43 protein-coding genes and 1 riboswitch (3 of these 44 only partly in view) are annotated in these 57,671 nt (G+C 49.1%); of the genes, 14 read left to right on the top strand and 29 right to left on the bottom strand.

What is annotated here, in order from left to right:
- On the bottom strand, positions 1–4 hold the beginning of the coding sequence (locus H9Q13_RS08270; RefSeq protein WP_191183278.1) for a M23 family metallopeptidase. It extends 1,889 nt beyond the left edge of the window; the window shows 4 of its 1,893 coding nt (coding positions 1–4); its start codon is at positions 2–4; the stop codon falls past the left edge of the window.
- Positions 1–602 carry the 5' portion of a fumarylacetoacetate hydrolase family protein gene (locus H9Q13_RS08275; protein WP_191183279.1) on the bottom strand. Its footprint begins 10 nt before the window's first position, so the window shows 602 of its 612 coding nt (coding positions 1–602); its start codon is at positions 600–602; its stop codon lies off the left edge, out of view. The genes H9Q13_RS08270 and H9Q13_RS08275 overlap by 14 nt, the downstream gene beginning before the upstream one ends.
- 383 nt (positions 603–985) lie before the next feature.
- Here H9Q13_RS08275 and H9Q13_RS08280 point away from each other — a divergent pair, with 383 nt between their 5' ends.
- Together H9Q13_RS08280 and H9Q13_RS08285 are read left to right on the top strand one after the other, a co-directional pair.
- A complete protein-coding gene (locus H9Q13_RS08280; protein WP_191183280.1) occupies positions 986–1,780 on the top strand; it encodes a M48 family metallopeptidase in 795 nt (264 codons plus the stop codon).
- 21 nt (positions 1,781–1,801) lie between these two features.
- Entirely contained in the window at positions 1,802–2,413 is a 612-nt protein-coding gene (locus H9Q13_RS08285; RefSeq protein ID WP_191183281.1) for a hypothetical protein, read from the top strand.
- A gap of 103 nt (positions 2,414–2,516) precedes the next feature.
- Here H9Q13_RS08285 and H9Q13_RS08290 read toward each other — a convergent pair whose 3' ends face one another.
- Together H9Q13_RS08290 and H9Q13_RS08295 are read right to left on the bottom strand one after the other, a co-directional pair.
- Complete coding sequence (locus tag H9Q13_RS08290; protein WP_191183282.1) at positions 2,517–3,329, bottom strand: 3'-5' exonuclease; 813 nt, start codon at positions 3,327–3,329, stop codon at positions 2,517–2,519.
- 11 nt (positions 3,330–3,340) lie between these two features.
- Positions 3,341–4,720, bottom strand: a complete 1,380-nt coding sequence (locus tag H9Q13_RS08295; protein WP_191183283.1) for a UDP-N-acetylmuramate--L-alanine ligase — start codon at positions 4,718–4,720, stop codon at positions 3,341–3,343.
- A 133-nt stretch (positions 4,721–4,853) separates the two neighbouring features.
- On the opposite strand from H9Q13_RS08295, the gene dnaB reads away from it, so the two are divergent.
- Positions 4,854–6,431 carry a replicative DNA helicase gene (dnaB, locus tag H9Q13_RS08300; protein WP_191183284.1) on the top strand — a complete coding sequence of 526 codons (1,578 nt, stop codon included), beginning with the start codon at positions 4,854–4,856 and terminating at the stop codon, positions 6,429–6,431.
- A 197-nt stretch (positions 6,432–6,628) separates the two neighbouring features.
- Here dnaB and H9Q13_RS08305 read toward each other — a convergent pair whose 3' ends face one another.
- Positions 6,629–8,362, bottom strand: a complete 1,734-nt coding sequence (locus H9Q13_RS08305; protein WP_191183285.1) for a phospho-sugar mutase — start codon at positions 8,360–8,362, stop codon at positions 6,629–6,631.
- Positions 8,363–9,012: 650 nt separating this feature from the next.
- Positions 9,013–10,107: a 4-hydroxyphenylpyruvate dioxygenase gene (gene hppD / locus H9Q13_RS08310; protein WP_191183286.1), complete on the bottom strand. Its 1,095-nt coding sequence runs from the start codon at positions 10,105–10,107 to the stop codon at positions 9,013–9,015.
- Positions 10,108–10,257: 150 nt separating this feature from the next.
- Between hppD and H9Q13_RS08315 the strand changes: the two genes are divergently transcribed.
- From H9Q13_RS08315 to H9Q13_RS08340, 6 genes are all read left to right on the top strand, one after another.
- Positions 10,258–10,656 carry a hypothetical protein gene (locus tag H9Q13_RS08315; RefSeq protein WP_191183287.1) on the top strand — a complete coding sequence of 133 codons (399 nt, stop codon included), beginning with the start codon at positions 10,258–10,260 and terminating at the stop codon, positions 10,654–10,656.
- A 499-nt stretch (positions 10,657–11,155) separates the two neighbouring features.
- The gene (locus H9Q13_RS08320; RefSeq protein ID WP_191183288.1) at positions 11,156–11,599 is read left to right on the top strand and encodes a hypothetical protein; all 444 of its coding nucleotides are present in this window, start codon (positions 11,156–11,158) and stop codon (positions 11,597–11,599) included.
- 92 nt (positions 11,600–11,691) lie between these two features.
- Positions 11,692–12,252 (top strand): hypothetical protein, encoded by a 561-nt coding sequence (locus tag H9Q13_RS08325; RefSeq protein ID WP_191183289.1) that lies wholly within the window; start codon positions 11,692–11,694, stop codon positions 12,250–12,252.
- Positions 12,253–12,490: 238 nt separating this feature from the next.
- A complete protein-coding gene (locus H9Q13_RS08330) occupies positions 12,491–13,531 on the top strand; it encodes a Fic family protein (protein WP_224744153.1) in 1,041 nt (346 codons plus the stop codon).
- Between the two features lie 97 nt (positions 13,532–13,628).
- Positions 13,629–14,063 (top strand): hypothetical protein, encoded by a 435-nt coding sequence (locus H9Q13_RS08335; protein WP_191183291.1) that lies wholly within the window; start codon positions 13,629–13,631, stop codon positions 14,061–14,063.
- A gap of 100 nt (positions 14,064–14,163) precedes the next feature.
- Entirely contained in the window at positions 14,164–14,685 is a 522-nt protein-coding gene (locus H9Q13_RS08340) for a GNAT family N-acetyltransferase (RefSeq protein ID WP_191183292.1), read from the top strand.
- Positions 14,686–14,694: 9 nt separating this feature from the next.
- Here H9Q13_RS08340 and rlmH read toward each other — a convergent pair whose 3' ends face one another.
- The 9 genes from rlmH to H9Q13_RS08385 form a co-directional block, all read right to left on the bottom strand.
- Positions 14,695–15,168, bottom strand: coding sequence for a 23S rRNA (pseudouridine(1915)-N(3))-methyltransferase RlmH (gene rlmH, locus H9Q13_RS08345; RefSeq protein ID WP_191183293.1), 474 nt, complete (start codon positions 15,166–15,168; stop codon positions 14,695–14,697).
- Between the two features lie 120 nt (positions 15,169–15,288).
- On the bottom strand, positions 15,289–16,263 hold the full coding sequence (gene trpS / locus H9Q13_RS08350; protein ID WP_191183294.1) for a tryptophan--tRNA ligase: 975 nt from the start codon (positions 16,261–16,263) through the stop codon (positions 15,289–15,291).
- A gap of 85 nt (positions 16,264–16,348) precedes the next feature.
- Complete coding sequence (locus tag H9Q13_RS08355; protein WP_191183295.1) at positions 16,349–16,897, bottom strand: copper resistance protein NlpE; 549 nt, start codon at positions 16,895–16,897, stop codon at positions 16,349–16,351.
- A gap of 431 nt (positions 16,898–17,328) precedes the next feature.
- A complete protein-coding gene (locus H9Q13_RS08360; protein ID WP_191183296.1) occupies positions 17,329–18,240 on the bottom strand; it encodes an EamA family transporter in 912 nt (303 codons plus the stop codon).
- 210 nt (positions 18,241–18,450) lie between these two features.
- Entirely contained in the window at positions 18,451–19,242 is a 792-nt protein-coding gene (locus H9Q13_RS08365) for a queuosine precursor transporter (RefSeq protein WP_191183372.1), read from the bottom strand.
- A gap of 223 nt (positions 19,243–19,465) precedes the next feature.
- On the bottom strand, positions 19,466–20,383 hold the full coding sequence (locus H9Q13_RS08370; protein WP_191183297.1) for a ribonuclease Z: 918 nt from the start codon (positions 20,381–20,383) through the stop codon (positions 19,466–19,468).
- A 14-nt stretch (positions 20,384–20,397) separates the two neighbouring features.
- Positions 20,398–20,775 carry an STAS domain-containing protein gene (locus H9Q13_RS08375; RefSeq protein WP_191183298.1) on the bottom strand — a complete coding sequence of 126 codons (378 nt, stop codon included), beginning with the start codon at positions 20,773–20,775 and terminating at the stop codon, positions 20,398–20,400.
- A 55-nt stretch (positions 20,776–20,830) separates the two neighbouring features.
- The gene (locus tag H9Q13_RS08380) at positions 20,831–21,778 is read right to left on the bottom strand and encodes a phosphoribosylaminoimidazolesuccinocarboxamide synthase (protein WP_191183299.1); all 948 of its coding nucleotides are present in this window, start codon (positions 21,776–21,778) and stop codon (positions 20,831–20,833) included.
- A gap of 174 nt (positions 21,779–21,952) precedes the next feature.
- Complete coding sequence (locus H9Q13_RS08385) at positions 21,953–23,437, bottom strand: SDR family oxidoreductase (protein ID WP_191183300.1); 1,485 nt, start codon at positions 23,435–23,437, stop codon at positions 21,953–21,955.
- A 259-nt stretch (positions 23,438–23,696) separates the two neighbouring features.
- Positions 23,697–23,800: riboswitch (SAM riboswitch) on the top strand.
- A 292-nt stretch (positions 23,801–24,092) separates the two neighbouring features.
- On the opposite strand from H9Q13_RS08385, the gene H9Q13_RS08390 reads away from it, so the two are divergent.
- The 4 genes from H9Q13_RS08390 to H9Q13_RS08405 all read left to right on the top strand — a co-directional run bounded on the left by H9Q13_RS08390 (position 24,093) and on the right by H9Q13_RS08405 (position 28,693).
- A complete protein-coding gene (locus H9Q13_RS08390; RefSeq protein ID WP_191183301.1) occupies positions 24,093–25,421 on the top strand; it encodes an O-acetylhomoserine aminocarboxypropyltransferase/cysteine synthase family protein in 1,329 nt (442 codons plus the stop codon).
- 4 nt (positions 25,422–25,425) lie between these two features.
- Entirely contained in the window at positions 25,426–26,484 is a 1,059-nt protein-coding gene (locus H9Q13_RS08395; protein ID WP_191183302.1) for a homoserine O-acetyltransferase family protein, read from the top strand.
- Positions 26,465–27,715, top strand: coding sequence for a homoserine dehydrogenase (locus H9Q13_RS08400; RefSeq protein ID WP_191183303.1), 1,251 nt, complete (start codon positions 26,465–26,467; stop codon positions 27,713–27,715). Before H9Q13_RS08395 ends, H9Q13_RS08400 begins: the two co-directional genes overlap by 20 nt.
- Positions 27,716–27,997: 282 nt before the next feature.
- Positions 27,998–28,693 carry a hypothetical protein gene (locus tag H9Q13_RS08405; RefSeq protein ID WP_191183304.1) on the top strand — a complete coding sequence of 232 codons (696 nt, stop codon included), beginning with the start codon at positions 27,998–28,000 and terminating at the stop codon, positions 28,691–28,693.
- Positions 28,694–28,780: 87 nt separating this feature from the next.
- On the opposite strand, the gene lysA is transcribed toward H9Q13_RS08405, so the two are convergent.
- From lysA to bioB, 10 genes are all read right to left on the bottom strand, one after another.
- On the bottom strand, positions 28,781–29,926 hold the full coding sequence (gene lysA, locus H9Q13_RS08410) for a diaminopimelate decarboxylase (RefSeq protein WP_191183305.1): 1,146 nt from the start codon (positions 29,924–29,926) through the stop codon (positions 28,781–28,783).
- Positions 29,919–31,250 (bottom strand): aspartate kinase, encoded by a 1,332-nt coding sequence (locus tag H9Q13_RS08415; RefSeq protein WP_191183306.1) that lies wholly within the window; start codon positions 31,248–31,250, stop codon positions 29,919–29,921. Before H9Q13_RS08415 ends, lysA begins: the two co-directional genes overlap by 8 nt.
- 209 nt (positions 31,251–31,459) lie before the next feature.
- Positions 31,460–35,473 carry a T9SS type A sorting domain-containing protein gene (locus H9Q13_RS17990; protein ID WP_224744155.1) on the bottom strand — a complete coding sequence of 1,338 codons (4,014 nt, stop codon included), beginning with the start codon at positions 35,471–35,473 and terminating at the stop codon, positions 31,460–31,462.
- An 870-nt stretch (positions 35,474–36,343) separates the two neighbouring features.
- Positions 36,344–40,798, bottom strand: coding sequence for a T9SS type A sorting domain-containing protein (locus H9Q13_RS17995; protein ID WP_224744156.1), 4,455 nt, complete (start codon positions 40,796–40,798; stop codon positions 36,344–36,346).
- A gap of 421 nt (positions 40,799–41,219) precedes the next feature.
- A complete protein-coding gene (locus tag H9Q13_RS08430) occupies positions 41,220–46,412 on the bottom strand; it encodes a beta strand repeat-containing protein (protein ID WP_191183307.1) in 5,193 nt (1,730 codons plus the stop codon).
- A 307-nt stretch (positions 46,413–46,719) separates the two neighbouring features.
- Positions 46,720–47,922 (bottom strand): beta-ketoacyl synthase N-terminal-like domain-containing protein, encoded by a 1,203-nt coding sequence (locus tag H9Q13_RS08435; RefSeq protein ID WP_191183308.1) that lies wholly within the window; start codon positions 47,920–47,922, stop codon positions 46,720–46,722.
- A gap of 111 nt (positions 47,923–48,033) precedes the next feature.
- Positions 48,034–49,350: an adenosylmethionine--8-amino-7-oxononanoate transaminase gene (gene bioA / locus H9Q13_RS08440; protein WP_191183309.1), complete on the bottom strand. Its 1,317-nt coding sequence runs from the start codon at positions 49,348–49,350 to the stop codon at positions 48,034–48,036.
- Between the two features lie 84 nt (positions 49,351–49,434).
- Positions 49,435–50,049 (bottom strand): dethiobiotin synthase, encoded by a 615-nt coding sequence (gene bioD, locus H9Q13_RS08445; RefSeq protein ID WP_191183310.1) that lies wholly within the window; start codon positions 50,047–50,049, stop codon positions 49,435–49,437.
- Entirely contained in the window at positions 50,046–51,179 is a 1,134-nt protein-coding gene (locus H9Q13_RS08450) for an aminotransferase class I/II-fold pyridoxal phosphate-dependent enzyme (RefSeq protein WP_191183311.1), read from the bottom strand. Before H9Q13_RS08450 ends, bioD begins: the two co-directional genes overlap by 4 nt.
- 69 nt (positions 51,180–51,248) lie before the next feature.
- Complete coding sequence (gene bioB / locus H9Q13_RS08455; protein ID WP_191183312.1) at positions 51,249–52,250, bottom strand: biotin synthase BioB; 1,002 nt, start codon at positions 52,248–52,250, stop codon at positions 51,249–51,251.
- A 300-nt stretch (positions 52,251–52,550) separates the two neighbouring features.
- On the opposite strand from bioB, the gene H9Q13_RS08460 reads away from it, so the two are divergent.
- The gene (locus H9Q13_RS08460; RefSeq protein WP_191183313.1) at positions 52,551–53,693 is read left to right on the top strand and encodes a DEAD/DEAH box helicase; all 1,143 of its coding nucleotides are present in this window, start codon (positions 52,551–52,553) and stop codon (positions 53,691–53,693) included.
- A gap of 68 nt (positions 53,694–53,761) precedes the next feature.
- Here H9Q13_RS08460 and H9Q13_RS08465 read toward each other — a convergent pair whose 3' ends face one another.
- The 4 genes from H9Q13_RS08465 to H9Q13_RS08480 all read right to left on the bottom strand — a co-directional run.
- On the bottom strand, positions 53,762–55,429 hold the full coding sequence (locus H9Q13_RS08465; protein WP_191183314.1) for an alpha-amylase family protein: 1,668 nt from the start codon (positions 55,427–55,429) through the stop codon (positions 53,762–53,764).
- 84 nt (positions 55,430–55,513) lie between these two features.
- On the bottom strand, positions 55,514–55,960 hold the full coding sequence (locus H9Q13_RS08470) for a GNAT family N-acetyltransferase (protein WP_191183315.1): 447 nt from the start codon (positions 55,958–55,960) through the stop codon (positions 55,514–55,516).
- Positions 55,960–57,288 carry a toxin-antitoxin system YwqK family antitoxin gene (locus H9Q13_RS08475; protein ID WP_191183316.1) on the bottom strand — a complete coding sequence of 443 codons (1,329 nt, stop codon included), beginning with the start codon at positions 57,286–57,288 and terminating at the stop codon, positions 55,960–55,962. Before H9Q13_RS08475 ends, H9Q13_RS08470 begins: the two co-directional genes overlap by 1 nt.
- Before the next feature lie 35 nt (positions 57,289–57,323).
- Positions 57,324–57,671, bottom strand: partial view of a HEAT repeat domain-containing protein gene (locus H9Q13_RS08480; RefSeq protein ID WP_191183317.1) — the 3' portion only. It continues 186 nt past the right edge of the window; only the last 348 of its 534 coding nucleotides appear in the window; the start codon falls outside the window, past its right edge — the gene reads right to left on this strand; it ends in the stop codon at positions 57,324–57,326.

The following is a 57,671-nucleotide window of genomic DNA, read 5'->3' on the forward strand; positions in this document are numbered from 1 at the left end:
TCAAAATCAAGTAGTTTTTTATTTTCAACATAGCCTTCCAACCTATCACCGATCTGCACCGTGCCTACTCCCTCAGGCGTACCTGTAAAGATGATATCGCCTTTCTTTAGGGTGATAAAACGGGAGATATACGCAATGATGTCGTCAAAAGTGTTCAGCATCATCTTAGAGTTGCCTTGCTGTCGGGTCTCGCCATTCACGTCCAGCTTAAAGTTAATGTTGTGCAAGTCCTCAAACTGGTCAAGGGGCAGAAACTCCGACACCGGCGCAGAACCGTTAAATCCTTTGGCCAGTGTCCACGGCAGTCCTTTTGCCTTGGCCTTAGCCTGCAGGTCGCGGGCCGTGAAGTCGATGCCCAGGCCGATGGCGTCGTAGTACTTGTGAGCGAACTTTTTGTCGATGTTCTTTCCTTCGCGGCTGACACGCAAAATCAGTTCCACCTCGTGGTGGATGTCCTGGCTGTATTCCGGGTAGTAAAAAGGCTCGTTGTTTTTCAGGATGGCCGTGTCAGGCTTGAAAAATATCACCGGCTCGTCCGGCACTTCATTATTCAGTTCGGCTATATGGTCGGCGTAATTGCGGCCGATGGCTACTATTTTCATAAAAGGTTAAGGGTGTTTTCATGATCGATCCTCAAAAATAGGCTTTCTGTTACTCTTGCGCAGAAAAAATTTGTAAAAAAGAGAGATTATCAGTTCAATTTTTTGAACTACCCGCTTGGCAACGTAGCAACTAAGCAGGCATTTATATTTTAACAAGAGAAGGCCCGCTTTATTGTGCCTGTAGGCCATACAACATTTTATATTATAGTGTTCGTATACCTATGCGGATAATCGAGGTGCTGGCATCGTGCCGCGCAAGGGCTTTGATTATCATTCAAAGTATAGTAATTTTATAATATCAAACGATCCATGCATACCTGGCTTTTAAAAATTGGTTCAAAATTTGAAACCACCTTTTTGAGAGTCACTAAAATTTAAAAACTATGTACAAGAAGTTAATCGCCTTTTCGATAGCGGTAGTCATGATGGTAGCCTGTACGACAGTGCCCATTACTGGCCGCAGACAGCTAAACCTTGTGTCAGACGCGCAAATGCAGCAAATGAGTTATGACGCCTACAACCAATTCCTGAAAGAGAATAAGATTTCGCGGGACGCACAGGCCACGGCCATGGTGAAACGCACTGGACAGCGTATTCAGCGCGCTGTGGAGCAGTACATGGCAGCTAACAACATGTCGGATCAGTTGCAGGGTTTCCAGTGGGAGCACAACCTGATTGAAGATGCCCAGGTGAACGCCTGGGCAATGGCCGGAGGTAAAACGGTTACCTACACAGGTATACTGCCCATTGCCCAGAACGAGACAGGCCTCGCCGTCGTGATGGGGCATGAGATTGCCCACGCCATTGCCAAGCACGGTAACGAACGCATGAGTCTCCAGCTGGCACAACAGTTTGGAGGGCAGACGCTGTCAGCCTTAGCGGGTACGCAGCCCGGCGTAGCGCAGCAGTTGCTGATGACAGCCTATGGTGTGAGCTCCGGACTTGGGGTTTTAAAGTATGGCCGTGACCAGGAAAGCGAAGCTGACCGCCTAGGGCTTATCTTTATGGCCATGGCAGGTTATGATCCTCAGGCTTCAATCGCATTTTGGGAACGCATGGAGGCCAAAGCTGGGGGCCAGTCCCCACCTGAGTTCCTGAGTACGCACCCAAGCGCCGGCACACGTCGAGCTAACCTGCAGAGATACATGCCGGAAGCGCTTCAGTATTACAAGAAATAATCCAACAAACCTGAATCCTACATGACTACATCCCCCTTTGCTATCAGCCGACACATAGTGCTGGCCTGCCTGCGACTGTCGCTGGCCCTGACATTGATCTTGCTCGTTGCTGCCGGCTGTACCCGCCGCGAGGCCTTCCCCGAGGAAAGTGAGGAAGAGCCACTGGATGCAGACGCAGGCCCAAAATACGATGGACAGTTGGTAGCGCAAGTGGTATTTGATAGCGTGGACTACATCGTGCCGAAGCAGGAACTGATGCAGCCTTTTATCAGGGAGTTTGGCAATGGCACGGTGGTAGATAGAGTCATGATCCGCAAAGTGCAGGATAACAAGGAGCTTCCGGCCTCCTACTATTTGGTAGGGTTAGGTATACGCAACGGATCGTTCCGGTCGATGGCCCTTGAACTGGATGTGGCGTCTGACAACAGCCTATACCTGAGCAGTCAATCGATGAAGCACATGTGCGAGGCCAACGCTGGCTGCGACTTCTGTTATTTCACTTTTGCCGATAACAAGATTGTAGGTTGCCAGTGCTCAGTCCGTGCTGCAGGGTATAACTGCACACATAAAGTGCAGCAAAGCAATACACTGTTACAGGGAGTGAGGCTGAACAGGAACAGACAGGATTTCTAAGCACAAGGACACACAGCCTAAGCTAAAAAGAGAGGGCTGCCAATTTTGGCAGCCCTCTCTTTTTAGCTTAGGTATAAGAACTTAGCTGATGTTGAACCCTGATTTAGGACACACTGCTCTGCATGTTACGAAGACGGATGCGAGTCAGGATTTTCTTAGTATACAGTGGGAAGTCACCCTTCATCATCCAGTCATAGTAGCTTGGTTCTTTGGTGAGGACATCTTCTACGGGTACATTCTTGTATTTACCGAAATTAAACACCTCTTGGCCGGCGTTGTTGTACACAATGCGTCCTGCCAGGTCAGCTGACTTCTCAAATGTGAATTTGTGCAGCTGGGCCATATCGTTCTGTATTGGTGTCTCCTCTATACCTTCCGCTACTTCTACCACGGTGTTTTCGTAGCGCTCAAGTTGCGCCTTCAGGATGTGGTAAGTCGCCACTGTGTCGGCCTCGGCGCTGTGGGCATTCTCGAGCGATTTGTCACAGTAGTATTTGTAGGCAGCAGAGAGTGTGCGCTTCTCCATCATATGGAATATGCGGCAGGCGTCCACTATGTTGCGGTTATCAATGTCGAAATCTATCCCTACCCGTAGAAACTCCTCGGCCAGCAAAGGGATGTCGAAACGCACCAGGTTATAACCACCCAGGTCACAGCCTTCCATGAACTGGTGCAGGTTGCGAGCTATTTGGTTAAAAGTAGGGCTATCCTTTACGTCCTCATCATAAATTTTATGGATCAGGCTCGACTCCAGCGGGATTGGGATGGTCGGGTTGATTCGGCGCGTTTTTAGGATTTCCTCCCCGTCAGGCTTTACCTTCAACACGCTGATCTCCACAATGCGATCTTTGCAGATATCAGTACCGGTTGTTTCGAGGTCAAAGAAAACGATGGGGCGCTTCAGATTCAATTTCATATAGGTATGGTTTACAGAACCGCCTTCTTCAGCGTCTCCAGGTCAATGTTTTCGTAAGTGCCTGAGCTCATCAGCAGCAGGTTTGCATTTTGCCAGTTCATGTCTACCAGGTGCTGCTGTAAGGCGGCAGAGTCGGTAAAGACCTGCAGGTGCGGGTTTTGAAAAGCTGCTTTCAAATCCTCGGCCGTCAGCATTTCCATGCGTTTGTTGGCAATGGTTTTCGGGCTGAAGAACACAATAGGCAGGTCGGCACTGTCCAGCGCACCGGCATATTGTGGCAGGAAGCTTTTATTGAGGCTGCTAAAGGTATGGAGCTCCACACAGGCTACCAGCTTGCGTTGCGGGTATTGGGCTTTTACTGCCTCTGTAGTGGCCTTTACTTTTGATGGCGCATGGGCAAAGTCGCGGAAAATAACGGTACTGTCGCTTTCACCGAGTCGCTCCAATCGCTTGGCTGCTCCTTTAAAAGTTTTGAGTGCCTCATAGAAATCATGCGCCTTGACACCCAGCTTTTTACACACCTCTTTGGCAGCGCTGATGTTGCGCAGGTTGTGTTCCCCGAACAGCTGTATCTCCACATCGCCCTCTTTTTTGGTGTGCAGGATGGTCTTGCCGTTTCGGATACTATGCGGATGCACGGTATAGCCGATGTAGTTGATGTCAGCCGGATTGCGTGGTACGGCGACCAACTGCACCTGTTCATCATCCTGGTTGAAAATGAGTGCGCCAGCTTTGGGCGTCAATTCAGCAAATATGCGGAACTGCTCACGGTATAGCTCCGGTGTCGGGAATACGTTGATGTGGTCCCAGCTGATACCGCTGATCACCCCGATGTGGTGGTGATAAAGGTGGAATTTCGGAATGCGTTTGATAGGGTCGGAGAGGTATTCGTCTCCTTCGATGATAATGATTGGCGCCTCCTCTGTAAGTTTAACCATGCGGTCAAAGCCTTCGAGCTGTGCCCCAACGGCGTAGTCGAACAGACGGCCACCATGCTGCAGTACGTGCATGATGATGGATGTGATAGAGGTTTTGCCATGGCTACCCCCAATCACGATGCGCTGCTTGTTTTTGCTGAGTTCGTAAATGAACTCTGGAAACGAGTAAACAGGTATAGCCAGTTCGTGCGCACGCTGCAACTCGGGGTTATCCGGTCGGGCGTGCATGCCCAGTATCACCGCATCAGGTCTGTCGTCCAGTTTTTCAGGAAACCAACCCTCCTCAGCTGGCAGTATACCTGCAGCTGCTAATCGGCTTTTGGCCGGCTCATAGATTTCATCGTCCGAACCAGTCACTTTTATACCCTGGTCATGCAAGGCCAGGGCCAGGTTGTGCATGATGCTGCCACCCAATGCAATCAGGTGGATACGTTTGAATTCCGTTCTCTCCATATTCCGTGCTATCCATTTAGCGAACCGACAAATTTATCATTCCTTCATTAAATGTAAATAGCTATACGCTAATATGTGGATATCTTCCGTAATTTGTGGATTACTTGGGCGGCTTACTTTTTAAATTTGTGGTATGGAGGAGATGAAAATGAACGTGCGGCCAACTGGCAACCGTAGCAACTGGAGCAAGAAAGCCCCTGCTGTGGCAGAGTTGGGTAAAAAACCGCCGCAGGCACTAGATTTGGAGGAGGCCGTGCTAGGCGCTCTGATGTTGGAGAAGGATGCGCTTACCACAGTGATCGACATTCTGCGCCCAAGCTCTTTTTACAAAGAGGCGCACCAACGCATATTTAAAGCGATTATCGGTTTGTTCGATAAGTCGGAGCCGATCGATATATTGACTGTAACACACGAGTTGCGTGAAAATGGTGAGCTGGAGTTGGCGGGAGGCGCTTACTATGTGACACAACTGACTACCCGCGTAAACTCAGCGGCCAACATTGAGTACCATGCCCGTATCATCACGGAAAACTCAATCAAACGCGACCTGATCTCAATTTCCTCTGAAGTGCTTTCCAGTGCTTTTGAAGATACCACCGATGTGTTTGAGCTGCTCGATAGAACGGAGGCTAAACTATACGAAGTATCGGAATCCAACATCCGCAAGAACTTTGATGATATGCGCTCTTTGATGCATGCCGCCATCAAGGAACTGGAGGAGAAACGCAAGCAAACCGATGGCCTGACCGGAGTGCCAAGCGGCATGACGGCGCTGGACCGCGTGACTTCCGGCTGGCAGAAATCGGATTTGATCATCCTGGCGGCACGTCCCGCGATGGGTAAGACGGCCTTCGTGCTTTCCTGCCTGCGCAACGCGGCCGTGGATTTCAAGAAAGGCGTAGCGATCTTCTCACTCGAGATGTCCTCGCTGCAGCTGGTGAATCGTTTGATTTCATCGGAGGCTGAACTGGACTCTGAGAAAATCAAGAAAGGTAGTCTGGAGGATTATGAGTGGGCACAGCTCAACCATAAGATCTCAAAACTAACCGAAGCACCGATCTTCATCGACGATACGCCGGGTCTTTCCATCCGTGAGCTCCGTACCAAGTGTCGCCGACTGAAGGCACAGTACGACATCCAGATGGTGATCATTGACTACCTGCAGCTGATGAGCGGCAACGCCGAAGGCAAGGGTGGCGGTAACCGTGAACAGGAAATTGCATCCATTTCGCGGGCGATGAAGATGCTGGCCAAAGAACTGAACGTACCAGTAATTGCACTGTCCCAGCTGAGCCGTGCCGTGGAGACCCGTGGCGGTGACAAGCGTCCTCAGCTGTCTGACCTTCGTGAATCCGGCTCCATTGAGCAGGACGCTGACATGGTGCTTTTCCTGTATCGTCCGGAGTACTACGGTATAACCGAAGACGAAATGGGCAACCCGACTGCTGGGGTAGGAGAGGTGATTATTGCCAAGCACCGTAACGGTTCTCTTGAAAATGTTCAATTGAAGTTTATTGGAAAGTATACCAAATTCACTAACTTGGACTCAGATTTCGGAGGGGACAGCATGGGTGGCTTCAATGCTTTGCCAAACAGCACCTTCGATACTGAGACGCCAGGCGCGATTAGATTAGGTAGCCGTATGAACGATGGCAGCAACGGTGGGGGTGGTTTCCCTTCTTCTAATTTCGACGAAGAGCCGCCGTTCTAAGATTTTAGATAATAGACATTAGACGCAAGATCTAGGGATATTTTGTGTTATAAAGATCCTAAGCCAAAGGATGATTAGCCGCTGTGCTTCGACGCCAGCGGCTTTTCTATTTATAAAAAATGGCTAAACCGCCAGCAGGTATACCCACCAACGATTCAGCCATTTTACAATAATCAGTAATCAATAAACAGTAACCCTTACTTTAGTTTTAAGTCCACTAAAATCTGTTCGATTTTCTGATTCAGCTTTTGATCAACGTCATCAAAGTCCTCTTTAGAAGCCAATGGCTCGTTTACGCTGATGTAGAACTTGATCTTGGGTTCAGTGCCGGATGGTCGTGCTGAAATCTTGCTGCCGTCTTCGGTCATGTACTGGAGCACGTTAGAGCTCTCCAGGTCCAGTTTAGTCTCTTCGCCCGTTACCAGATTTTTGCGTGTGCTGTGCTTAAAGTCGCTTACCTCTACCACTTTAGAACCAGCGATCAGCTGCGGAGGGTTGGCGCGCATATCGGCCATCATTTGCTGAATCTCTTCGGCACCGCGCTGGCCTTTCTTGGTAAAGGACACCAGTTCCTCTTTGTAGAAACCATGTTGGGTATAGATCTCCACCAGCATTTCGAACAGGCTCTGTCCTCTGTCTTTCGCCACGGCGGCCATTTCAGCGATCAGGGCACAGGCCGAGATGGCATCTTTGTCGCGCACAAAGTCACCAATCATGTAACCATAGCTTTCCTCACCACCTCCGATGTAGGTTTCCTGGCCTTCCAGTTCACGGATTTTCTCCGCGATGTACTTAAAGCCGGTCAGGGTTTCGTACATGGTTACGTTATAGCTGTCTGCAATATCCTTGATCAGGTCGGTGGTGACGATGGTCTTGACAATGAACTCCTTGCCCGTCAGCTTGCCGGCTTTTTGCCAGGCCAGCAGCAGATAGTTCATCAGCAAAGCACCTGTCTGGTTACCGTTGAGCAGCTCAAACTGGCCTTCCAGGTTTTTTACGGCTATACCTACACGGTCTGAGTCCGGGTCGGTGGCCATCACCAGGTCGGCATCAATTTCCCTGGCTTTGTTCAGGGCCAATGTCATGGCCTCCTTTTCTTCCGGGTTCGGGTATACCACCGTCGGGAAATTGCCATCCGGGGTAGCCTGCTCTTCTACCACATGCACATTGGTGAAGCCAAAGCGCTTGAGCACTTCCGGCACCAGTGTTATACCTGTACCGTGTATGGAAGAGAACACGATCTTCAAGTCATGCTGGTTGCGAATAGCCTTTTGCGAAATAGAAAGGCTCTGTACTTTAGCCATATAAGCCTCATCCATTTCGGACCCGAGCAGGTGCACATTGCCGGGCTTCGGCTCAAACTTTACTTCATCAATCGAGGTGATTTTGTTAACCTCAGCAATGATGTTTTTGTCGTGTGGTGCAGTTACCTGGGCACCGTCGTTCCAGTATACCTTGTAGCCGTTGTATTCCTTTGGATTATGCGAGGCAGTCACCACAACGCCACTGTGGCAGCCTAAGTGACGGATGGCAAATGATAACTCTGGCGTTGGGCGAAGTGCTTCAAACAGGTATACCTCCATGTCGTTGGCAGAGAAGATATCGGCGGCGATGCGGGCAAATACATCCGAATTGTTGCGGCAGTCGTGGGCGATGGCCACTTTAACGCGCTCACCCGGGAAGTTTTGTTTGAGGTAGTTGCAAAGGCCCTGTGTTGCCATTCCCAAGGTATAGCGGTTCATGCGGTTGCTGCCCGCACCCATGATGCCACGCAGGCCACCGGTGCCAAACTCCAGGTCCTTGTAAAAAGCGTCAGCCAGTGCTTCATGCTCGTCGCGCTCCAGTAAGCCGTTTATCTCAGATTTGGTCGCCTCGTCGTAGTTTCCGCCAAGCCAGGCGTTTATTTTCTGCTGTATTGCTGGTTCGATCATAGTCTTTTAGGGTAATGTATTTTAATGTTGATAGTAATGTCTTATAGTATTTATGGCGCGAGCGTCCTCACTCGTGACTAGTATAGTGGGGCCTCTGGCCCAGTTTTAGCTATTGCAGGTATAGTGACCTGATTTGTTTCATTGCTTCGCCTGTGCGGCGGGCACTCACTTTTTGTCTTGACACAAAAAGTAAGCAAAAAAGTCAAGACCCTCCAAACTCGCTGAACGCTCAAACAGTGGAGTGTCATTTGGTGCACATGGCTAGTGCTATGCCTTCGTGGCTTCCGTGCGAGTTACCTGGCAATGCGTGCCAGTGGTATATGTGGTCTATATTGCAGAAACGGCAAAGCTCATACTTACAAATTAGTAATGGCCAGATTCCCCTCTTGAGAGGGGCAGGGGTGTGTATAGTCGTCTGTGAAAATCCTGTGTATCCTTTTAAATCCTCAAAATCCTGATTCTGACAAATTACCACAATTCACTTAACCACTAAACCACTCATTCACTAAATCTTTGCCCCTCCGAACCCACAAAAAATCACACCAGCCCTTTGTTTGCCGCATGGCGGCTTTGAGAACTGGTGTGATATAGGAATATCAAAATAGATAGATTTAGCTCCGTATTACACCGGGCTATACTGCCATTGTGGATTAAAGGTTACCACGCAGCTCCTGCTCACGCTCAATGGCTTCGAACAGGGCTTTGAAGTTTCCTTTGCCGAATGACTTGGCTCCTTTGCGCTGGATGATTTCGTAGAATACAGTCGGTCTGTCCTCTACTGGTTTCGTGAAAATCTGCAGCAGGTATCCCTCGTCGTCGCGGTCTACCAGAATGTTGAGTTTGCGCAGGTCAGCCATGTCTTCGTCGATGTGGCCGATACGCTCGATCAGGTCTTCGTAGTAAGTTTCCGGCACATACAGGAACTCTACTCCGCGACGGCGCAACTCCGACACCGTATGCAGGATGTCGTTGGTGGCTACGGCAATGTGCTGTACGCCGGCACCCCGGTAGAACTGCAGGTACTCGTCTATCTGTGACTTTTTCTTGCCCTCGGCCGGTTCGTTTATCGGGAATTTGATGTATCCGTTGCCATTCGAAACTACCTTCGACATCAGGGCGGTATACTCGGTGCTGATGTCTTTGTCGTCGAAGGTGAGCAGCAGCTTGAAGCCCATTACATCTTCATAAAACTTTACCCACTCGTTCATCTTACCCAGCTCCACATTGCCTACGCAGTGGTCTACATATTTCAGGCCAACAGGCTCTACTTCGAGCTGGCTCTGGCGCGGCACGAAGCCAGGCATGAACACACCGTTGTAGTTTTTACGCTCCACAAAGGTATGGATGGTATCGCCATAGGTATGGATCGAAGCCATTCTCACTTCGCCGTGCTCGTCGGTGAGGGTCTTGGGCTCCATTGCCGGACGAGCGCCCCGCGCTACTGTACCCCGGAAAGCTTCCTCGGCATCGTCTACCCACAGGGCCAACACTTTTACGCCATCGCCATGCAGCTGCACATGCTTCGATATATCAGACTCGGGATCAAGGGAAGTGGTCAGTACGAAGCGCACCTTCTCCTGTTGCACAACATAAGACGCGCGGTCACGCACACCTGTTTCAGGACCTGCGTAAGCTACGAGTTTGAAGCCGAAAGCTGTCTGGTAGAAGTGAGCGGCCTGCTTGGCGTTGCCCACATAAAACTCAATATGGTCGGTGCCGTTTAGCGGCAGAATATCTGTTGCCATAGGTATAGGTATGGTTTAAGAAATGTTTAGTGTAAAAATACAGCTTTTAAACGTTTATCAAAACCTTCAGGGTATAGGTATAAATTATCAGATGTAATATTTGCAATTGCTACGGCATGTTTCCAACTTTGTAAAAAACACAACGACGCTATGAACGCAAATGCACTGAACAGTTCGCTGGTGGCTATCATCCAGAAGAAAGAAGAGCTGAATGCGCTTGACTATAACGACGAGCGCTACGACGATATGGAAGAAGAACTCCACGACCTGGAGGACGATTTTAACGAGGAGTACGGTGACTACCTGGAAGACGCCTTGGAACAGGTGCACGGCAAGCTTCGCTCCGACGCCGACATCCTGCTGCCAACTGCCTATGTGCCTAACTCCTTGAATGGTGACCATGTGACGCCGGATGGGGAGCGCGAAGGTGTATGGGTAGAGTCAGACGAGTTTCCGGGAGTAGAAATGCGCCTGGTACTAACTGCCAACCCTGCCCGCTTCGTGGTGCTGATCGGCGACCAGGAACGCGAACTCTGGAAAGCGGAATAAGCTTTTACAGTGAACAGTTAACAATAAACAGTAAACGTTGGTAGGTTTTTCCCTGCTGATTTAAAAGCCGCACTTGCTCTTATGTAGAAGAGTGGGTGCGGCTTTTTTGTTTTACCTAGAGTTAAATTTGGCCTCCTTTTTTTGAAACGTATAGTTCCGTTTATAAACGTTTCATGAAACTAATAATATACAACTAGATCCTGTATCTCGAAAATTTGAAAACCGACACCTTCAGCAAAAGCTTATTATCATGAAGGATTAAAGCAAGAATTAAGGTCCTATACCCAATTAACAGCCATTCGGCAGATAGCATAGTTACTCCGCTTGATAATTTATAGGAATTCTCTATATTAGCTTTATAATATGCTAGGGGAGCATACCACATATTGCACACTGTGGAAAGAGCTTGGTAAAACGGGTACTCACTACTCCGCACATTGTGCCAATAACAGTATGTTCACGCTTTCGAGGTAGTTGTGCCACATTTTAATCATAGAACATGTTTGGTTTATTTAAGAAAAAAGAACGCGAATTACCGCCTTTCAACGAGTTAAAAAACTCAGGAATTAAAGATGTGTATTTTGTTAGGCTGGCAAGATGGGATTGGCTAAATCAAGACATGATACATGTTGTAGATAATAATGCTCCAAGAATGATAACTATGGATCCTTGGCCTCAACTAATATATTTAGAAGCAGACGGACAAAAAACTGTAAGTGAGTTTGTCTACGATATGGCTTCAAAATATGGCAAGAAACAGCCTATACCAGAAGAGTTAGATTCTACAATTATACAAATGATTAACAGCTTAATTAACGATAAACTTATTGAATTGAGTACAGAGAGCAGAAAATTGCCATACTACATTGACCTCCCTCAAAGTAAACAGGATTTAAATAAGGCAAACAAATTGATGATAGAAGATGGCTTTATAAAGGAGTAGAAGAAACGTGGTACAACCCTGCGTATACTTCATGCTTCGGCTGAAAGCCTTGCACATCGTCTACACCAATCCGTTGTAGTATATTGAAAAAAATGAAATACCAGATTGACATTCAAAGATCAAAAGCGACAAGAAGACTGAAAAGGAAAATTTCAATGGTCGAATTGTTATCGCAATATTTCTTATTGACAACTTGGGTTTTGGCATTTCCAACAATTCTTGGTTCGATGTACTTCAATGCTTTTCGGGCGGATCCGATCGTTGAAGTTCTTTTCTTCCTTTCGGTAATACTAAGTTGTGGTATGTTATACAGCATACTGACATCCAATAAACTCTACTTAATTCACGGTTTGACAGCCGAGCAAAATCATCTCTTATCGGAGAAAGTTAGCAAAAAGCTTGATTGGATAAATAGCCGAAGGAGTCGAATATTAAATGTCTTTTTCCCGAAATGGAGTCGGTATTCAACACATTATGGCAGAGAAGTTACTGTTATTTACGATTCAAAAGAGGTATTAATCAACTCTACCACTTTTTTACGCTATGACTTAATATCACCTTTTCATTGGTTTGCGGACAGAAGTGTCGAAAAGAAATTTAAAACTGAATTTGAAAAAGAAGTAGAAAAACACAGATACGCTAACAAAACCTGAACATTAGCCTCGGCCAACGTTTAGCAAATCCGTTGTACTTCATGCAATATATGAAATGAACACACAGTAGTAATATATACCTCTGAATAGACAACAAGTGTAATAAATTACTATTTTTACCTTTGTTTTTAAAACAAGCGTAAAGTTTACCCTCGTTATGGCTCCATTTCACAGAGAAAAACCTTATAATGATTTGCCTCTGCTTCCTCCGGAGATAGACTTGGAAACAAAGGAGGTTATGCGAAAGACCATTAAGGCAAGCAGGGCCTTAGCGCAGTTGAACGGCGCAATCATCAACCTACCCAACCCAAGCCTTTTCCTGGACACCATCCATTTGCAGGAGGCCAAGGCAAGCTCTGAAATAGAGAACATTATCACCACCAACGATGATCTCTATAAAGCGGTCGTTGCCGAAAAGAAGTATGAATCTACAGCAGCAAAAGAGGTGATAAGCTACAAAGAGGCTTTGTGGTACGGCCTGGAAAAGCTCGAAGAGCGGCCCTTCATCACAACAAACCTCTGTGTAGAGTTCATGCAATGCATCAAGCAGAACACCTCGGGAATCAGAGCCACACCGGGCACCACCTTATCCAACACGCAGGGTGAAGTAATCTACACGCCACCGGCGGGGGAAGCAGTAATTCGCGAGAAACTGGCCAACCTAGAGCGCTTCATTAACGAGGAAAGCACCTTGGACCCGCTCATCAAAATGGCCATCATGCACTACCAATTCGAGGCGATACACCCGTTCATAGATGGCAACGGACGTACAGGGAGAATCCTGCTTTTACTCTACCTGAAAATGGAAAAACTGTTGGATGTGCCCGCGCTATACTTAAGTGAGTATATCATTCATCATAAGGCGGCTTACTACCAGAAGCTGAGAGCCGTTACGGAAGCCGGAGACTGGGAGGGCTGGATACTCTACATGCTGGACATGATCGAAAAAACAGCTACCAGCGGACTTAAAAAACTAGAGGAGATCATGGCCGTTATGGAGGCCACCTCGGAAGAAATTAAGGAGAAACTGCCCAAAGTTTACTCTAAAGAGCTGATAGAAATCTTGTTCAGACTGCCCTATACTAAACGCCAGTTTCTGATCAACGCGAACATGGGAACACCAAAGACTGTGGGGAATTACCTAATAGCGCTTGAGCATGAAGGTTTTTTAAGGGCAACCAAGGTAGGAAAAGAAAAACTCTACCTAAACCAGCGATTAATGGAAGTACTGGAGAACAAGGAAAAAGTACGAAAGCACAACACCAGCTATCGTGCATAAACGCACTATGTACAAACCGAAATCTATGAGTAAAACAAGGGTTTTGCTGTAAATTTAGATTCCTGAATTTAGCCGAGAGTAGATAAACAATTAAACCATGAAGAAACAAAAGTTAACACTGTTAAGTGTGTTGTTATTTATATTAATTTTTAGTTCCTGTGCAAAGGAAGATGAAAATGGGCCCGCCAGCATTTTATTGTCCAAGGAATGGAAAAGAGGAATGGTTGACAAAAATCCTGCTACAAATCCTGCTGGACGCATTCTGTACTATGCTGTGCAAAATTGCCAAAAGGACGATACTTTCAGATTCGGTGCGAACAAAGCGTTAACAATCAACCAGGGCGCAAACAAATGTGTGAATAATGAACCTGCTACTACAACTGTTTCCTATACTTACAATGAAACTAACAAAGAGCTGATCATAGATAGCTTTAAATACACCTTAGCAGAAGAATCTAAGGCCCAAATTAAATATTATGCTCCCATGTCCTCTCAGACGGGGTATGATTACATCGTCTATCTTTTAGAGTAGAGTAGTTTATGTGTGTGAATAAGATTTGATTCATCTAAAGTAGACCACTGAACCAGGTATAGTTCCATTAATACACACTACATCCCTTAAAGCATCTGAATTGAGCACGTACAAATCTTTTGAAACAGAGCGCCTACTGCTTAAACCCACAACAGAAGAAGACGCCCCCCTTATACTGGCTTTGCTGAACTCTCCGAAATGGCTACAGTATATTGGCGACAGAAACGTAAGGTCCGAAGCGGATGCCCGGTCCTACATCCAAACAAGGATGATACCTCAACTACAGCGCCTTGGCTATTCGAATTATACTGTGATCAGAAAGTCGGATAGGGAGAAGATGGGTGTCTGTGGTTTGTATGACAGAGAAGGACTGGAAGGTATAGATATCGGTTTTGCTTTTATGCCCGAATACGAACAGAAAGGCTATGCCTTTGAGGCTGCCAGCGAAATAAAACGTGCTGCGCTGGAAGTATTCGGTATAACCCGGATCAGTGCGATTACAAGCCGAGGGAACACAGCTTCACAAAAACTTCTGGAAAAATTGGGCCTGACTTTCAGTAAAATGGTGCAGATACCCAACGACAAAGAAGAATTGATGCTCTATGAATTTACAATAGGCTAGGGCACACGCTTAATCATGATGATACTTCTCACCCCTCAGAATCGTAAACCCACGGTATAGCTGCTCTACAAAAAACAGCCTGATCATCTGGTGCGAGAAGGTCATTTTGGAAAGGGAGATCTGCTCATTGGCACGTGCATACACAGCAGGGGAGAAGCCAAAAGCACCACCAATCACAAAGATCAGATTCGAGTTCACGCTGTTGAGTTTCTTTTGCAGGAAGTTGGCATACTCAGTCGAAGTGAAAGTCTTGCCTTTTTCATCCAGCAAAACGAGGTGGTCACCGTCCTGCACCTTCTGAAGAATTAACTTACCCTCGGCCTCTTTCAGGTTATCAGCCATATATTTTCCGCCCTGTTTTATGTTAGGTATAACGATCACTTCTACCGGATGGTAATGCTTTAAACGCTTCAGGTATTTGTCTATCCCTTCTTCCAGGTAGGCTTCGTCTGTTTTGCCAATGGCAATCAATTTAATTTTCATCAAAGATTCATTTTAAGACTGCTCACCCATTGGGGCTTACACCTGAGCCGCGCATTATAACACACAGGACGGCTACCATTAATTGTCCGTCCTGTGTGTTGCCCGGATGGGCTTTTGAAGTTAGTAACCTAGCTTCTGGCGAACCCGTGCCAACACCGGAGCTGCTATTGCTTTTGCTTTTTCGGCACCTGCCAGCAGCTTTCTGTCTACCTCTTTCAGGTTTTCCATGTAGTGATTGAACAGCTCCCGCTCTTTGGCATACTTCCGTAGGATGAGCTCATAAAGCGCCTGTTTGGCATGGCCGTAACCGTAACCACCATTCAGGTAATTATTGCGCATCGCCAGTATCTCCTCCGGGGAGGCCAGCAGGCTGTATATTTTGAAAGTGGTGTCATCGTCCGGATCTTTCGGCTCTTCCAATGGCGTGCTGTCCGTCACAATGCTCATGATCGTTTTGCGGAGGGGTTTATCAGCCTCAAATATATCGATGATGTTGCCGTAGGATTTACTCATCTTCTCCCCATTTGTACCGGGCACCGTCATCACGGTTTCGTCGGTTTTAGCGTCTGGCAGCACAAAGGTGTCACCATAGATGTGGTTAAAAGAACTGGCAATATCGCGGGTGATCTCCAAGTGCTGGATCTGGTCTTTGCCCACCGGTACGATGTTGGCGTCATACATCAGGATATCGGCTGCCATCAGCACCGGGTAAGTGAACAGGCCGGCATTTACGTCTGCCAATCCACGGCGGCTCGACTTGTCCTTGAACGAGTGTGCGTTGGCCAACATCGGGAAAGGAGCGAAGCAGTTGAGGTACCAGCTCAGTTCAGTCACCATGGGTACATCAGACTGGCGGTATAGGACGTGCTTGTCGGTGTCGAAGCCAAAAGCGAGCCAGGCAGCCGCCACCGAGTAGGTGTTGTGGCGCAGCAGCTGCGGGTCGCGAATAGTGGTGAGCGAGTGCAGGTCAGCTATAAAAAAGAGGGCTTGCTCCTCCGATGATTTAGATAGTTCGATTGCAGGTATAATGGCACCCAGCAGGTTGCCCAGGTGCGGACGGCCTGTACTTTGAATGCCCGTAAGATATCGTGCCATAGTTGGGATAATGTTTACAGCTGCAAAATAACGTAAAATGCTGGAAACACGCCTACCCAAGCGAGCACAATTCTATACCTGTGCGCTACTGTTTCTTCAGGGAGTAATTGAGGTGGCTCTTTATTTCAGCCTGCTGCCGATCCAGCAGCTTCACTTCACTATCGCTTACCTGCAGGAAATACATGGGGTCTATATTGCCCGCCGTCGGAATAAGTTGCAGCACTACCGCGTCCGGGTCCTGCTTGTTGCCTTTGGCCAGGAACCACTTTCCACCGCTGGTAACCACACCTTTATCGGCTGGTTTGCCCAGGTAAATCTGTTTCATGGAATAAGTGCGGCCAGCGCCCTCATTTAGGGTTAGCTCCGTCTGTATACCTTGACAATCGGCATAGGGCAGGGTCCCTTTGAAAAATCCTGTCGGCGCAGCCATAACCGGCGAAGCTGTAGGAGATGTATCGTCTGACTTGGCTGCAGGTGCTTTTGCCTTGTTCGGGCTGGATGTTTTGGCAACGGATTTTTGCCCATTTGCCGATTCCTGAAGCCACTCCTCGTAGCTTCTGCCGGACTGAGCCTGCACATCAGACAGGCAGAGCGTCACCGGAAATAGGATAAAAAATGCAAGTATTGTTTTCATGTAGAGGGCTTTGTTGTCAGAATGAACCTATCAGAAAGCAGACCAGTTTTTCGGCTATAGCCAAACTGGATAAGCGCTTCCCATTTCCTGGTTAACTAAAATGGGTAGAATTTATTGTGTAAAACTTGGCTGGCTATACCTTGTGTAAGCTGCAAGATTGCCAGTTAGATTGGGAGATACGTGGTATACTCAACTGGGTTAGTTATATCCGACGGCTTCTTCAAATTGCACTGATAGGAATGTAAAATTGTGCTATACTTGTGGTGGAGAGGGATGAATGGAGGAAGGAGTGGGTATAAAAAACAATGACCAGGCGCTAAACTCAAAAGCAAACACCTAGCCATTCAAAAAAAATCAAATCTTATTGTTCAAAAAGTAATTACATCATAGGCCTGTCTCTTGGTTATAGGTGAAAAAAAATTACAGTATCATTAGGCTGTTGCCAGTTTCTTCGGATATCGTTTTCGGTACAAAGTGCCCAGGTTACTCCAGGCAATGGCGGTCAAAATAAGCGCTACGCCCAGCCATTGCTCCAGCCACACGTCCTCCCGCAGCACCAAATAAGACATGAGCACAGCCACTGGCAGTTCTGCCGAACTAAGGATAGCGCTCAACCCCAAGCCCGCGCGAGGTATACCATATGCAAAAAACAAGGGAGGTATAACCGTACCAAAAACGGCAAGCAGCAATCCCCATTTCATAAGCCCGTCACCCAGGGCGCCGTTTGTGAGGAACACCGGTGGGAATATGCTAAACACCAGGATCGTGGCACCAGTCAGCAGCAGGGCACTTTTGGTGGTTGGGTGTAGGTTATTGCCGGCGGCTCCGTTTATCATCAGGAACACAGAGTAACAGGCAGCGGCCATCAGTCCGTAGCCAATTCCAGACCAGTCAAAATCAGGTGTTGTGTCAGAGAAAAGCCGGCCAGCCAGCGCAGTCCCCAGCAGCACCAACAGCACCATGACTACTTGCGATAGCTTTGGCAGTTTGCTTTTCAGCACTGCTTCCAGCAAAAGGCTCATCCAGGTGAATTGCATCAGCAGCAGAATCGCGATGGAGGCCGGAACAGTCTGTACGCACTTGTAATAGAAAATACTGACCAGGCCCGTGCTTGTGCCCATGGCGATGAGCTTTAGCTTGTCTTTGACAGTCGTGTCGGGGGTTGGGTGCCTGAGCAACCGGCGCAGCAGCACGATGCCCCACAAGATGATAAAGCCAAAGAAGACCTGTGTGCCGGTAACGTCACCCAAGGTATAGCCTTCTTTATAGGCAAGTTTTACGAACGTTGATAGTATGCCGAAGCTGCACGCTCCGAGAAATACCAAAAGGATGCCTCTGAACATAGATGTCCCTTTTGTGATTAGCAGTAAAAAATAAGGTATAGGGCAGGCCGGTCAGGCCCAAATGCGGAAGCAGGGACTGTTAGAGGTCGTGTAGGACGTACCCCGTAATGAAGATTTGTGTATGTGCTAAGTGTGCAGCCATTTTATTTTGCAAGGCCGCAAAGATAAATCAATGATTCTCTCAAATGCAAATTTATTTCATGACAAAGGCTATTCCTGACTCTTTGTGGCGGCTTTTTCAATCATATTCTCAGCGACACGGTGACCCAGGTAGCCGTCGATGAGGTAGTGCGCCAGGTATAGCAGTGGCGTTAAGACGATGGCTATGAAGAACTTGTAGATGTAGTTGATGGCCGCTACCGAAAGCACCAGGGACAGTGGCCAGTTGCCGAACACATAGAAGGCAATAAACAGCACCACCAGGCTATCGACCAGCTGCGAAACCAGGGTTGAGCCCGTGGCCCGGAGCCAGATCTTGCTGCTGCCGGTAAAACCGCGCAGCCAATGAAACACCGTGGCGTCCAGAAACTGCGACACTAGAAAAGCCGCCACCGACCCGATGATAATACCAAGCCCTTGCCGATAAATGGAGTTGAAGGCAAAGTCAATGTTGAATGGGTTGCCGTCCGCATCCTGGTTGTTGAGCTCTAGCCAGAATGCAGCTGGCGGAAGCCCCGTCACCACCGTGATGACCAGAAAAGCATAGAGGATAAGGATCACTGTCAGCACACTGACCTTTTTCACGCCTTCTTTGCCGAAGTACTCGTTGATGATGTCTGTTGTTACAAACACCACCGGCCAGATGATGACGCCTGCTGTCAGGTTGAAATCAAACTTCTCGCCCATGATCCCAATCTGAGCGCCGGGCATCCCAAACAATGCCTCCCCCGAAAATATTTTCACACCGATGAGCTCTGCCAGCAGGGCGTTGGACAGGAAAACACCACTGAGGATCAGGAATAGATTCGTGCGCTTTTTTTCGAGAGTAGAGCTTGCGGCCATCCGGGTAGACTTACTTGACACGGCAAGTTTAAGGGATGCCAACCGCTAAACCAAAACCTGGCAGGTATATGCCGGATAAATGTACTCCCAAGGCAGGCGTTGCGCATAATTCAGCGGCCAGCTGCTTGAAAAGCGACGCAAGTAACATGAAAGGAAAGGATTGAATAAATGGATAAAGCTTTCCGAAAATGACCGCATAGTTGGCCAGGAAAGGTATGGGATCCTACTCCCGCACGCAGAAGATACTTCCTTCCACAGCCAAGTCTGCTTTAGGAAAAACTTCCAGGGCTTCGTTCAGGAGCGGGGTAAGGTCTTTGTAGCGCACGGAGAAGTGCCCAAGCAGCAGGTGACGCACCTGGGCGGCCGCGGCTAGTTCAGCAGCCTGGCGGGCAGTGCTGTGGAAGGTATAGTGTGCCCGGTCGCGCAGATCATCGGTAAAGGTGGCCTCGTGGTAAAGTAAATCCACGCCACGAAGGTACGTAATCAACTCAGGCTTATACCTGCTGTCGGCGCAGTAGGCGTAGCTGCGGCTGCGCTTGGGCTCCAGTGTTACCAGCGCATTGCGCACCAGTATATTGCCCTGCTCGTCCATTATGTCTTCTCCCCACTTGAGGCGTACCAGTTGCGGCGGCGTCAGGAAACCAGGCAGGTTCTCTTTGATGAGCGATCGTGGTTTTTGCTTTTCGCGGAACAGGAAACCGCAGCAAGGTATGCGATGCTCCATCGGGATGGTGTGCACCGTGATTTTCTTGTCCTCGTAGATTTTGCGGTAACAGGTGGTATCCAACTCATGGAAAATAAGCTTGTAGCACAGGTTAGTGCCAGAGTACTTGAGCTGTAAGCTTAGGATTTCGGAGAGGCCGGGAGGGCCGAAGAGGTGCAGGGGCATTTGGCGTCCCTGCAGGTGCATGGTGGAGAGCAGGCCAGCCAGACCAAAGTAGTGGTCACCATGCAGGTGGCTGATATAGATATTGGAAATGCGCTGATGCTTTATTTTGTAAAGCATCAGCTGCATTTGTGTTCCTTCTCCGCAATCAATCAGGTGGTACTGATTGTCGATCGTTAACAGCTGGGCTGTATGGTGTCTGTTTGCCGAGGGTGTGGCCGACGAACTGCCGAGTATTCTGAGTTCGAAATCCACAAAGTATAAATGACTTAGTCTTCCTTATTTGTCAGGTCCTGCTCGATCTCATGCAGGAACACACGGTCAATCGCTTCCTCTACCGTTGGAAGAATGTTGAGTACAGACTCCAGTTTGGAGATAGTGATCAATTTCATCACATGGTCCTGCAGGCTGGTCAGGATCAGCAGGCCATTGGAAGAGTTGCACAATCTGTTTGCGATCAGGATAGAGCTCAATCCAGATGAATCGGTATATTTTACGTTGCTGAGGTCAAGAATCAAGTTGGTGATCCCTTCGGCATTCAACTTCACGAATTCAGATTTCAGATCCGGAGCGATTGAAGTGTCCAGCTTTTTCTCATCTATCGTGATAATGGTGTAGTTTTCTTTCTTATCAATCGTGTACTTCATAGATCTACCAGTAAAGGATTTAAACGCGAATGTACCAAAATCCACGTTAATTATTCTAATTTTTTGCGTTAAAAATGTTTTCTTCTATGTGATTCTCAATGCGTGAGAGCACATCATCATAACTTTCCTTGTGAAAAGGCTGACCGGTAAAAACCTCGTATAATTCAATATACCGGTCCGAAATGCTGTTCACCACTTCGTCGGTCATCTCCGGTACTACCTGCCCTTCCTGGCCCTGGAAACCGTTCTCGATGAGCCACTGGCGCACAAACTCTTTCGAGAGCTGCTTCTGTGAATCACCATTTCGCTGACGTTCCTCGTAGCCATCACTATAAAAATAGCGGGACGAGTCAGGGGTATGGATCTCATCGATCAGGTATATCTCCCCGTTGTAATTACCGAACTCATACTTGGTGTCGACCAGAATGAGCCCCCGCTGTCTGGCTAACTCCGTGCCTCTTGCAAAGAGCGCCCGCGTATAAGACTCTAATTTAATATATTCCTGCTCAGATACAATGCCTTTTGCCAGAATTTCTTCGCGGGTAATGTCCTCATCGTGCCCTTTGTCAGCCTTGGTCGTTGGTGTAATGATGGGCTCCGGCAGTCTGTCGTTCTCGCGCAGGCCTTCCGGTAAAGCTACTCCGCACACCATGCGCTTGCCGGCTTTGTATTCGCGCCAGGCATGGCCAGCCAGATAGCCTCTGATGACCATTTCTACCTTGTAGGGTTCACAGCGGTATCCGATCGTTACGTTCGGGTCCGGCGTTGCGATAACCCAGTTGGGTACCAGGTCTGAGGTAGCCTTTAGGTTCAGGCTCGCAATTTGATTCAGTACCTGCCCTTTGTAAGGTATAGCACGCGGCAATACCACGTCAAAAGCTGATATTCTGTCAGTGGCAACTATAGCCAGACGATCCTCAAAATAATAAACGTCGCGAACCTTGCCTCTGTAAAAACCGGTCTGCCCGGCGAAGGAGAAGTTGGTTTCTTTTATGGCCTCCATTAGGTTTATTGGGTTAGAGAGCGGCAAAGTTAACTATATTTTATTGGGTGAGAAATAAATAATAGGCCAATAGAAGCTTGCATCGAATCCTTGTAAATATAGTTTGTCTGCTATACTGCCTTATACTCTTCAGTATAGTGAAAGTTTTATATTTTGATATTTATAGTTTGCATATTATTTAGAATGTTTGTCTTCGAATTGAGGCAACCTCTGTTTGTCATTTCTATAGTTGATAATGTTCAGGATCATTCCTTTAAAAATTATATAATGGAAGGGAAGCATGGTGTACCAGTACAGCCTGCCGGCCAATCCGTCAGGGCGGAAAGCGGCGAGTTGTTCCAGGTAATTTCCATCGGGTTCCTCGCATACCCTGAACTGGAGCCAAGCCTCGCCTGGTAGCTTCATTTCAGCGTATAGCAACAAGCGGCGTCCTTTTTTGTCAACTGCCAGAACGCGCCAAAAATCAATCGTATCGCCTGCCTGCACATCCACAGGGTGCCGCCGACCCCGTTGTAACCCTACACCTCCCACCAATTTGTCAAGCAGCCCTCTGATCTCCCACAGGAAGTCTGTTTTGTACCAGCCGCGCTCGCCGCCAATGCTCAACACATTGTCCATCACCTCATTCGGGTCTCTGTCGAAACGTACTTTCTGCTTGTCGGCCAATACGCCGTTTTCTGGTATTTGTACAAAATCCATAAAGTTGAGTGGGAGTGTGCCGCTTACCAGTGCGTCCTTCCAACTGGAAACCACCAGGTTTTGTTCGATCTTGGTAAAAGCCAGATTAATGGCACTCTCGTAGTTCAGGCATTTGTGCGGAATAAGCTGCTGGATGGATGGGTCTTTCACCACGGCGTCGTTTCGAAGACTTTCCACCAGGCTGCGTGCCAGCGAGTAACTGGTGCTGGTCACAAAATAGAGCCAGTAGGACGATAGTTTGGGCGTAAGTATCGGCAAGGTATAGATGCGTCGTTTCAGGTGCCGCTGCTCAGCCAGCTGCAGGAGCATCTGTTTATAAGTGAGGACATCCGGTCCGCCGATCTCAAAGCGTCTTTCGTAGCAATCAGCCCGACCCAGTACAGCGGTGAGGTAAAACACGACGTCCCGTATGGCGATAGGCTGACACTTGGAGTTAAGCCATTTGGGCGTGATCATCACAGGAAGCTTCTCCACCAGATCGCGGATGATCTCGAACGAGGCACTGCCAGAACCAATGATGATTGCGGCGCGAAGCACGGTCAGCGACGCCTTTGCCTGATCGAGTACGTCCTCCACCTGCCTGCGCGAGGATAGGTGTTTGGATAGATGCGCGTCGTTGGATATGCCGCTCAGGTATACCAGTTGTCTGGCGGTGGTTTGGTTGAGATAAGCCACAAAGTTAGCGGCCGATTCCTGCTCTGCTTGTGTAAAATCGGCTTTTCCCGTGCCCATGGAGTGCACAAGGTAGTAGGCAGCGTCCATGTCGCGGGGCAGGTCCTGCAGCGACTCCGGCTTAAGCAGATCGCCTTTTGCCACCTGCACCTTGTCGCGCAGGCTTTCTGCTATGCTGAAACGACGGGGATCCCGTACCAGGCACACAACCTCATGTTGCTGCTCTACCAGCACCGGCAGCAGCCGTTTGCCGATATACCCATTTGCACCTGTCAGCAGTATCCTCATGTCAGTATATTTCGATTCATTTTAATCTCACAACAGCCACACTAAACTTATGTTCTCTGCCTGCAATTATACTTATGGTAGATGATGCTTTAAGGTTTTGTGTTCAGAATAAAAACGTCTTGGTGTAAATTGTTGGTAGTCAGGGTGATATTGCTGGGGCTTTGAGATATTTCAAAATTATTTTCAGGTATAAATTTGGATTTAAAAAAAACGTCCTCTAGCTTTGTTCCCATCAAGTCAGATATCCCTTTGGGGTATTGATTTATAAAGAAGCGTGGAGAGACAGGCTCTGTGAAGCGCTAGCAACCAGCCACTTGGCAAGGTGCTAATTCCTGATTCCGGATTTTCGGAAGAATATAAATTGATAACGTTATGAACAAGGGAATTAAGCCAACAGCGTATTTTATTTCTTTTTCGGCAGCCTACCTGCCGCTATACCCGCATGCTTTTGCGCATGCTGTTGTCATGTGCAACCCCATGCGCATGTGCTGCTGCTGTTGTTAGCGCACTGACCTAATCCCCATCATTACTGCTGCATATTGCCTTTAAGCCACAGGCGCTGTCTGTTGCTGTGGGTTTTGCTGCATCTCTTCCATTTCTTGTCTCCGGACAAGCTAATCTGATCTATATATTTTTCATCTCAAAATAACTCAGTATGTCTACTCAACTTCATTTCGAAACATTGCAGCTGCACGCTGGCCAGGAAATTGATCCAACAACCCGTTCGCGTGCTGTTCCCATCTACCAGACTTCGTCCTATGTTTTCAAGGATGCCGAGCACGGTGCCAACCTGTTTGCGCTTAAGGAGTTTGGCAATATCTATACCCGCATCATGAACCCAACCACCGATGTGTTTGAAAAGCGCGTTGCGGCCCTCGAGGGCGGTGTGGCGGCTGTGGCAGTGGCATCAGGGCAAGCGGCGCAGTTCATCGCCCTCAACAACATTCTACAGGCCGGCGACAATTTTGTGTCCACCAGTTTCCTGTATGGCGGTACATTCAACCAGTTTAAAGTATCCTTCAAGCGCCTGGGTATAGAGGTGCGCTTCGCGGAGAACGACGAAGTGGAGAGTTATGAAAAGCTCATCGACGAAAACACGAAGGCGATTTATGTCGAGACTATTGGCAACCCTCGTTTTAACATTCCGGACTTTGAGGCAATTGCTGCAGTAGCACGAGCCCATGCTATTCCACTGGTGGTAGACAATACCTTTGGGGCGGGCGGCTACCTGTTTCGGCCGCTAGCGCATGGGGCCAACGTGGTAGTGGAGTCTGCTACCAAATGGATTGGCGGGCATGGTACCAGTATTGGCGGCGTGATTGTAGATGGCGGAAATTTCAACTGGGGCAATGGCAAGTTTCCGCAATTCTCAGAGCCATCCGAAGGCTACCACGGGCTTAATTTCTGGGAGGTGTTCGGCGCAGATGGTCCCTTTGGCAACATTGCCTTCTCGATCAGGGCGAGGGTCGAAGGGCTACGGGATTTTGGTCCGGCGCTGAGCCCGTTCAACTCTTTCCTGCTGCTGCAGGGATTGGAAACGCTCTCGCTGCGTGTGGACAGAACCGTGCAGAACGCCCAGATATTGGCTGAGTGGCTGGAGCAACATGAGCAGGTGGAAAGCGTGAACTACCCTGGTTTGTCTTCAAGCAAATACCATGGCCTGGCGAAGAAATACCTGAAACGTGGCTTTGGGGGCGTGCTTTCCTTCAAGCTGAAAGGTGACAAAAAACAGGCGGAGACTTTTGTGAACAGCCTGCAACTGGTGAGTCATCTGGCTAATGTGGGGGACGCTAAAACACTGATCATACACCCTGCCTCTACTACGCACCAGCAACTCTCGGAGCAGGAGCAGGTAGGCGCGGGCGTGGAGCCGACTTTGCTTCGCCTCTCAGCAGGTATAGAGCACATCGATGATATAAAAACTGACCTGGAACAGGCTTTTGCCAAGATAAAGCAAGGCGAGGCCGAAGCCGTTTTAAACTAATCTGATGCCTGAGCATTTAATTTTCCATTACCAAAAGGAGTTTGCACTGGAGTCGGGGGCCTCGCTTCCCGGCTTCCAGCTTGCTTACACCACCTACGGTCGTCTTAACAAGGAACGCAGCAACGTGCTGTGGATTTGCCATGCCCTGACCGGCAGCTCGGACTTCACCGACTGGTGGGGCGGGCTTTTCGGCAAAGGCAAGCTGTATGATCCTGCTGATTGGTTCATCGTGTGTGCCAACACGCTGGGTGGCTGCTATGGCTCTACCGGTCCATTGTCTGTTGATCCTAGAACTTTGCAGCCGTTTTATCACAGCTTCCCGCAGTTGACAAACCGGGACATTGTTAAAGCTTTTGATCTGTTGCGGCAGGAGTTGGGACTGGGGCAAATCCATACCTTGCTGGGTGGATCGCTGGGCGGACAGCAGGCTTTGGAATGGGCCTTGCAGGAGCCTAATATATTTCAGAACCTGATACAGGTGGCATCCAATGCCCGGCACTCGGCATGGGGCATCGCCTTTAATGAGAGCCAGCGTATGGCTATCCGGCAAGACCCGAGCTGGAGCGGCAATTCCAGGGAATCCGGTTTGGAAGGTTTGAAAACAGCCCGCGCCATTGCCATGCTTTCTTACCGGCACTATACCTGTTATGAAGCGGCGCAGCAGGAGCCTGGCCACAGTACGACCGACAATTTCAGGGCATCATCTTACCAGGTATACCAGGGCGATAAACTGGCGCAACGCTTCAATGCTTATACCTACTGGCTGCTTTCCAAAGCCATGGACTCTCACAATATTGGCCGTGGCCGGGGAGGGGTTGAGAAAGCACTGAAGAGACTTAGGGCCAGAAGCCTTTTTGTAGGCGTAGAGACTGATCTGCTGTTTCCGGTGGAGGAGCAGTTAGCGCTACACCAGCAGGTACCCGGCTCCAGCTTCGCCCTGATCCATTCCTCTTATGGGCACGACGGGTTTCTGGTAGAAGAAGCGCAACTCACCCATGCAATTCAGTCATTTTATCAAGCAGAGACATTAAAAGAACGACACTATGAAAATACAGAAGTTTAAAAAGCGCATTGGACTGATTGGGTTTGGATGCGTAGGGCAGGGGCTGTACGACATCGTCGCGGCCAACCCGCATCTGGGTCTGGAGATCGGCCGGATCTGCGTGAAGGATAAAGACAAACCGCGCACCCTGCCGGCGGCCGCTTTCACCTTCGATGTGCAGGAGGTGTTGCAGGATACTTCGCTGGACATTCTGGCAGAACTGATTAGCGAGCCAGATGAAGCTCTTAAGATTATAAGAGCAGCATTGCAGCAAGGTAAAACCATTGTGTCGGCCAATAAAAAAGTAATAGCCGAGAACCTGCCGGAATTCATCAGCTTGCAGCAGCGGTATGGCGGGGTATTGCTTTATGAGGCATCTGTCTGTGGCAGCATTCCGATCTTGCGCACGCTGGAAGCTTATTATGGCTCGGAGCCGCTGTTAGAGGTACGGGGTGTACTGAATGGCTCTTCTAATTATATCCTGAGTAAGTTGCACCAGGAGAAGGTTGGCTATGCAGCAGCACTTGAGCAAGCACAGGCGCTCGGCTTTGCTGAGGCCGACCCTGCCCTGGACGTGGAAGGTATAGACGCGCTCCACAAGCTCTGCATTGTTGCAGCGCATGCCTATGGCCTGCTGGTGCACCCGAGCCAGGTGTTGCATTTTGGCATCAGCCATATAACGGCAGAAGCAATTGACCTGGCCGACGCAGTTGGGGCAAGGATAAAACTGGTCGGCACCATCAGGTCAGATAATGCCGGGAATGTGTCGCTGCAGGTGATCCCAACGCTGGTCGTTGCAGAGGATGCGCTTTATGATGTTGAGGCAGAATTTAACGGCGTGGAGGTGAACGCACAGTTTGCCGGGCAGCAGTTTCTGAAAGGGCGCGGTGCGGGCAGCCACCCGACAGGCTCGGCAGTGTGGGCGGACATTTCGGCAGCCGTGCGTGGCTATCGCTATACTTACCCCAAGCTGTGTGTGACTAATGCAAGTGTGGTGCAGCCTGAGGAGCCCATCACGGTGTTGCTGCACGCACCCCAATCGCTCACCGCGTTGCTCGGATCGCTGCAACCTATTGCGGTGCACAAAACGGAGGTTTCAAATCAAGTGATCGTAAAGGTTCAGCAGGAAAAACTGTTAGAACACCAGGAGCTACTTAAAGAGCAGGGTGTTTTTGTGGCGCATCTACCTGAGTCCATGCCATTGGCACCTGTATTGGAAAAATTTACAGCAGTCACAGCCCTGCTGGTGTAACGCAACACTTTGATGGCAAAAGTTGATTGTCACTGTTTTGTCAGCCTGCTTCATTTGTGCCAATCAAAGTGTAAACTATGGAAATAATTCAATTTGAAAAAATAAAATATTTTGTATTTTAAATTGTGTTTGCTTGTTGTTGTTAAGGGTTAAATAGCTGTTTTTCAGTTGCTCATGTTGGGCTATAAAGCGGGTCTATAAATAAGATTGATATTTATGTCTCTTTCTTGTTCTGCTATCGTACAATAAAATATTTATGGACGGTACATAACACCTAAGGCAATGAAAATCTATATACCCTTATTCAGCACATTACTTTTAATAGTTATATTCTCCTCCTGCAGGAACGACAACCCTACACCTATTCGCAATGTGCGTTTCGATCCGGGTTTGCTAAATCCTGCCCATGCGGGTGGCGGTGCGCCCTGTGCGTTTTACAATTACTACTATGATGGTCAGTCAAAAGCCTTGGGTAACGTTCACAGCCGGATGGCTCTGGTTGCTTTTGACGATAGCTATACCTATGAGCAGGCAGTGTTTGCTGCTGGTAAGCATGGGTTTATAGAAAGCGTTGGGCAGGAGGTGCGCACCAATTCTGCACGGTTATACCCGGTGCAGTTGGTCGATGGTCTGAGCTGCAAACAGGTGGAGCAGGCTATCAGGGTGCTGGAGCAAGATCCAGGTATAGCTTATGCCGCTCCATATTTTTTAATGGATAGTGGCGCTGGTGTGCAGTTGCTGGGGATCTCCAATGAGTTTATTGTGACGGTGAAGGATCATAAGCAAGCAGGTAAGGTATTGGAACGTCTGGCTAATGCCACCAGAACCGCTATAGTCACCTCTCTCAGTGATGAAACCTATATACTGCGGGCTGACAAAAACTCAAAAGGCAATGCGCTGGAAATGGCAAACTTTTTCCATGAGCAACCGCTTATTAAACATGCCGAACCTGACTTTGTGGTATCCCTTGAAATGTAATAATCCTTGGCTATAGATTTTGTGGTTGAAAAACGAAGGCCCTGCTCTGGAAACAGAACAGGGCCTTTTTTTGAGTGTATTAAAGCACTAACCAAGGTATACAGCAGCTGCCTTGTCGCGCAGGTTGTAGGCCGAAGCCATTACCTCGCCATAGGCACCTGCTGTTCGGATAGCAATCAGATCGCCGCGGTTAGTCTCGGGTAGCATGACCGCCTTGCCAAAGCAGTCAGACGATTCGCAGATAGGGCCAACCACATCATAGCGCTCCTCGGGTAAAGTGCTACTGAGGTTCTCTATCTTATGGAAGGACTGGTATAAAGCGGGACGGATCAGCTCGGTCATGCCGGCATCTAGAATGGCGAAATTAGTTGAAACGCCTTTTTTGATGTACAGCACACGCGAAATCAGCGTACCGCTCTGTGCCACCAATGCCCTGCCCAGTTCAAAGTGAACCTGCTGACCAGGACGCAATTCCAGAAACTGGTTAAACAGCGAAAAGTAAGCTGCAAAATCAGGTATAGGTTGCTCATCCGGAGTATAGTAATCCACGCCAAGTCCGCCACCCACGTTGATGTGCTCCAACTGAATCTGGTGCGACTCAAACCAATCCTGAAACTCATTGACCCGAGTGCACAGGTTGCGGAAAGCTGACAGGTCCGTGATCTGGGAGCCGATATGGAAATGCAACCCTATCAGCGACAGGTTGGGCAAGGTTTTGAGCAAAGCCAGCACATCTGGCAGTTCCCAGGCGTTTATGCCAAACTTATTCTCCTCCAGGCCAGTTGTGATGTACTTGTGCGTGTTGGCGTTTACGTTAGGGTTTATGCGCAACGCAATTTGGGCTGTTTTTCCTTTAGCTGCTGCCAGTTCGTTCAGCACCATCAACTCGTGGCTCGATTCGCAGTTGAAGCAGAAAATATTCTGGTCCAGGGCATAGTTGATCTCTGCGTCGGATTTACCTACTCCGGCAAATACCACGTGGTGTGCCGGGAAACCGTTCTCTATGGCACGTTTTACTTCGTTGCCGCTCACGCAGTCAGCACCAAAGCCAACCTGGCGCATTTCGTCCAGAACAGGGCGGTTGGTGTTAGCCTTCAAGGCATAGTGTACCTGAAAGTTATACCTATCAGCTTCCTGCTTGGCCTGCTGCAGGGTTTGGCGCAGCAGGTTAAGGTCGTATACATAAAAAGGAGTGGCGTGCTGCTGCAACTCCTGTAGTGGATGGTTAAGCATTGTGGTTGTTCCTTTCAAAAATGCCATCGTTGAGCAAGATCAGGGATCTTTCTTTATCGGCTGTGTTGATCAATAAGCTGATGTTGTTCTTGCTTCCGCCATAGGAAATCATGCGAAGCGGAATATCCTTCAGTGACTCAAAAATCTTCAGCCCGGAACCGCTGCGCTCGGCAATGAAGTCGCCTACCACGCAGATGATGGACTGGTCTTTGTCAACCTCTACCTGTCCGTACTCCTGTAGTTCACGGGTTATCTCGCTCAGGAATTTAGGGTTGTCTATGGTCAGCGAAACAGCTACTTCGGAGGTCGTGATCATGTCGATCGGGGTCTTATACCTTTCGAACACCTCAAAGACGCTGCGTAGGAAACCATAAGCCAGGAGCATGCGCCCGGACTTGATCTTGATTGCGGTAATGCCATCTTTGGCTGCCACCGCCTTGATACTGCCGCCACCGCTTTGGGCCGAAATGGTAGTGCCGGGGGCTTCAGGCTGCATCGTGTTGAGCAGACGCACAGGTATATTCTTTTGTTTGGCAGGCAACACGCTGGATGGGTGCAGGATCTTGGCACCGAAATAAGCCAGCTCTGCCGCTTCGTCAAACGAAAGCTCCGCAATCGGGAATGTATTTTTTACCACCCGTGGATCGTTGTTGTGCATCCCATCAATATCTGTCCAAATCTGGATCTCCGACGCATTGGCTGCAGCGCCTATCAACGAGGCAGAGTAATCGGAGCCGCCACGTTTCAGGTTGTCCACTTCACCGTAGGCATTGCGGCAGATATAACCTTGCGTTATGAATAGGTTGATGCCCGGGTATTTCTCCAACTCCAGTTTCAGGTTTTTCTCGATATAGGCATTGTCCGGCTCCTCATTCTCATCGATTTTCATGAAGTTGAGGGCAGGTAGCAATACGGAGGTTATACCTTGCTCTTCCAGGAAAAACTGAAACAAAGCGGTGGATAATAGCTCGCCCTGTGCTAGCACGGCACGCTCCTCATACACTGTGAATAAGTCGAGTGTAAAAGACCGGATGTGATCAAAATGTGTGGCAATCAGTTCGAGAGCCTGTTTTTTCTTTTCAGTTGAGGTATAAAGCTCCTCTACCACCCGTTTATAGTTATCGTGTAGCGCATCAATAAGCGCATTCGCTTCCTGGTTGGCGTTCTGGTACAGCTTCTCGGCGATTTGTACCAACTGGTTGGTGGTGCCTGACATAGCAGAGAGCACAACGATCTTTGTCTCTTCGTTATAAATCAGGTCGGCCACAGCTTTCATTCTTCCGGCTGACCCGACAGAGGTGCCCCCGAATTTTAAAACTTTCATCTAAGCAGTTTGAAATGAATAGGTTATACTAGCGCATGTTCCATCGTAGCTTTTGTAAACAGACGGCAGGGCAGAAATTTGCGCTAAGTTGCAAATTTAACAAAAAGCAAAGATTTTCAGGGCAGTTATTCCTCGGAAGCATGTCAAATAAATAAAAAAGTCGGCAGCCATTTCCGGCTGCCGACTTTTTTTCATGATTCTGGCTCTGATTAGTTTCTGATGAGCTTGGTTGTGGACTCCATGCCATCACTCACAATTTTCAGGAAATACATTCCGGACTGCAGCTGCTGCAACTGCAACTCCATGCTGTTTACACCGGCTTCCAGTTCAAGGGTCTTGCGAAGCACCTGTCTGCCATTCATGTCATAGATGACCATCTCTGCCGCCTGTTTCTGTGGTGCGGTCAGGGTTAGTTTTACCATGCCTGGGAATGGGTTCGGGTATACCTGCGTGGACAATTCGCTTGCAAGCCCTTTCGCATTCACGGCGATCACCTTGCTGTAGGCAAATTCACCGTCAAGGTCTACCTGCTTGAGTCGGTAGTACACAGTGCCCTGTACCGGTGTCCTGTCTGCGTATTCATACTTATTCTCTACGCTGGAGGTACCCTTGCCTTTTACGGTGCCAATCTTTTCGAAGGACTTCGCATCCGCACTGCGCTCAATCTCAAAGCGGTCGTTGTCCTGCTCAGAGGCTGTCAGCCACTGCAACGTTGCCTGGTTGTTACGGACGGTAGCCGTAAAGTACACCAGTTCGACTGGGAGCGGGATGATGACAGGTGAATTCTCGAGAATTTCCAAAGTCAGTGTGATATCTGTGGTAGCGCCTGTGACGTCTGCCAGTCTTACGGTGAATGTATAGAGACCTGTGACCAGTGCATCCGGATTCACAACGAAAATATCGCCGTTGGTGGCATTGAGGCTTACACCTGGAGGTAGCGAACCAGCCAGAAGAATGGCCGAAGCTATACCGCCATCAGAATCACTTGCCACGGCTAGCATATCGTTTGGAATGTACTCATCACGGTATTTAGGCGGCATAATTACATAAGTCGAAGGGCAATTTACGGTAATTGTCATCTCGTCGACTGAAGTGGCTGATGGTGAGCCGCTGCAGGCAGTGGTAACAGTCCAGCGTAAGGTATAGGTACCGGTTTGCAACCCTCTTACAGTAGTCGTCTGACTATTAGGATTAATGATGGTGGCACCTCTTGGGTCCCCTACAAATTCCCAAATCCCTGTTCCCGGGTCTGGTGACACAGCAGCCGAAATAATAACATCGCTGCCACACACGGTACGGTCTTCGCCTGCATTAGCCACCCCAGCGTCGTTAGTTACTACTATCGTGGCATCCTCTAATATTCTGATCGGTTGCAGGCAGCTTCCGCCGGTTACTTCTGCATAGAAAGAGTAGGTTCCAGGTGTGTTGAGCACTCCTGTAGAAACGACCCTGACTTCCCCGTTGCCAACTAGATTATTCGCGATTTGGGTAGTGACACCGCCAGGCGCCACTCTATACACACTGTAACGATAAGTTGAATTTGCCTGGGTTGATAAGAAAAGATTGGCTGCCCCACCCACACAGACAGAGGTTGTAGGAGTAAAGAAAGGCCTGTCGATAGCTGGTCCGGAGATGGTAGCAGTGTAGCGCCCTGGATCGGTGAAAGTACAGCTGTTTGCCGAGTTGATTATCACGACACCATACGAATTGCCAGAGTTGATCGCACCTGTAGAGAGTGTAATCGCACCACCGGTACCACTCACGGCTGTACCCACCAGAGCGCCGGTTGCTTCGTTTACCAATTGATAGGTATAGCCAGTAGCAGAAGGCATAAGCTGCACGTTTACAGTCGAGCCTGCGCATACATTGCTAGAAGATGGGGTTAAGGTATAATTGATAGGAGGCTGAGGTAATATGGTGCGCGTAATGCTTTCGTTAAGAATAGCCTCACAACTCTCCGGAAGGTTAGGTCCCTGACTGCCCGTTATTCTCCTGGCTCTAATTCTTAGCTCAATATTTTGGTTGGTGCCAGAGTTATTTGCTATCGGTCCTGATATCAAAGTAATAGCTTCTCCTGTACCTAAGACTGAACTTCCGCTAGTGCTGCCGTCCGGTAAGATAATGGTATATGCCACGCCCGTTTGTGAGGACGCCACGTTGATCGTAACAGGTGTGCTGCCGCCACAAATTGTTGAGGCCGAGCTGGATGTTACTGAAAAAGATGTAGTGAGCGGATTGCAGTCAACAAACACACTTTCTGCTGGTTCGCTCGCACACTGGCCGGTTATAGTTTGAGTGGCCGTTACCTCGGCGCCAGGAAACAATTCTGTTGTTGAAAAACCAGTTAAGCTCCAGCTTCCGGAAGGAGGGATTGTAATTGGGGTATAGGGGGTGCCATCTATGTATACTGTGAGCTGCGCACCGGCTGTACCTGTACCCGTTATAGTTGTAGAACCTTCGGTGATCGGACCATTAACGGCAAGTCCTTCTGCAGAGGTTTGTGGTGTTGCTGTAACGGGCGCGGAGTCCACACTTTGGCTGCTATTAGGTGCTGTAGCTCTGGCTGTAAAGGCTATTCCTTGCGGAATCTCAAGTCCGCTCACAGTCCAGAAGCCCGCCTGATTAACCATGGCAGGAGTGCCTACGGCTATTCCGTCTGCATAAATCTGAATTGAAGTGCCCTCTGGCTCAGTGGACGTTCCAGACACAGAGGTCGTTACGCCGCAGTATTCACCCGTAATAACGGGAGGGGTAGACTGGCAAGTGACTACAGTCGCAGAAGAGGATTGCCCATAATAAGCAGAAGCAGTTCTGGATCTTACAAAGATAACATCACCTTGCTTAAACCCTAAGTTACCTGTAATGGTCCAAGCACCCGCAGCATCAGACTGAACGGTGTAGGCATTGTTAGAGGTTGTCACAAGGTTAACAGGTCGATTATTTAGAAACAACGTTACAAAGGCACTTGGTGCTGTCGTGCCAGAAATAGAGGAGGTTGTAACACATAATGGCGATGTGCCGATCGTTGGCGGGGTGCTAGTGTTGTCTGCTAAACCATTATTGAAAGGGGTAGAAGGGTTAGACTCACAGCCTGTTCCGATTTGCTGGGTTGCGGTAAATATACCGTTCCCGACACAGTTATTGTTGCCTGAACCGCCCCCAGGAGGGCAAACAATCAAAACCCATAGGCCTTGAGCATTGGCTACAGTAGACTGTGCACCTGTAGAGGTCGTAACCAATACACCATTGCGGTATACGCGAACTACGGCTCCAGGCGCAGCTGTGCCGTTGATTTCTCGTCGGGGAGAATTTAAGCCTGTGATGGCTGGAGGAGGAGTAGTGCAGACTGCAGCTGTGACAATTACTGTATTTGAGGTTGCAGAAACAGGACGTCCTGTTGCAGTGGCAGTAGCTGTGATTTGATTTCCTGCTGCTAGAGTCGTGCCTGAGGGCACAGTAAAGATCCAGGTACCTGCCGACGTGACGGAAGTCGTACCGAGTGTTGTGCCATTGCGAAGCACCTGAATGATAGTGCCGGCCGCTTCACGGGATGTGCCTCCGATGGTTGTGGCGCCTGCTGTAATAGGTGAACTGATGATTGGGGGGAAGGTTCTTATTTCGCCTACTTCATCTGCTACAAGGTCATTGAGTGTAGTTGGAGGGAATGTGGTAATAATGTCTCGCCAGGCAGCCAAGGCATCCTGGTTATAACTGAGGAAGTTGACGCCTGCCACATCGGCCACCTGCGTGAGTTCAATTAATGCGCTCTGCCCACGGTTTACAGTGCTGCCTACCATGCGCAGCGGTGTTGTAGTTGTAATTTGCCCACCAAATGCGGATTGAGGCACATAAAAATCAATGAAGTAATCTGGCGTTCCTCCAGCGGTACTGGCTGCTACTGCTCTTTGCGAAAACTGGGTAGCTGCGCCTTCTAAAATTGTTTGGCGCGTTGTGCCTGTGTGTTGAATTAATCTGAAATTAAAGCCTGAGGCCAGTACTAGCTCATATTCAAAGCCAGGGTTAGGCCCCGTACCTGCGAAAGTGTTGTTGGCATCAATCAGGACACTATAGCCACGCTGGGAAGTAGAAGCGCCTCCCACTCGCATCCGAAACATCAAATGCTGCCCGTTGTAATAGGCTTGTAAAGGAGAAGGACTTACAAAATCTGTATGACCGTCAGATGCCCCGTTTTTTACATCACCTACTGGTTCTGTGCCTAACATAGGCAAAGTACGAAATGGTATCTCGCTTATGCCATCTCCTATGTCATTTGTACCAGAGAAACCAGAAGCTGTCGCAGATATATAATTATCTTGATTGGGGTCTAAAATAAGCTGCCCGCCACTTCTGGCTTGTTGTGTAATAAGGCCGGGAGTCTGTGCGAATGCGGCCTGGATTGTGAGCAAAGACAAAAACACCATCCCGATGAGGCGGTGTAGTATCCTTCCTTTTGTATATCCTTTCATACGATGAAGTAAAAGTGTTCTATATATAAATAAGTTAATATTGTAAGCTAATTTATGTTCCGGATTAGAATGAGTTAAGTTCAATTATTAACTTATTCTAAGTGGCGAATATTTACTTATACGACAGCTGTATGAAAAACTATAGTGTACAATTTTTAAATTAAATTTGGCTTTAGTAATAAGGTGACTTATAGCACCATAAGAATTTATGCTATATAGAATATAGGTTATTTTAATATATAAGGCCTTTTGAGAATCAAATACTCGATAACTGTAGTTGGAGTCTTGAAGTTTGATTACTCAGCTATATTTCGGGTACTCTTATGTGATGAGGAAATGATTATATTATAAATATGTAATATAGGATGTACTTGTGTTTATTGAGTATTAATAAAGTTCAATAATATAGAAATGTGTTTGCATGATTGATATATAGAATAAATGCATTTTGATTTAACTTGGTTTAATGCCTTTGTGTAAAAGGCTAATCATTTAAAAAAGCTGACTTAATATTATAGTCAGAGCGCCTTCAATATGATAGAGGGGGAGAGCATTTAAACAGCTTGTAAAATGACAGAGGCAGCTTGGAAAAGCTGCCTCTGTCAAATTGAAACAAGTTATTGATTATTAGTTCTTTAAAATTCTGATAGCAGATTCTGAATCAATACTCGTTATTTTAAGGATATAAAGTCCTGACTGAAGGTGTTGAATTGGAATTTTAAGGTTATTGATACCAGTTTTCAATTCATGTGATTTGCGGATTACTTTACGACCATTGATATCATATAGGCTGATTTCCACATCTTGGGTGATCGGTACTGAGATTGTGACATTAAGTTGGTCTGATACTGGATTAGGATAAACACTTATACTTGTTTCATTCGCTAAAGACTTAGCTGATACCGCCAATACTTTGCTGTATGCAAATTCCCCATCGGAGTCAATTTGCTTGAGGCGGTAATAAATCGTGCCCTGTACCTGAGTGCGATCAGTAAACTGGTATTTGGATTTAAGGCTTGTAGTGCCCTTGCCGCTAACCGACCCGACTTTCTCAAATTTTTTCGCATCCAGGCTACGCTCTATTTCAAAACGGTCATTGTTCTGCTCTGAAGCCGTAAGCCACTCCAACTCTACTTGATTGTTACGCACAACAGCAGTGAAATAAACCAGCTCGACTGGAAGCGGGACGATAGTTGGAGATTGTCCATTTATCCTTAAATTTATCGGGCTGTCGGTCGTAAATCCCTGGGCGTCGGTCGTTCTGATGACAAAATCATAAGTTCCCTGAATAGGCTGTTGGTTCTGCCTTACGACTATGTTTCCGTTCGGCTGTAAAAGCGCCCATGCAGGAAGTGTATTCCCTATAGAGACGACATTCGTTATACCTCCATCACTGTCGGTTCCAGTCGCTAATATATCTCCGCCCCTGTACTCGTCTGCATATTTTGGCGGAGTAACAATGTACTCCGCAGGACAGTTGATGGTAATGTTGACCGAACTGGCTGTTATAACCGGATCTGTTTGTCCGCAAACAGTTCTGATCGTCCAGGTAAAAGTATGTACACCCGAGGGCAGGTCGGTTACTGTGGTGCGTGGGTTATTGGGCTCCGTAATTGTTCCTCCTGCCGGGCCTCCCGTTTTCGTCCAGGTACCTATGCCAGGCGAGGCATTATTGGCGGCGAGCGTCACAGTGCCGCAGGCAATTCGATTTGTGCCCGCATTGGCCTGAACAGGTGTAGAAGAAGGCGTAGCTGACACCTCTGTTAAGAGTTTGACAGGAGTGGTGGCACACCCTCCTGTTACCTCCACATAGAAATTTCTGAAACTGGTAATGCCGCCATTGTACGTGGTTGTTCTGGAAACCACATCTCCTGTGCCTGTAAAGCTCGTCCCGATGGCTGTACCGGTATTATCACGCACAGTATAGGTATAGGCACTATTAAATTCGGTCGCAACACGAATAGTAACTTGCTCACCAGTGCAGGGCGAAGGTTTGTCGATTGAGACTGACTGCTGGAGCCGTGGACCTTGGTTAACAGTAACGGTGGCTGTTCTGTCGCTTTGAGAAGTGCATGAAGGGGTACCCGAAGGAGTAATCAATACACCTAGATTTGTCGTCGCATAAAATACCTGGTTGGATACCAAGGTGATGTTAGCTGTAGATGATGCTGTAACAGCTGAACCAATCGTAGCGCGCGTGTCCAGGTTAATGAGCTGGTACCTGAAGCCGACAGAAGGGCCATTAAGCGTTACATTGGTAGTGACCGAAGAGCAGCCCGTAGAACTGGAAAGTGAGAGAGAAGTTGGTTGGGTCGGTGCGGATGCCACTGTCACTGTTTTGTTGCCTCCTATACCTGTTGTTGGGGAACAGGTGCTGCCAGGCACCAATGCTCTCACTGATAATGTGGTGGTAGTAGCAGTCAATGGGCCAGATGTCAGGGTTATCGGGCCACCCGTACCCAAAACAGAAGCACCAGTCGGTACACCATTGTTAGTGATCGCATACGATACACCCGGTTCTGAACCGCCCAGCGTAACGCTTACAGTGCCATTATAGCAAATCGAGGCTGGACTCGGGCTTACTGTGGTAGTATAAGAAGAGGTTAAAGCACGGCACTGTACTGTGGTGGTGATCGGAGCACTTGGGCAGTTAGAGGTTGCTGTGCTGAACGTGGCTGTCAACACAGCTCCTGGAAATATTTCGCGTCCACTTAAACCTTTAAGCTGCCAGGTTCCTGATGAGGTAGTGTTAACTGGTGGGTATTCAGTGCCATCTACATTTAGCGATACCTGGTAGACTATGGTGCCTGTGCTTGCCGGGCCAGTCCCTGAAATATCCACTAGATCTGCAGTAGAAGGAGGTGCCGTTACGGTATTGATGGTAAACGTTGCTCCTGTAGGTATGGCAAGTGGTAATGGGCTAGTCACAGGATTAGAATTTACGCTTCGCACTTTTCCAGCTGCTTTGGCACGGGCTGTAACCACGGTGCCTGCTGCTATACCGCCACCTGCAACACTTGAAAAGCTTGCTACCCAGGTGCCTTGTGTAGTAACAGTCGCGGTGATCGGGGTGGAATTGCCGCTTTGTGTAACCACGGTTCCATTTCTCTCGCCTTGCGTGCCTCCGGTGTAAAATTGCAATACCGTACCTGAAGCCTCTGAAGAGGTTCCTGAAAGCGTCGTGATGCGGCCACAAGCAGGAGTGTTGATCGTGGGGGCTGTGGTTGTGGCCTGAACTGTTAGTAGATTGGATGCGCTGGAGTATGAGTTGGGACAAGTTGTTTGCGCGCCTCCACTTAGTGTAACGCTTGTCCTTACATTAAGGATATCTCCTGATGTCAGGGTAGATGTTAATGAGGCTGGCAGGTCAATAGCCCAGGTTGTGGTGCTGGTATTGAATGGAACAGTAACTGTTGTTGGGCTTCCATTTCGGAATACTACTATATCACCTGCAATAGATGTGGTGCCTATCGATAATGTACCAGCAATTCTAGTAGTGTTTATCGGGATTTCATTCCAAGTGGCATTTGAAGCGCTATTCTGTGTAACACCATTATATACTACGCTTGTTATTTGTACGGTTTGTGTATTTACGTTAGGTTGCCCGTTTCTAAAACAGATTTGGTTTGACCTTAAAGATTCACAGCCCGATATAGCGCCACTGCTCAAAGGGGTGGTCGTGGCAAAAAAACTGTTCTCAGGTATATTGATCACAGGTGTTGTCCAAGTGGCACCGGCTGCTGCTGGGTTTATATCTACAGAAGTTAAAGCGGTAGAAGGGGAACTGGTTGCATATATCCTGATCCGCTGACTCCCAACTAGTGGGGTAGTCCCGGTGAAACTTCTATTCATGTTTCCACTGCCTCCTAATCCTGTTATTGTCGGAGCAGGGGTAGAGGTACACAAACCCGTACTAACCGTAACAGGAGCTGACAACGCTGAGGTGGTTTTGTTAGAAGGCGTAACCCTGGCTGTAATAATATCGCCAGCAACCAGCAAAGTGCTTGACAGGCCTGGTAATGTCCAGGTGCCCGTAGAAGTGACTTTAGCGGTACCTATGCTGGAGCCATTTCTGAAAACTGTGATATCGGAGTTTGCAGCTTCAACAGAAGTGCCTGAAATAGAATTACTGCTAGCCTGGATCAGTGAATTGACAACCGGAGGTGTTGCTGCTATTTTGGGGAATTCGCCAGATTGAAGCTGCGTTAAATTTGTTGCCGGAAAAGTATTGATCAAGGCATTCCAGGCGCGTTGTTTACTGAAATCATAGGAAGCAAAATTCACCCCACCTACATCTGACACCGAACCTGTAATGCCACTTTGTGCACTCGTGATAGTTATACCTGACATGCGAAGTGGCGTGCTTGCAGTCAATAAATCCGGACCCGTTGTTGGGAAAGCCGAAAGAGGTACAAAAAAATCGTAAAAATAGTCCGGGTTATTGCTGAAAGTTGATGCTGCTACAGCTCTCTGAGAAAACTGATCAGCCGACCCAGACCAAAATTTAGCGCCACCTGAAGGGTTTCCTCTGTGGTCATATATGCTTACTTCAAAATTAGAAGCCAGCACTACCTCAAACTCAAATCCAGGGTTAGGTGTCGTGGCTGGGTTGCCGCCCGCCACCAAATCTCCAAATTTATTATTGGTATCAATTAATATGCTATAACCTTTCGAGGCTGTGGAGGCTCCGCCCAACCTTATTCGGAACATAAGATAGGTGCCGTTGAAATATGCTGCAATAGGAGAACCTGTGGAGCCAATGTCAGCTGCTGATACCAGGTCGGTATGACCACCAGTAGAGCCGGTAGACAAGTCGCCGGTAGGCTCATTAACCAAAGCCGGGAATGGGCGATATGGGATTTCGCTGAAGTTTGCTCCTTCGTCCCGTACAGTTGCAAAGCCAGGGGGAGTGCGCGGTACTGAAACATAGCCGTCCAGATTAGGATCTAACACAGCTTTGCCGTTACCTACTGCAGGGTTGTAAATAAGACCAGGTGTTTGAGCCGCTACTTCAAAAAAACTGACACTAAAGAAAAGGAAAACTAAAAGTGAGGTGAGGTACTGGTAAAATTTTACTTTCATGTGGACTTTTGTTAAATCAATATATGCCTGAATTGCATTAAAGTACATGGGCAAGTAGAGGATATATTGTACTATATATGTATTAATTAATTTTTAAATCTTAGTATATATACGGATGTCTATTATGTTAAATACGTGCAAATGTATGTATTTAATACTTATGTACTGCTTGAGTTGGGTTTTTGTTGGTTAATTATTGTGCGAAAAACACTCAGGAATGATCATTGAAATTGAACTTAAATTTGGTGGGGTTTTTGTAATAAGTCGTTTATATTCTAAATTTATTCGAAAGAGTTTTGTTTGAAAAAATAGGTCAGAGTTGAAACGGCTTATTGAGTTATCATATAGTTAAGCTTCATTTATAACAAAAAACGCAACCCATATGGGTTGCGTTTTTTGTTGCAAACAGGTGAAGTGAAAATTAATTTTTAACAATGCGAGTACTGTGCTTCATATCCTTGCCTTGAATACTTAGGATGTAAACACCCGACTGCAGGTGATTCACACTAACTTCGAAGGTGTTGATGCCTGGTTCTAGATTGATCTGCTGCTGAAGCACTCTCCTTCCACTCACATCGTACAATGCCAGTTCTGCTGACTGGGCTGCCGGAACTGAAATGGTAGCTTTCAGAATGTCAGATGCCGGGTTTGGATAAGCTTTCAGGGCTAGTTCGTTTGTAATGCCCTGGGCTGAAATTGCTACAACCTTGCTGAATTCAAAAGTACCATCGTAGTCTACCTGTCTTAAGCGGTAGTAGCTGACGCCTGCCATTGGGTTTTTATCCGTGAAGCTATACTTGTTGACTACGCTGCTGGTGCCTTTGCCCGTCACTACGCCAATTTTAGTGAAGTTGCGGCCATTCGTGCTGCGTTCAACATCGAAGCGTTCGTTATTGAGCTCCGATGCTGTTTGCCACTGCAGCAGCACTTGGCCGTTCTGTAAAGTGGCTTTGAATAGTGTCAGCTCTACAGGAAGTGGAGTGATTCGCTGCAATGTGATAGAGTTCGTCAACATAACGCTGCAGCCTGAAGTAGCGTTTTGAGCACGCACGGTGTAAGTCACACTTTCTGAAGTTACCTTTTCAGATACGAGCACGATATCACCGCCATTTCCCATTACAGGAGAACCAATGTTTCTGTCTTCTATCATTAGTTGGTAAAGAACATTCACTTCGGATTTAACGACAACCAGGTTCTGCGTACCGTCCGTGTTTTGGCTCGATGTCTCTACGATCTCTAGATCCTTAGCAGGAAATCTATTTACGGTAATAGTCACATCATTGCTCATCTGACTGCTGCAGTTGGTAGGCGCTGTACCTGAGGTGGCCTGCACATAGTAGGTATAACTTCCCGCTGTGTTCAGAGCCGGCGTCTCCAGCGTGATCTGGCCGCCTGTGCCCGTCACGGCAGTGCCCACCGCGCTGTTGTCAGATTTGTTGCGGAGCTGGTAACTTACATTGGTCTGTGAGCTGCTCACGTTGATGAATGCCTTCGAGCCAACGCATACCTGGCTGTTTTGCGCTGTTACAGCATAGGCCGTAGGGTTAGGGTTCACCGTGATGTCGGCGGTGTTTGTCAATGCTATAGTACCGCAAGAAGAGCTAATGGCATTCACCCGGATCCTCTGGCTAGTCGTGAGCGAGTAGGAGGTCAAGGAGATCTCACCGCCCGTGCCTGCCACCGCGTCGCTCAGATTAGCCGTGTTGGCGTCGTTGCGCAGTACATAGCTGATGCCGAGCTCTGAGTTGCTTACTCGGATAATGGCACTGCTGTTCTGACAGATCGCCGATGCGGCTGCCGACACTGCCAATGTACTGTTAGGCGTTCTGTTCACCGTGATGGTAATGTCGCTGCTCACCTGGCTGCCGCAATTGGTAGGGGCAACGCCTGTGGCCTGCACGTAGTAGGTATAGCTGCCTGCTGTAGTCAGGGCCGGCGTCTCCAGCGTGATCTGGCCGCCTGTGCCCGTCACGGCAGTACCCACCGCGCTGTTGTCAGATTTGTTGCGGAGCTGATAGCTAACTTTCGTCTGCGAACTGCTCACGTTGATGAACGCTTTGGACCCGGTGCACACCTGGTTGCTCTGCGCTGCGGCCGTGAAGGCCACTGGGTTCGGGTTCACCGTGATGGCAATGTCACCGCTCACCTGGCTGCCGCAGTTGGTTGGGGCAACGCCTGTGGCCTGCACGTAGTAGGTATAGCTGCCTGCTGTAGTCAGGGCAGGCGTCTCCAGCGTGATCTGGCCGCCTGTGCCTGTCACGGCAGTGCCTACCGCGCTGTTGTCAGATTTGTTGCGGAGCTGGTAGCTTACGTTGCTTTGCGAGTTGCTTACGTTAACAAAGACCTTTGAACCGGCGCACACTTGGTTGCTCTGCGCCGCGGCCGTGAAGGCCACTGGATTAGGGTTTACCGTGATGTCGACCGAGTTGTTAAGCAGCGCTGAGTTGCAGATAGAACTTCCGGTGTTCCTGGCCAACACGCGTATTTTCTGGCTGGCAGAGAGCGCATAAGAGGTCAGGGAGATTTGATTGCCCGTTCCTGTTACTGCGGCGCTCAGGTCAGCGGTGTTGGCGTCGTTGCGCAGTACGTAACTGATGCCTGGCTCTGAGTTGCTGATGCGGATAATGGCGCTACTGTTTTGGCAGATCGTTGATGCGGCTGCTGTAACTGCTAGGTCATTGGCAGGTGCTTTGTTTACTGTAATGGTCACCTCGTTGCTCATTTGGGTACCACAGAACGTAGGTGCTATACCTGAGGTAGCCTGCACATAATAGGTGAAGTTGCCCGCTGTGGTCAGAACCGGCGTCTCCAGCGTAATCTGGCCGCCTGTGCCCGCCACAGCAGTGCCTACTGCGCTGTTGTCGGACTTGTTGCGAAGCTGGTAGCTTACGTTGCTTTGCGAGTTGCTTACGTTGACAAAGGCTTTGGACCCGGTGCATACCTGGTTGCTCTGCGCCGCGACTGTAAAGGCAGAAGGGTTCGGGTTAACTGTGATATCAACCGAGTTGTTAAGCAGAACGGATCCGCATATAGGGCTTTCTCCGCGCATTGCTGACACCCGAATCTTCTGGCTGGCTGTAAGCGGGTAGGAGGTCAGGGAAATGTCAGTGCCCGTGCCCATCACTGCTGAGCTCAGGTCAGCCGTGTTGGCGTCGTTGCGCAACACGTAGCTGATGCCAGGCTCTGAGTTGCCGATTCGGATGATGGCGCTACTGTTTTGGCAGATAGCCGACGCGGCAGCTGTCACTGATTTCGTTCTGTCAGGTATTGTGGTCGAGCATTGCACCATCACACTGTTGGAGGCGGCACTTTCGTTGGTGCCAATAGTACCAGAAGTGGCTGTCAGGATACCACCTGCATAAAGCAGTTTCTCGATGTCGCTTCCGCTAAGCCCCTCAATGGTCCAGTTTGTTGATGTGGATCTTACTTTGCCTAAATAGAAGCCGTCTATGTACAGATTGATATCCGTATTGGCAGGCCCGGTGCCTGAAACTGAAGTGGCTCCTTCTGTATAATTTCCGGTGATAACAGGTATAGCCGGTGCTGCAGTTACCGCGCTCACGGTCACTGAGTTGGATGCAGAACTGACACCCTTGCCCGCAGCTGTTGCTGTAGCTGTAACTGTATTGCCGGTGGCTAAAGTCGATGATGAAATACCACTTAGGGTCCAGTTGCCAAACGAATCCACAACCGGGCAAGAGGTACCGCAAATGGATGTACCATTACGCATAACCGTGATCACAGTGCCGGCAGGTTCTGTGGAAGTGCCTGATATGGAAGTTGCTCCTGCTCGTATGGGGCCATTTACAATTGGTGCTGCAGTGATCTCGCTCACAACAGTACGCTGAACGGCAGAGCGTGCAGAGGCACATTCGCCTGCAGAAACAGCAAGCACGTTTACGATATCGCCAGCTTTAAAAACCAGGTTCGAAACCGTCCAAGTGCCAGTGCTCGACGCGACAGTTCGGTTGGCATACGTGCTGTTGATGAGGACTGAAACCGTAGCACCAGCAGGTGCCGTGCCATTAAGGCTTGATGTGCTTGCCGTGATTGTGCTTTGTGCCAGGGTAGGCGCAGCGGTATTAGTTTTTGTTTTGATACAAATATCGTTTGATCTCGCAGAGGCACATTTATTGTTTTCGAAGAGCACGGCATAGTAAGAACCTGCGCCTAAATCTCCGCTACCAGCGATACAGCCCTTGCCAGAGTTCGGGTTTGTTGCGCCTACTCCATCGGTGCAATTCCAGCCCCAGGTTCCATTGGCACTTACAGGTATGTCCGGTACACCTGCAGCAGGTGCTTCCGGTTCTCCCACTTTATAAATACGGATAATGCTTCCGGCTGCCACACCTGCCGGTACGGTGCCGATAAAGCCTTTGTCAGAACTATCGGTAATGGTGGGAGTTGCACTTCGGTTACAAGTAAACGAAGGAGCATATACAACGGCTTCGTTCGATAAGTTGGAAACCGATTTGCCTGAAACGGTGGCTGTGGCTGTCAGTTTATCACCGGCAACTAGTTCGCTGCCAGTTGGCAAGGTATAGGTCCAGGTGCCGTTGGAGCCGACAGTTGTAGTACCCAGCATCACACCATTTCGGTAAACTGTAATAGTTGTTCCTGCTGGCTCCGAAGATGTACCGTTTACTCTCAACGGATTGGAGGAAGTGGACGTGCCGCTCGTGTAAGTTCCGGTGATGACAGGAGCATTAGCCCGAATAGCCGGGAAATCGCTAGAAGAAGAAGTGTTTAATGGCGAGGCCACCACATTCTGGATAATGTTGGTGAAAGCAGCCGCATAGTTGCCGGCGTATAATCTGTCGTCTATGCCTCCCACATCCGAGATAGGACCGGCCAAGGCGCTGTGTTGCGCACTCATCACGGTGTTTGCCACCATACGCACCGGTGTGCTGGCTGTAAAAGACGGTATACGGCTGGTAATTTCTGAAAAGGGGATATAGAAATCGTAAAAGTAATCTGCACTACCGCCGTTGGTAGTATAGGCAATCGCTTTCTGGGCATATTGGTCATAAGGCAAGTTCACCAACTGCGAGCCAACTGCCGGAGAAGATACGCCATCGACGTTATACAGGCGAACCCCGAAACCAGTTGCCAGTACAATTTCTACCTCAAAACCAGGGTTGGCTGCGGTATAGTTCGGGTCGGCATTCGGCCCTGTGTTACCAAACTTGTTGTCTGTGTCAATCAGGATGCTGTAACCCTTCGAATTGGGTGCTATACCTCCCAATCGGAATCGGAACATCAGGTTACCATTAGAGAGGTAGGTATAAACCGGATCCACGTTGCCGAACAGGAATGCGAAATCGCTGAAGCCGTCGGTCGGTCCACGCAATAGGTCGCCCAGTACTTCACCAGCAGGCAGAGGCAAGGCCTTGTAGGGGATTTCACTTTCCTGCACATCATTAAATTTGAAGCCCGGAGGGGTGGCAGGGCTGGAAACATATCCGTCTCCGTTAGGGTCCAATACCGCCTTACCTGCTCCCAAGGCAGGCTTGACAATAAGGCCTTTGGTTTGTGCGCTAAGCTGTAGCGTTACTAAAAGGGTGAGTAAGAGACCAACCAATGTAGCTCTGACAATAGGTAAAATTTGATTCATACAAAAAGGTTATGGGGTTCAATGCTTGACTTTTGCACAGTCAATGAATTGATAGAGATAAGTCTAGCTCTGCATTGTCAGGAGGTCAATTGTGACTATTGGAAGAAAAATAAATGCCATAAAATAAAGGCCTGTCAAGGGGATGGTATTTTAATGCAATTTTGTGTGTAATATGTTGGTAATCAGGTGTGATTTTTTTTCCAGGAAAATTTGGGGCGTACCCAAAAGGCTTATGGGTTCACAGAAAGGGGATTGGGTCATCCATTAATTGGAATTTTTATCCCAATAATGGAAATATAGGACTGAGTTATTGAATAATGCGAAGCAAGAGACTCGCTGCATTCCCACCAAAACCGGCGGCATTAATCATGATACGACGCAGGCTGGTCGGGTATTGATCGACAACAAGGAGAGGATATTTAGGGAATTGCAGTTGTTGATAGCGCAGCAAAATAAGGGCATATTGCAAGCTGAGCGCACCAGAGGCCCCCAAGGTATGCCCCACTAGCCATTTGTTTGTGGATAAGGCTGGTGTTTGGCCGCCGAACACCGCATTGATGGCCGCTAACTCTGCTTTGTCCCCTGATCGGGTGCCGGGTGTATGCGTAATGATCAGGTCGATGGATTGATCTTGCTGTGGCAGTTGCCGGATGGCCTGCCGCATGGATTTCTGAAAATTCAGGCCTTCCGTTGAAATACCTGTCTTGCTGGTAATAGGCTCAAAGCCGAGTCCGACTGCTTCTACGATGACATCACCTGGCTGAAGCTCAACAGCGGTTACTTTCTCCAAAGCCAGTATACCTGCCCCTTCTCCCAGCACAAATGTGTTTTGCCTTGCCGCACCAAATGGCTGGCAGGGGTAAGGATGATCGTGGAGCTTAGAATAAATACCGATGGCTTTCATTTGGGCGATGGTGAAGTCGGTAAGAGGTGCCTCGGTACCGCCAGCCAGAAATCGCTCAGCCATACCTGACTTTAGCCACGCTATACCGTTTGCAATAGCCATCAGCGCCGTGCTGCAGGTAATGGAGTGGCTGATTTGCGCCCCACCTGCATTGACAGCGTGTGCAACCCAACTGGACAAATTGCCTAAGGTGGTGGTAGGCGAGGAGGAGGCCGAAAGTTGTTCCTGCTGGAAAGCTTGAAAATACTGCTCAAACAGTCCGGTTGCCCCACGCGACGAGCCGATGTTAACGGCCAAGTCATCTTGTTGCATTCCGTTTTCAGTTAACCAGCCAGCCTGCTGACAAGCCTGCCGGGCAGCGTAAATGGCCATGAGCACTGATCGGTCCAGCTGCCTGTACTCAGGATTGGAGTTAATCAGCCGCTCGAGTTCCAGTTCTGCTCCGGGTGGGAGTGCTGCAACAGGGGTAGGTTGATTTTGATGTTGAATGGTTTTAAAAGCAGGTATGCCGGAGTTGTAAGCATGCGCTATACCTGCTTCGTCGATACCAAGCGGTAAAATAGCGCCGAAGCCTCTTATCACGATATGTTCCTGTACATCTTCCAATCCGGTAGCAAAGGTAACAAATAGAACAATGAGAATGAGCAGACCTGTAGCGGTCTGTGGGCAGAAGTGAAATTAACTCTTCAATAACGGAAGGTATAGCGGCGGCTCTTGCTAATCGTGCAGGGTTGTCTGCGTGGGTGGTTCGAAATGGCGGGTACCGGTTATAATCTGCTGCATGCCCATTATCGTTTCATAAATCAAGCCGAGCTGCTCATTGGTGATGCAATAGGGAGGAATCACATAGATGATGTTGCCCAAAGGACGAAGAATAACGCCCTGCTCTAACGCGAAACTGTACAAGGTATCGCCCAATTTGTTGAAGTAGGAGGTGCCGTCGGCTTCAAACTCAACAGCCAGGATTGTTCCTTGCTGGCGTACCTGCTTTACTTTTGGCAACTCCTTAATCCGCTCCGAAAACGCAGCATGCTGCTGACTTATGCGTTCAATATCGCCCTGAGTATTATCCAGTAACAGCAAGTCCATGCTAGCCAGGCCAGCTGCGCAGGCAACAGGGTTGCCGGTATAGCTGTGGCCGTGGAACAAGGTTTTTAACTTGTCGTCGCTCAGGAAGGCTTCGTAAATCTTCTCGTTGCAAGACGTGGCGCCCAATGCCATAGTGCCACCTGTCAGACCTTTGGACATAGTTACCATGTCTGGTTTGTGCTGGAGGTAGTCACTGGCGAACAGGCGGCCAGTGCGGCCAAAGCCAGTCATTACCTCATCTGCAATGGCAAGGATGTTATGCTGCTGGCAAACAGCCAAGAGTTGATCCAGCACTTCCGGGGTATACATGACCATGCCGGCGGTGCCCAGCACAAGCGGCTCGTAAATGAAAGCGGCTACATCACCGTTAAGGGCGAAGGTTTGTAATTGCTCCACAGTTACCTCTTCAGAACCAGGTATAGGCACCTCAATAAACTCAACCTCAAACAGGTATGACCAGAAAGGTGCCGTGAAGGCACTGCGGGCGCTGACGGCCATGGCCCCGAAGGTATCGCCGTGGTAACTGTCCCGGAAGGCGATAATCTTCCTCTTCGGTGTGTCCAGGTTTTGCCAGTATTGTATCGCCATTTTCAGCGCTACTTCTACGGCAGTTGAGCCGTTGTCGGAATAGAAGATGCGGCTTTGGCCTTGTGGCAAAATCTGGAGGAGTCGCTCGGCAAAAGTAACAGCGGCCGAGTGTGTAAAACCAGCGAAAATGACATGCTCCAGCGTTTGCAACTGCTCGGCTACTTTCCGGGCAATATAGGGGTGGGCATGTCCGTGCAGGTTTACCCACCACGAGGCTACCCCATCCACATAACTACTTCCGTCTTCGGCATACAGCATAGCGCCTTCACCCCTAACGATAGGTATAGGGAGTGCGGCCGTCTTCATTTGCGTGTACGGATGCCAGATAACGTTATGGTCGCGTTCTGCTAGAGTCAATGTTGAATGAGTGAATCAGTGATTGCGTGAATTTTGTAGAGTTTAATCAATAGGCAAACGCTTCGTATAACTTTTGTTACGAGTTTAGAGGTATCCTGTGAAATTCTTAGCGTACTCAGCCACAGCCTCCTGACAGAAGTCGGCTTCCTGGCGGATGGACGGCAAACGACGCAAACCGGTGTACTTGATGATAAAGTCTTCGGAGGTCTGGCTCTCCTCCCCGTTGAAGATGATGCCTGCCACTGGCACTTTTCTGTAGCGCAATACCTCGGCCGTGAGCAAAGTATGGTTGATGCTGCCAAGGTAGTTTCTGGAAACCAGGATCACCTCCAAGCCCAGTTGCTGCACTAAATCGAGCACCAAATAACGCTTGTTCAGCGGAACCATCAAACCACCCGCTCCTTCCACGATCAGGTTGTTCTGGGTTTCTGGCAAGTGCAAGCCATGCACATCGATTTCGATACCTTCTGCCGCTGCCGCCTTGTGTGGCGACGCCGCCATTTTAAGGCGGTAGGCTTCCGGGTGAAATACGGACTGCTCATTTGATACCAGACTCCTGACCATGTCTGTGTCGGTGAAATCGAGTCCTCCCGCCTGCACGGGTTTCCAGTAATCAGCTTGTAAGGCTTCGGTGAGAATGGCTGCGGCAACTGTCTTGCCAACGTCCGTTCCGATGCCTGTTACAAAATATCTTTTCATGTACCTTTCGCTATGGCCTGCACGAGGCCGTCAATTTCTTCTTCACTATTATAGGCATGCACGATCACGCGAAGCCGCTCAGTGCCGGTAGGCACCGTGGGGGCGAACACGGGACGCACATCAAATCCTGCTTTTTGCAATGCAGCTGCCAGCATCTTGAGTTGCCGGGGCTGTTGCGGGAAAACAGATAAAATAACACTGTTTTCCGGGGTGCAGCGAATGCCGCTCAGTTTGTTCAGTTTTTGGTACAGTAGGTTCGCAAGTTGCTGCACGCGCTCACGCGCAGGCGTAAGTTCAGGCAGCAGGGTATACCCACACTTCAATGCCAGCAGCGCATGCGTCGGCAGGCCAGTGGTATATATAAATGCTCTGCTATAGTTAATCAAAAATTCGCGCAGCAGCTGTGGCCCTACCACGGCTGCCCCATGGCTACCCATGGCTTTGCCATACGTGATGATCTGCGCAAACACCTGCTTTTCAAGCCCAAGGGCCACGGTCAGTCCTTCGCCTTTTGGGCCGTACAGCCCCACGGCATGGGCCTCGTCCACAATCAAGGCGGCACCTTGCGCCTCACAGAGTTGTGCCAGTTCCTGTAGCGGAGCTTTATCGCCGTCCATGGAGTAAACAGATTCTACTACCACGTATACCTGTCCGGTGGCATGCTTGAGTTTTAGCTTCAGATCTTCCACACTGTTGTGCCGGAAACTGAAGCTCTTGGCAAAGCTGAGTCGCAGGCCGTCTTTCATCGAAGCATGGCTGGACTCATCGTAAAACACGGTGTCGCCGCGCTGCGGCAAAGCGGATAATAAACCCACATTGGCCATGTAGCCGGAGTTAAAAAGTAGTGCCGCTTCTCCATGGTGATAAGACGCGATTATACCTTCTAACTCTTCGAAAAGGCCGTGGTTGCCGGATAGCAGCCGGGAGCCAGTCGCTCCCAAAGGCAAATGAGCATAGTTATCCTCTTCCTTCTGGATGAGTGCCCGGAGCTTTTCGCTCCGAGCAAGGCCGAGGTAATCGTTTGAGCAGAAGTCTATGAGCCCGGCGGTGTTTTTAAGGGTGCGCAAATTGCCCTGCGCTGCCCGCTCCGCCAACTTCTGCTGTAGTTTATTTATTAGATTGTTAGACATTAGATGTTAGATACTAGACTCAATAATAAACACTTCTTTTTGGAAAGTCTAAAGTCTAGTATCTGACATCTAACATCTAGCGTCTACTACTTCTTCCTTAAATGACTTGCGTGGTGTCAGTCCCAGCAGATCAAACATGGCTTTGTCAGCGTCGAAGTCCGGGTTTGGCGTAGTCAACAGTTTTTCGCCCGTGAAGATGGAGTTAGCGCCGGCCAGGAAGCAAAGTGCCTGATCGGTCACGCTCATGCGCTCACGGCCTGCCGACAGTCGTACCATCGTTTTCGGCATCAGGATACGGGCTGTTGCGATCATGCGCACCATTTCCCATACCGTTACCAATGGCTGGTTCTCAAGCGGAGTTCCTTTAACCGGCACCAGTGCATTCACCGGCACGGATTCCGGGTGCTGCACCAACGTTGACAAGGTATAGAGCATTCCAATGCGGTCTTCATCTGTCTCTCCCAAACCGATAATACCACCTGAGCAAACGGATATACCTGCCTTGCGCACGTTATCAATCGTGTCCAGACGGTCGCCGTAGGTACGGGTCGTAATAATATTAGAGTAATTTTCTTCTGAAGTATCGAGGTTGTGGTTATAGGCGTACAGACCAGCTTCTTTCAGCTTTTCGGCCTGGTACTCGTTCACCATACCCAGGGTACAGCAAACTTCCAGTCCCATGTCGTTCACGCCCTTCACCATGTCGAGCACCTTGTCGAAGTCGCGGTTGTCGCGCACCTCGCGCCAGGCAGCACCCATGCAAAAGCGGGTGGAACCCCCGTCTTTGGCACGCTGTGCCGCCGTCAGCACCTGGTCCTGGCTCAGCAGTTTGTGCACATCCACACCCGTGTGGAAGCGTGCCGCTTGCGGACAGTAAGAGCAGTCTTCCGGACAGCCGCCAGTTTTCACTGACAGCAAGGTGCATACCTGCACCTCGCCAGTCGCCTGGTGTTGCTTGTGCACATTGGCTGCCTCTACGATCAGCTCCAATACTGGCTTATAATAAATCGCCTTTATCTCTTCCAGACTCCAATCATTGCGGAGGCCTGCATTTTGTCCGTTTTGCGTCATGGTGCTCGTGTTTGGATTACGAAGGTAATTTGAAGATTTAGGAATAAAAAATCAAACATATGGGTATGTTTGGTGGATAACTTGTTAACTAATTCAGCAACTGTACTATTTCTGTGGAAAAAATGGTTTGTTAATTTGTTGGAAATAAAATTTCAGGGAAGCTCCGTTCGCTTCCTGAATGTAAAAGATGGTAGCCCCAGGATGACACGATGCTGATTTGGGTAAGGGCTGATTGGGTGCAAATTTTCGTACCTTTGCACTGGCCGGATACTTTGCCAGGCCATTTATAATTGATTTTCTATGTCATTCTCTTCGTTGGGCCTTTCTGCGCCGCTGCTCCATGCCATTAAAGATCAAGGCTATACAGCTCCCTACCCTATACAGCAGGAGGCCATACCTGCGGTTCTCAAAGGCCGGGATATTTTAGGTATAGCTCAAACCGGTTCGGGTAAGACGGCCAGTTTTGCACTGCCGATCCTGGAAATGTTTCAAAAGAAAGCAGCCGGCCGCAACCGGTATGTGCGCGCGCTGGTGCTGGTGCCTACCCGCGAACTGGCCGTTCAGATAGAAGAGGTTTTCAAAAACTTCGGGAAAGAACTGGCGCGTCATGTAAAATCCCTGGCGGTATATGGCGGTGTCTCCATCAACCCACAAATGATGAAGCTGAGCGGTACCGACGTGCTGGTAGCCACGCCCGGCAGATTGCTGGACCTGATCGAGAGCAAAGCGGTGCAGTTATCAGAAGTAGAGGTGTTGGTGCTGGATGAGGCGGATAAAATACTGAACCTGGGTTTTCAGGAGGAAGTGAACAAAATACTGGCTCTGCTGCCCAACAGGCGTCAGAACCTGCTCTTCTCCGCCACACTCAGCGGAGATGTAGACAACCTGATTGCTGAACTGCTCACTGACCCTTTGAAGATCACCATCAAGGAAGAAGCCTCGGTGCCTGATCTGATCAAACAGGTGGCTTATCAGGTAAGCCCTGAAAAGAAAGGTCCGCTGTTACGCTACATTATCCGGCAAAGCGACATGCAGCAGGTGCTGGTGTTTGTGTCGTCGAAGCGCACGGCCGACAACGTGGCCGGCAAACTGTACAAGCATGGTATAGACGCAGCCGCGTTTCACGGGGACAAAAGCCAGGGCGGCAGAACGGAAGCGCTGAAACTGTTTAAGGCGGGCAAACTACGAGTATTGGTGGCCACAGATTTGGCCTCACGCGGTATAGACATTAAGTTCCTACCTTACGTTGTCAATTACGAACTGCCGCGCTCTCCCAAAGACTACGTGCACCGCATTGGCCGCACAGGCCGCGCCGAAGCCTCTGGAGAAGCCATCTCGTTGATCACGCCGGAAGATGCGCACCACTTCAAGATCATCCAGAAAAAAATGGGGAAACGGGTGGAGGTTCTGCCTACTGACGAAATCGACCTACAGGGCCAATAAAACCTGCTGGTGCGGACAGATCTGCCCGCACCAGCAGGTATAGAACAAGCAGGTATAGAGACATCCCGTTAGCTTTTCTTGAGCAAATGACTAAGGTCCCCAGCACGGAACCAGCGGTATCCGTAGGCATCCAGGGTGATGTAGTGCTTGCCTTTGTTGTCGGCCTCGCTCTCGTAGTTCACCATCATGTCGATTAGTTTATGCTCCTTTTCCTGTACTTTGGATCGCTTCTGCTTTAGGTCAATGATCACTTCATGTGCTTTTTCATCAAAATTGTGCAGGATTAGCAGCGAACTTCCCTGCCAGCTGTAGTGCAGGCAGAGCACCTGAGGTTTGTTTGTTTTCAAAATCTGCCAGTCCCCAAAGCCGATCTCGGTGCACTCTTGCCGTAGGCGTATCAGGGCGGTCATCCAGTTGAGAAGCGAGTCCGGCTCACGGCGCTGCGTCTCCACATTCACAAGATGATAGGAATAAGGCCCCTTGTCGATGACCGGATGGATCAGTTTGTCGGCTTTAGAAAAACCTGCCTGGTACTCGTTTGACCATTGCATAGGCGTGCGTACCGCGTCGCGTTCTTCCAGACTTAAGTCATCGCCCATACCTATTTCATCGCCGTAGCGAATAACAGGTGTGCCCGGCAACGAGAACATCAGGCTATACGCCAGCTCGGTCTGTTGCCGGTTGCCCAGCATGGTGGATAGCCTTCGGCGTATGCCCCGCTCATAAAGTTGCATGTTCTCCTTAGGGCCAAAACGGGCAAACACTTTCTCGCGTTGCTCATCGGTCAGGCGGCCAAGGTCCAACTCGTCATGGTTGCGGAGGAAGTGCGCCCACTGCACTGTAGGGATATGCGTGCGGGTTTCTTCCAAAGCCTCCACCAAGGGCTCCAGTTCTCCGGTGGCCAATGCGTAAAACAGGTGCTGGTTCACATAAAAGTTGAACATCATCTGAATGCCTTCGCCTTCGTCTCCAAAGTATTTTTTTGTCTCCTCCGGAAGCACATTGGCCTCACCCAACAGAATGGCGTCGCCGCGGCGCCACTGCAGAAAGCGACGCATCTCCCGCAGGTAGTCAAAATTTTGTTTATGGTTATCGGATCCTGGAACTGGCGATTCGATGATAAATGGTACCGCGTCCACCCGAAAGCCAGCCACACCCAACTCCAGCCAGAAACCCATGATCCGTTGTATCTCGGCTCTAACCTCGGGGTTATCCATGTTGAGGTCGGGTTGAAAATCGTAGAAGCGGTGGAAATACCAGGATTTAGCTTTCTTATCGTAGGTCCAGGTAGAATTCTGCACACCAGGAAACACCATGCCTTCGTCCCAGTCAGAGGGTTTTTTCTTGGACCAGACATACCAGTCGCGGTGTTTGGCATTCTCGCTGCTGCGGGCGTCCTGAAACCAGGGATGCTGGTCGGAGGTATGGTTCACCACCAGGTCGATGATGACTTTGATGCCTCGCTTGTTAGCCTGGTGCATAAACTCCACGAAGTTGCCGCTGGAGCCATGTCGCTGATCCACGCCATAGTAGTCGTAGATGTCGTAGCCGTTGTCTTTGTTTGGGGTGGGTTGGAAAGGGGCCAGCCATACCGTGTCGATGCCCATGGCATTGAGATAGTCGAGGCGTCGGGCGAGCCCTTCAAAATCGCCTACACCGTCGCCGTTCAGGTCCATGAACGTTTCGAGGTCCAGGCTATACATGATTGCGTTTTTATACCATAGTTCTTCCAGCATAGTGAATCGGGTTGGTTAGAATGCGTGATTCGTCTATACGGGAGTCTATGGGTAAAAGTCGGTGCAGGTAGGGATAGGGATCGGTTAGTGCCTTGCCTGAGTCATCCAGTCTGCGTGGCGCATTTCAAATTTAAGTTCGGAGCCAGCGTGTATACCTGTTTCGCGCCAGCCCTGCCTGCGGTAAAATTGCTCGGCCCGTGTGCCGGGGTCCGTGCCCAGCCAGATCGTTTCTTTTGTTTGTTGGAAGTACCAGTCGAGCATGAGGCGGTGCAGTTGTTTGCCTATACCTTGGCCTTCGAATTCTGGCAGCATGAACAAGGCCCATACGTTGCGGTCTTGCAGGTCCACGATCGAAAAACCAACCACCTGGCCGTCTACCTCGCATACCCAGCCTTTGCCGCGCTCCGTCAGGTATAGCGCACAAAGTTCGTCTGTAACTTTTGCGGGGTCGGAGAGGATGTTTTCTTTCACAGAGTGGCGGATGAGCTGGAGTCGGGGTATGTCGGCGGTAGTGGCTTCGCGGAAGAACATTACTTCTCTTTCTCCTCCACAACCTCACCGTTGCGGTAAAGACGTGTCTTGTATACCTTGCCTTCCGGGGTTTGGTACTTCCAGGTGCCGGTGGCTTTGTTGTTGCGGTTCTGACCGATTACCTCCACTTTGCCATCTTCGAAAAACTGCTTATATGCTCCGAAGCGCAGCCCATCTTTGTAGCTGGTCTCTGACTTCAGCTTGCCGCTTTCATAATACTCCTGGCTGCTGACAATCTTGCCGTTGTCTTTGTCATATTTATACCTGTCTTTCACCTGGCCGTTTTCATGGTATACCTGTCGCTCGCCCACCAGCTTTCCGGCAACGTAGTTTTCAGATACCTCCACCTTTTTTCCCGGACCATCGAAGTAACTTTTCCAGTTGCCAGTGCGCAGTTTGTTCTTGTATTGCTCTTCGGCTTTTATGTTTCCGGATGGGTAATAAAGAGTGATCTTGCGATCGTCGCCGTTGTTGCTGTACTGTCCTTCTTCCTTTAGTTTGCCGTCTTCGAAATATACCTGCGAAAGCCCTTGTACCTGTCCGTTGCGGTAAGTGATCATGCTGCGCAGGTTGCCGTTCTCGAAATAAGCCTTAGACGGGCCGTGCATTTTACCTGAGGCAAAACTTCCCTCGGTGCTCAGCTTACCGCTCCGGTAATAGCTTTTGAAGGAGCCGTTGCGCTGACCCGCCACATTGATCACTTCTGTCTCGAGCTGTCCATTGTCGTAGTAGGTTTTGTAAGAGCCCTCCAGCATACCGTTGCGATAAGTGGCTTCAGTCTCGAGGTTGCCGTTATCGAAGTAAGTTTTAGCCGGGCCGTTCTGCTGACTGTTCTTGTAAGTGATCTCCGATTTCAGCTTGCCGTTCGGGTAATACTCCCGCACCAGCCCCTCCGGGAATCCGTTGACAAAAGAGGTTTCCTTGCGCACATTGCCATCGGGGTAGAAAGTCCTGAACATGTCGCTCTGCTGGTCCTTGACGTAGCTGCCTTCCTGCAGCAAACGACCATCCGGATGGAAAGCACGGAAAGGTCCCTGCTTCTGATCCTGCACATAAGTTACCTGCATGCGGGGCTGACCATTTTGGTAAAACTCCGTGAACACGCTGTCTTTTTTGCCCTCCACAAACTTGGCAAAAGCCTCCCGTTCGCCGGTAGGGTAGTAGCGGTTGTAGTAGCCTACAATGGCCGAGTCAGGCGTGATGTAGTATACCTCTTTCACGGTTGTCATGGACTCGTCGTGGTGGGTTACCACTTTTCGTTGCGCCTGCCCAAAAGCAGTAACACTGAGGAGCAAAACAGCCGGTAAGATGGAAAGTAATTTCGACATAGGTAAAATATCTGACTGATGAATAGGGTAGGAAGCTATACCTTCTTTTTGATGATCTCTTTGGCCACCAACTTGAGGAAAGGGTCTGTGTCTCTTACATAGGGTTTCGCCAGTTCAATCGCCTTGGTAGGGTTTACCTGGCTCAAACTCAGCAGGGCACGTCTTTTCACATACTTGTCTTCCTCGCTGTTGATCAGGTGCAGGAGCATTTTCTCGCGGCCCTCCACTTCTGTATGTGAGAGTAGTTCAGCCATTTGCCACCTGGCCTGTGGCTGGTCTGAGTAAACAGCTTTTCGTACAAAGCGCAGCTTATCATCCAGTTTCTCCTCCACGCTTTTCAGCAACAAGCCAGCCTCGTTATCAATGGATAGTGCGTATACCAG

The organism is Pontibacter aquaedesilientis, assembly GCF_014773225.1.
Taxonomy (GTDB): domain Bacteria; phylum Bacteroidota; class Bacteroidia; order Cytophagales; family Hymenobacteraceae; genus Pontibacter; species Pontibacter aquaedesilientis.

What these genes read in the sequence shown, in the direction of transcription:
- H9Q13_RS08280 (WP_191183280.1), top strand. Translation starts at nt 986, where the DNA reads ATGTACAAGAAGTTAATCGCCTTTTCGATAGCGGTAGTCATGATGGTA.
- H9Q13_RS08285 (WP_191183281.1), top strand. Translation starts at nt 1,802, where the DNA reads ATGACTACATCCCCCTTTGCTATCAGCCGACACATAGTGCTGGCCTGC.
- H9Q13_RS08290 (WP_191183282.1), bottom strand. Translation starts at nt 3,329, where the DNA reads ATGAAATTGAATCTGAAGCGCCCCATCGTTTTCTTTGACCTCGAAACA.
- H9Q13_RS08295 (WP_191183283.1), bottom strand. Translation starts at nt 4,720, where the DNA reads ATGGAGAGAACGGAATTCAAACGTATCCACCTGATTGCATTGGGTGGC.
- dnaB (WP_191183284.1), top strand. Translation starts at nt 4,854, where the DNA reads ATGGAGGAGATGAAAATGAACGTGCGGCCAACTGGCAACCGTAGCAAC.
- H9Q13_RS08305 (WP_191183285.1), bottom strand. Translation starts at nt 8,362, where the DNA reads ATGATCGAACCAGCAATACAGCAGAAAATAAACGCCTGGCTTGGCGGA.
- hppD (WP_191183286.1), bottom strand. Translation starts at nt 10,107, where the DNA reads ATGGCAACAGATATTCTGCCGCTAAACGGCACCGACCATATTGAGTTT.
- H9Q13_RS08315 (WP_191183287.1), top strand. Translation starts at nt 10,258, where the DNA reads ATGAACGCAAATGCACTGAACAGTTCGCTGGTGGCTATCATCCAGAAG.
- H9Q13_RS08320 (WP_191183288.1), top strand. Translation starts at nt 11,156, where the DNA reads ATGTTTGGTTTATTTAAGAAAAAAGAACGCGAATTACCGCCTTTCAAC.
- H9Q13_RS08325 (WP_191183289.1), top strand. Translation starts at nt 11,692, where the DNA reads ATGAAATACCAGATTGACATTCAAAGATCAAAAGCGACAAGAAGACTG.
- H9Q13_RS08330 (WP_224744153.1), top strand. Translation starts at nt 12,491, where the DNA reads ATGCGAAAGACCATTAAGGCAAGCAGGGCCTTAGCGCAGTTGAACGGC.
- H9Q13_RS08335 (WP_191183291.1), top strand. Translation starts at nt 13,629, where the DNA reads ATGAAGAAACAAAAGTTAACACTGTTAAGTGTGTTGTTATTTATATTA.
- rlmH (WP_191183293.1), bottom strand. Translation starts at nt 15,168, where the DNA reads ATGAAAATTAAATTGATTGCCATTGGCAAAACAGACGAAGCCTACCTG.
- trpS (WP_191183294.1), bottom strand. Translation starts at nt 16,263, where the DNA reads ATGGCACGATATCTTACGGGCATTCAAAGTACAGGCCGTCCGCACCTG.
- H9Q13_RS08355 (WP_191183295.1), bottom strand. Translation starts at nt 16,897, where the DNA reads ATGAAAACAATACTTGCATTTTTTATCCTATTTCCGGTGACGCTCTGC.
- H9Q13_RS08360 (WP_191183296.1), bottom strand. Translation starts at nt 18,240, where the DNA reads ATGTTCAGAGGCATCCTTTTGGTATTTCTCGGAGCGTGCAGCTTCGGC.
- H9Q13_RS08365 (WP_191183372.1), bottom strand. Translation starts at nt 19,242, where the DNA reads ATGGCCGCAAGCTCTACTCTCGAAAAAAAGCGCACGAATCTATTCCTG.
- H9Q13_RS08375 (WP_191183298.1), bottom strand. Translation starts at nt 20,775, where the DNA reads ATGAAGTACACGATTGATAAGAAAGAAAACTACACCATTATCACGATA.
- H9Q13_RS08380 (WP_191183299.1), bottom strand. Translation starts at nt 21,778, where the DNA reads ATGGAGGCCATAAAAGAAACCAACTTCTCCTTCGCCGGGCAGACCGGT.
- H9Q13_RS08385 (WP_191183300.1), bottom strand. Translation starts at nt 23,437, where the DNA reads ATGAGGATACTGCTGACAGGTGCAAATGGGTATATCGGCAAACGGCTG.
- H9Q13_RS08390 (WP_191183301.1), top strand. Translation starts at nt 24,093, where the DNA reads ATGTCTACTCAACTTCATTTCGAAACATTGCAGCTGCACGCTGGCCAG.
- H9Q13_RS08395 (WP_191183302.1), top strand. Translation starts at nt 25,426, where the DNA reads ATGCCTGAGCATTTAATTTTCCATTACCAAAAGGAGTTTGCACTGGAG.
- H9Q13_RS08400 (WP_191183303.1), top strand. Translation starts at nt 26,465, where the DNA reads ATGAAAATACAGAAGTTTAAAAAGCGCATTGGACTGATTGGGTTTGGA.
- H9Q13_RS08405 (WP_191183304.1), top strand. Translation starts at nt 27,998, where the DNA reads ATGAAAATCTATATACCCTTATTCAGCACATTACTTTTAATAGTTATA.
- lysA (WP_191183305.1), bottom strand. Translation starts at nt 29,926, where the DNA reads ATGCTTAACCATCCACTACAGGAGTTGCAGCAGCACGCCACTCCTTTT.
- H9Q13_RS08415 (WP_191183306.1), bottom strand. Translation starts at nt 31,250, where the DNA reads ATGAAAGTTTTAAAATTCGGGGGCACCTCTGTCGGGTCAGCCGGAAGA.
- H9Q13_RS17990 (WP_224744155.1), bottom strand. Translation starts at nt 35,473, where the DNA reads ATGTTAGGCACAGAACCAGTAGGTGATGTAAAAAACGGGGCATCTGAC.
- H9Q13_RS17995 (WP_224744156.1), bottom strand. Translation starts at nt 40,798, where the DNA reads ATGAAAGTAAAATTTTACCAGTACCTCACCTCACTTTTAGTTTTCCTT.
- H9Q13_RS08430 (WP_191183307.1), bottom strand. Translation starts at nt 46,412, where the DNA reads ATGAATCAAATTTTACCTATTGTCAGAGCTACATTGGTTGGTCTCTTA.
- bioD (WP_191183310.1), bottom strand. Translation starts at nt 50,049, where the DNA reads ATGAAAAGATATTTTGTAACAGGCATCGGAACGGACGTTGGCAAGACA.
- H9Q13_RS08450 (WP_191183311.1), bottom strand. Translation starts at nt 51,179, where the DNA reads ATGTCTAACAATCTAATAAATAAACTACAGCAGAAGTTGGCGGAGCGG.
- bioB (WP_191183312.1), bottom strand. Translation starts at nt 52,250, where the DNA reads ATGACGCAAAACGGACAAAATGCAGGCCTCCGCAATGATTGGAGTCTG.
- H9Q13_RS08460 (WP_191183313.1), top strand. Translation starts at nt 52,551, where the DNA reads ATGTCATTCTCTTCGTTGGGCCTTTCTGCGCCGCTGCTCCATGCCATT.
- H9Q13_RS08465 (WP_191183314.1), bottom strand. Translation starts at nt 55,429, where the DNA reads ATGCTGGAAGAACTATGGTATAAAAACGCAATCATGTATAGCCTGGAC.
- H9Q13_RS08470 (WP_191183315.1), bottom strand. Translation starts at nt 55,960, where the DNA reads ATGTTCTTCCGCGAAGCCACTACCGCCGACATACCCCGACTCCAGCTC.
- H9Q13_RS08475 (WP_191183316.1), bottom strand. Translation starts at nt 57,288, where the DNA reads ATGTCGAAATTACTTTCCATCTTACCGGCTGTTTTGCTCCTCAGTGTT.